Raw genomic sequence first — 57,671 nt, forward strand, 5'->3', positions numbered from 1 at the left:
GACGCGAGCAGGTCATGGACATCGGCATCCGCCCGCTGTGGCCCTCGGTCCCGCGGGTCGCCGGACCGGCATTCACCGTGCGGTGCCCGCCGGGCGACAACCTCATGCTGCACGCCGCCATCCATCGCGCACAACCCGGCTCGGTCGTCGTCGTCGAGGCGGGGGACGTGGACTACGCACTGGCCGGCGGCAACGTCTGCGCCGTCGCCCGGCGCCGGGGCATCGCGGCGTTCGTGACCGACGGGGTGATCCGCGATCTCGCCGAGGTGCGCGAGATGGGCTTTCCCGTCTTCGCCAGGGGGGTTGTCCCCGTTCCCGGAACCAAGAAGGCCGTCGGTCCGCTCAACACCCCGGTGCGGTGCGGTGGTGTGAGCGTCCACGCCGGCGACATCGTGGTGGCCGACGAGGAAGGCATCGTGGTCACTCCCCGCGCCCGCCGGGAGCAGGTGCTCCTGGGCGCCCGGAAGAAGCTGGCCGCGGAGGCCGGCGAATCCCTCGATGCGTGGGAGGAGGCGCACCGCGCCCGTATCGACAGGATCCTGGCCGAAGGCGGCTTCGAGGGCTGATCCGGCGGACTGATCCGGCACCGGGCTCCCCGCCGGATCGTCGCCGTTCCGCGTCCACCCCGGACGGACGCACACCGCGCGCCTTCGCGCCGATCCGGGAGGACGATGGAACGCACGGTGCTCCGATGGCCCGCACCCTTCACGCGGTGTCCGGCCGCGCAACTGCCGTGCCTCCGCACATGGCCGTCACCCGAATGCCACACCCCGCCACAGGTCTCATCTCATATCTGAGATAACCTTTCGTCATGTCAGACGATTACCTCGTACGCATCGGCAAGCTCATCCGTGACGCCCGTCAACATCGGGGCTGGACACAGAGCCAGCTCGCCGAGGCGCTCGCCACCAGTCAGAGCGCCGTCAACCGCATCGAGCGCGGCAACCAGAACATCAGTCTTGAGATGATCGCGCGCATCGGTGAAGCACTCGACAGCGAGATCGTGTCGCTCGGCTACGCCGGGCCCATGCACCTGCGAGTGGTCGGTGGGCGCCGGCTCTCGGGCTCCATCGATGTCAAGACGAGCAAGAACGCGTGCGTGGCGCTGCTCTGCGCCTCACTGCTCAACAGGGGCCGTACGGTGCTGCGCCGCGTGGCCCGCATCGAGGAGGTCTACCGCCTCCTGGAGGTGCTGAACTCCATCGGTGTGCGTACCCGGTGGATCAACGAGGGAATCGATCTGGAAATCGTCCCGCCCGCCCGGCTCGACATGGCCGCCATCGACGCGGACGCCGCCCGCCGGACCCGCTCCATCATCATGTTCCTCGGTCCGCTGCTGCACCGGATGGACTCGTTCAAGCTTCCGTACGCGGGCGGCTGCGACCTCGGTACGCGGACCATCGAGCCGCACATGATCGCGCTGCGCCGGTTCGGGCTGGAGATCGCCGCGACCGAGGGGCTCTACCACGCCCAGATAGACCACTCGGTCACGCCCGAACGTCCCATCGTGCTGACCGAGCGCGGGGACACCGTGACCGAGAACGCTCTGCTGGCCGCCGCCCGGCACGACGGCACCACCGTCATCCGCAACGCATCCTCCAACTACATGGTCCAGGACCTGTGCTTCTTCCTGGAGGCACTGGGCATACGCGTGGACGGCATCGGCACGACCACACTGACCGTGCACGGCGTTCCGCACATAGATGTGGACGTCGACTACTCCCCCTCCGAGGACCCGGTCGAGGCGATGAGTCTGCTCGCCGCCGCCGTGGTGACGGAGTCCCAGCTGACGATCCGCCGGGTGCCCATCGAGTTCCTGGAGATCGAGCTCGCGGTACTGGAAGAAATGGGCGTCGACTGCGACCGTACGACGGAGTACGCCGCCGACAACGGCCGTACCAGGCTGGTCGACCTCACGGTCCGCCCCTCCAAACTGGAGGCGCCGATCGACAAGATCCACCCCATGCCGTTCCCCGGGCTCAACATCGACAATGTGCCCTTCTTCGCGGCCATCGCCGCCTCGGCCCAGGGCCAGACCCTCATCCACGACTGGGTCTATGACAACCGGGCCATCTACCTCACCGACCTGAACCGCCTCGGCGGCAGGCTGCAACTCCTGGACCCGCACCGGGTACTCGTCGAGGGCCCGACCCGCTGGCGCGCCGCCGAAATGATGTGCCCGCCCGCGCTGCGTCCCGCAGTGGTGGTACTGCTCGCCATGATGGCGGCGGAAGGCACGTCCGTGCTGCGCAACGTGTACGTCATCAACCGCGGTTACGAGGAACTGGCGGAGCGGCTCAACTCGGTGGGCGCGCAGATCGAGATCTTCCGGGACATCTGACCGACAAAGGTCGCCGCCGCCCCCTTCTTGACCAGCCGAAACGCTGGTTCGGAAGGGGGCGGCGGCACTGGCAATTGCCGGCACGGCCCGCCCGGGAAGGAACTCCGCGTACGGGGAGGTAGGCCCGAGGGCTGCCATGAGGACGCCCGCGCGGCCGGGAATGACGAGATCCGTCGGTGCCGGGCCATCGAGCCACGGCACGTTCGGGGCGTCTGTGCTGAACAGGTCCGGGAAGTTCGGGCGTACGTGACCGCTCCCGGAGACCGCGCGCGGCTAGGATTCCCCGTGATCCGAGGAGGAGAGATTGGCGCAGACCATGACGGCCCAACTCCGCCCGCCCGCTTGTCGAGTTGAGCCCAGGTCCCTTGTTCTGTGGCGTGTCCGTCTGAGTATCGGCGGCGGTGCCGCGGTCATCGGTTCGGGGGGGCTCGTCTCCCTGCCGGCCGTCCGTTCGGTGTGGCCGTGGGTGGGCCTGTGCGCGCTGCTGGCACTTGCCGTCGCGGCGGTCCTGCTGCTGCCGCGCTGGTGGTTCCGCCTGCACCGCTGGGAGGTGACCGACACGGCGGTGTATGTACGGAACGGGTACCTCCGTCAGGAGTGGGGCATCACCGCGATGTCGCACATCCAGACTGTCGACATCCTGCGAGGCCCGCTTCAGCAGCGACTCGGCCTGGCCACACTGGTGGTGACCACGGCCTCACCCAAGGGGGAGCTGAGACTTCACGGGCTCGACGCCACGACAGCCACCGAACTGGCCGAGCGGCTGCTCGCCCTCGCCCAGACCACCCCGGGGGACGCGACATGACCGATATGACCGGCACGAGCGGTGCGAGCGGCGGCTCCGGCTCCGCGGCGGAAGAGAGCTGGCGACGGCTGGACCCGCGGACCGTCTGGCTCACCGCCGTCCTGACCGGCGGGGCGGTCTGCGGGACCGCGATCCCCACCACCGTCGTACTCGGCCGGGACATCGGTTTCGGCGCCGCCCTGTCATGGGTGCTGCCCGTCGCCGCGCTCCTGATCCTGCTCAGTCCGCTGGCGGGTCTGCTGCACCGGCGGTCCGTGCGGTACCGGATCACCGATGAGTTCGTCGAGGTCCGATCCGATCTCGTACTGAGTTCGGGGCGGAAGCTGCGCCGGGAGCGGCTGCGTACCGTGGATGTGACCGCCAGTCCCCTGCACCGGCTGTTCGGGCTCGCGGAGTTGACGGCCGGCACCGGACAGGGCGGCGACGGCAACAAGGAACGCGTCAAGCTGGCGCCGTTGAACCGCCATGAGGCGGAACGGCTGAGGCGGTCGCTGCTGAACCAGCCCGAACCGGAGACCGCTGTGGCGGGCCCCCACCTCCTCGCGGGCATCGACTGGAGCTGGCTGCGCTACGCACCGGTGTCGTTCGCGGCGCCCGCCATCGGGGCCGTGGTGGTCGGTCTGGGCTTGAGGATCGTCGGCCGGTTCGACCTGGAGAAATCAGCGTTTGAGTATGTCGTCGAGGTGTTCGGCAACGGCAGGATCTGGGCGGCGGTCCTGGTCCTGGTGGCTGCCGGACTCGCCGTCGGCATGCTCGGATCGCTGGTCTGGTTCGTCGAGCAGTGGTGGGACTACCGGCTGGAACGGGAGCCGGGCGGGACCACCCTGCTCTGTCGGCGCGGTCTGTTCACCACCCGGTCGGTCTCCATCGAACAGCGGCGCCTGCGCGGAGTCGACGTGGCCGAACCGCTGGGCAGCCGGCTGTTCGGCGCGGCCCGGGTGGACGCCGTGGGCACCGGGATACGGACGTCGGACGACGACAAGAAGACGGCCGGCTACGGCACGCTGCTGCCCGCCGCCCCGCGCGGGACGGCCGACCAGGTGGCCGCCTCGGTGCTGCGGGAGGAGTCGGGCCCCCTGGCCGTCCCGCTACGGGCGCACCCCACGGCCGCGCGGCGCAAACGCGTGGTGTGGGCGGTGACGGCGCTGGCGGCGCTGTGTCTGATGCTGACGCTGGTGGGTGCGGTCCTCCCCGGGTCGCTGCCCCCCGCGGCGTGGATCGCCGGGTGGACCGTCGCGGTGATGCTGTCGCCGGCAGCCGTACTGCTCGGGCTGGACGCGTACCGGAGCCTCGGTCACGCGCTCAGCGGGGCGTACGTGGTCATACGCTCGGGCACTCTCACCCGGCACACCGTGGCATTGCAGCGGTCCGGGGTCATCGGGTGGAAGATCAGGCAGTCGGTCTTCCAGCGCAGGGCGGGCCTGATCTCCGTCACCGCGCTCACCCCGGCGGGGTCCGGCGCGTACACGGTGCGGGACACGGCGGAGGCCGACGGGATCGGCTTCGCGGGGACCGCGGTGCCCGGACTGCTGGATCAGTTTCTCGCCCCGTCGGTCTCCCGGCCGGACCGGTCGGATTCCTGACCGGACCGTTCAGGTCCTCGACCCCACCGGGTGGCCGCCCGGCTCCCGGCGTACCGGCTCCCGGCCCGCGTCCCGCCGCAGCCGGGCGACGAGTTCCCCGATCCGGCCGGTCACCTCGTGCGGCGTCGGCAGCGCCCGTACCTCCTCGCGCAGCTCCGCCGCGCGCCCGGCGAACGCCGGCTCCCGCAGCAGCCGCTCCAGCTGGGCCCGTACGCTCCGGCCGTCGGCATCCGCCGGCTGCAGGAGGATCCCGGCGCCCTGCTCCGCCATCCGCGTCGCCGCGTACTCCCCGTCCCCCTGGTCCGGCACGATCAGCTGGGGCAGGCCGAGGAGGCTGCTGGTGGCCACGGTGCCGGCGCCGCCGTGGTGGATCACCGCCGTACAGGTGGAGAGCAGTGCGTGCAGCGGGGCGAAAGTGACCAGCCGTACGTTGTCCGGCACCGGTCCGAGCTTCTTCTGTTCCTGCTCGGCGATGGTGGCCACGACCTCGATGTCGAGGTCCCCCAGGGCCCGGAGAATCTCGCCGACGGGCAGCACATAGCCGCCGAAGCGGTCCGTCGCGCTGAGCCCCAGGGTGAGTGCCACCCTCGTCCGTGCGGGCGGCTCGCGCAGCCAGTCCGGGAGCACCGCGGCGCCGCCGTAGGGCACGTACCGGATGGGCAGATAGTCGAGATCGCCTCGGCAGCGCAGTGCGGGCGGCAGCTGGTCGAGGGTGGCCTGGCCGGTGATCAGGTCTTCCCCGAAGGCGACCCCGTGGCGGGCGGCCTGCTCGCCGATCCAGTCGGCCAGTGCGTCCGTCCGCTCGGCCGGGGGCTGTTCGTCCCGTACCCGGCGGAAGTGCCCACGCAGCGCCCCGTAGTGGTCCGGCCCCCACATGAACCGCACATGGGGCGCGTCGGCGGCCCGCGCGGCGATCGGGGCCGCGTAGCTGGTCGGTTCCCAGATCACCAGGTCGGGCCGCCAGTGCCGGGCGAAGGCGACCAGCTCGTCGAGCATCGAGGAGTTGATCAGCCGCGCCATGGCGGCGGCGTCCCGGTCGGCCGCGCGGAGATATTCCCAGGTGATCAGGTGCTGTTGCCGGGGCAGGTCGAACGGCGGGGTCCTGCCGAGCCGGGTCTCCTGGTAGAGCTGCGGATTGAACGCGGCGAAGCGCTCGTTGAGGATGCGCTGGGCCATGGCCCAGAGCGCGTGGTCCGTGCCCACCGGTACGGCCGGAAGTCCGGCCGTGGTGATCACGTCGACCAGTTCGGGCTGGCTGGCGACGCGTACGTCGTGACCGGCGGCCCGCAGCGTCCAGGCCAGCGGCACCATGCTGAGGAAGTGCGTCTTCTCCGAGTAGGTGGCGAAAAGGATGCGCACACCGGTTCCTTCCATTTCGTGGCGGCTGGCGTCCTGTTGAGAGCGGGCAAACCGACGGACGCGGCCCGGCTCAGGACTGTCCGGGCGGGGTGGCCGCGAGCTCGGCGGCCGTGGCGGTCACCGCGTCCTCCCAGCGAATCCGCGGACTCCACCCGGCGGCCTCCTGGAAGGCCGAGGGGTCGATGACGAAGTCGAGGAAGTCGGTGGGTCCTGCCTGGTCGGGCGGGGCCACGGAGGTGACCGGCACCGGGGGCCGTCCGGTGGCCTCCGACACCGCCCGGGCGATCCCGGCGAACAGTTCGCCGATGGTGGTGGCCCGCCCGGTGCCCACCAGCCAATGACGTCCCGCCAGCCGGTCGGCGTGGTCGAGGGCCGCGACCACCGCGCGGGCCGTGTCGTCGATGCAGACCAGATCCCTGGTGATGCCGCCGTCGTGCCACATCGTCAGCGGCCGGCCGGCGAAGGCGCGGCGCATCATCACCGCGACCAGGCCCTTGTCCAGGGCGCTGGCGGCCCTGCCCTGTCCGAACAGGGTGGCAAGCCGCAGCGTCGTCCCGCGCACCACGCCCTGGGCGGTCGCGGCCTTCAGGGCCAGCTCGGCATCCATCTTGTGCCGGTCGTACGTGGTCAGGGGCTGGTCCGGGGTGCTCTCGGTGATGCGCTCGGAGGTGAACTTGCCCGTCTGTGACATGGAGCCGGTGAAGATCACCACTGGTGGCCGGGTACGCCGCTGGACGCGCAGCGCGTCGATGACCTCGTGCACGAGCCCCAGATTGACCCGCTCGGCGAGGACGTCGTCCGAGGACACCCGCCAGGTGGCCGCGCCGACGACATGCGCGACGAGGTGCAGGACCGCGTCAGCGCCCTCGACGGCTTCGGCCACCGCACCGGGCGTGGTCAGGTCGACCCGGCGGATCTCCACCTCGGCCCGGTGCCGCTCGGGCACCGCGATGGGGCGTCGGCCGACCAGCCGCAGTCGCAGCCGACGGCTCGCCAGTTCGCGCGTCACCGCCGTGCCGAGCAGGCCGGAGGCGCCGAGCAGGACGACCAGAGGGGGGGCGGGGCTGTCGGTCATTTCTCTCTCCTTCGCAGAGCCGCTTTCGCCGGCCGGGGAGGCCGGTCAGCTTCCGGAACGCGCGTAGTCCCACTGCATCCGCCCGACGACCGCCGGAAGCCGCGCCAGATCCCGCAGGTCCTCGTCGGTGAGTTCGAGACTCGCCGCGGCCGTGTTCTGTTCCAGCCAGCGCGGACGCTTGGTCGCGGGAATGGGTATCACCAGCTCGCTCTGTGCCAGTACCCAGGCGATGGAGACCTGCGCCGTGGTTGCCCCGTGCCGGCGGGCGACCCTTGTCAGACCGTCGACGATCGTCCGGTTCACGGCGAAGGCGTGTTCGTCGAACCGGGGATCGCGGGACCGTGCGTCCTTCTCGTCCAGTGCCGCGTGGTCGACCAGTCCGGTGAGAAGGCCCCGGCCCAGCGGGGAGAACGCGAGAAAGGGAGTGCCCGTCGTCTCGCACCACTTGAGTACGTCGTCCTGGGCGTGCCTGGCCAGGACGGAGAGTTCGTACTGGACGGCGCTGATGGGGAACTGCCCGTTGATCCGCTCCAGTTCCTCGACACTGGCGTGGGAGATGCCGAGCCCCCTGGCCTTCCCGGCTCGCACCAGCTCGGCCATGGCACCCCAGGTCTCCTCCAGCGGTACGTCCGGATCGACGCGGTGCAGCTGGTAGAGGTCGATCGTGTCCGTCGCCAGGCGGCTGAGCGAAGCGTCGCAGGCGGCCCGGATGTGCTGTGGCCGGCCGTCGCGGCTCAGCGTGCCGTCGGGGTTGGTGACCAGACCGCATTTCGTGGCGATCACGGCACGGTCCCGATGGCTCTTCAAGGCCCGTCCGAGCAGCCGCTCGTTGCTGTAGGGCCCATAGATGTCCGCAGTGTCGAAAATTCTGATGCCGAGATCGAGCGCCCGGTGAACAACTCGGACAGAGTCCTCCTCGTCCTGTTGGATCGGGCCGTATCCGCGTGATAGCGAAGTACAGCCGAGCCCCACTCTGATCGGTTTGGAATCGTCATCCATGAGAATGTTGCGCATGATTTTCCATCCTGGCCCCGGCTGCTTGGATGCGGCAAGTACGAGGCGGGCCGAAGGCGTAGAAGAGAAAAACTGGCAGTACGTTATCGATGCCAGCCGGAATCATCCAGAATCCTGTTGCCTGTGGTGTCCGTCCCGCCGGCGGGACGGACACCACAGGCAACAGGACGCCGGTAAATCGCCGGTGAAACCCCGGAACAACCCGCCGCCGACCGTGGAGCACGCATGCGCATTCTTTTCACCACGTACTCGGAGAAGACCCACTTCCATGCGATGGTGCCACTGGCCTGGGCGCTGGTGGGCGCCGGCCACGAGGTACGGGTGGCCAGTCAGCCCGCGCTGACGGAGGTGATCACCCGCAGCGGGCTCACCGCGGTTCCCGTCGGCTCCGACCATCACCTCTGGCGCGTACTGGACCGATTTCTGAATCCGCGCTTTGCCGCGGCGAATCCTGAGCTGTACAAGCAGATCCGTGCCGTGGATCTGCCGCCGTTCGATACCGCCGACGATCCTGTGGAGGACATCTCCTGGGAGTATCTGCAATCGGGATACGACACCGTCGTCCGCAGTTGGTACCGGATGATCAACGATCCGATGACCAGCGATCTGGTCGCCTTCGCGCAGCAGTGGAAACCGGATCTGGTGATATGGGAGCAGGCCACCTACGCGGGCCCGATCGCAGCCAAGGCGGTGGGGGCCGCCCATATAAGGATGCCCTGGTGTCTGGACATCTTCGGGAAGACCCGGGAGAATTTCCTCCGACTACGCGAGAAACAGCCCGAACACGCACGACGGGATCCACTCGGTGAATGGCTCGGCGAGAATTGTGAAAAATATGGGGTCGAGTTCTCCGAGGACATGACGACGGGGCAGTCGACCATCGATCAGTATCCGAGTCCGCTACAGCTCACGGCGGACATCGAGTACCTGCCGATGCGGTACGTGCCGTACAACGGGGTCTCCGTCGTCCCGGACTGGTTGTGGGAGCCGCCGGCGAAGCCACGGGTCTGCCTGACTCTCGGCGTCTCCGCGACTCAACGGTTCGGCGGATATCCGGTCGGTGTCGGCGAGATCCTCGACGCGCTGGCCGATGTGGATGCCGAGATCGTGGCGACACTGTCCGAGGAGGCGCAGAGCGAACTGAAACGAGTGCCCGACAACGTCCGACTCGTCTCTTTCGTTCCGCTGAGCGCGCTCATGCCGACCTGCGTCGCGTCGATCAACCACGGCGCCTTCGGCACCTTCAACACCACGGCACTCGCCGGGGTTCCGCAGCTGACCATTCCCGAGCAGCACGACAATCCCCCGGTCTGCGACCGGCTGGTCCGGTACGGCGCCGGACTGACGGAGTACTACACGGACGTCACCGGCGACAAGGTCCGCGGCCACCTTGTCCGGTTGCTCGACGAGCCCTCCTTCACCACCGCCGCGGCCGCCCTGCGTGAGGAGATGCTGGCCATGCCGACCCCGCGCGACCTGGTTCCCCAACTGGTCCGGGCGACTGCCCGGCACCGGCCCTGATCGCGATCTGGAGCAGAGGTGCGCATTCTCTTCACCACGTACTCCGACCGGAGCCTGCTGCTGTCCATGGTGCCGCTGGCCTGGGCACTGCGCAGCGCGGGCCATGACGTACGGGTCGCCAGCACCCCCAACCTGACCGACGTGATCACAGGTGCGGGCCTGCCCGCGGTGCCGGTCGGACGGGACGACGGCTTCTCCCGCATGCTGGGGGACGAGCCCGCGTCCCTGCTGACCGGTCTGCTTCCGCCGTACGACGTGGCGGCCGCCCCCGAGCGCGCCACCTGGGAGTACATGCGGTCGGGTTACGAGACCGTCGTCCGCTGGTGGCACAAGACGGCCAATGTGCCGATGATCCTGGACCTGGTCGACTTCGCCCGGCAGTGGCGGCCGGATCTGGTGCTGTGGGAACCCAACACCTTCGCGGGTGCCATCGCGGCGAAGGCCAGCGGCGCCGCGCACGGACGGCTGCTGTGGAGCGTGGACGTCTTCGGTGTCGCCCGTGAGCACTATCTACGGCTGAAGGCCGGCCAAAACGAGGCGGCCGATCCGCTGGCCCAGTGGCTGAGCACCTATGCCGACCACTACGGATTCGACTTCACGGAGGAGCTGGTCACCGGGTCATTCACCATCGACCAGCTGCCCGACTCGATGCGGATGGAGGCACGGCTGCGCTACCTGCCCATGCAGTACATGCCGTACGGCGGCCCCGCCGTGGTGCCGCCTTGGCTGCGGGGCCCTGCAGAACGCCCTCGGGTCGCGATCACACTCGGCATCACCAGCATCGCGCGGTTCGGCAGTTACAACGTCGACGTGGGGGAGCTCCTGGACGCGCTGGCCGATCTCGACATCGAGATCGTCGCCACGATCGCCGAACAGGAGCAGCGGAAACTGTCCAGCGTGCCACGGAACACGCGGCTTGTTCCCTATGTCCCCTTGCAGGCGCTGGCCCCGACCTGCTCGGCGCTCATTCAGCACGGTGGTCCTGGCACCCTCCTCACCACGGCACGGCATGCCATTCCGCAGCTGCTGCTGCCATGGGAGTTCGACGCCCCCGAACTGGCCCGGCGCTTCGCCGCCCAGGGCGCGGGAATCTCCGTCGAGGCGAGCCGGGTGACCGCCCCCGTCATCCGGGAGAACCTGCTGCGGCTACTGAACGAACGGTCCTTCCGCGACGCCGCGGCAGGGCTGCGCGAGGAGATGCGGAAGCAGCCCACCCCTCTGGAGCTGGTGCCCGTACTGGAGGAGCTCGCGGCGTAATCAGCACCCGTCACACCCACCGACATGGCCCTTCGGCTCAGGAGAGCATCATCGCCAGCACCGACTTCGTTCATCCTCAGCTCGCACCGCTGTTCACCGGCGCCGTCGCGGCCCACGCGACCGTCCTCGCGGACGACCTGGGGCTCTTCGAGAGACTCGCCAAAGAACCCATCAAGGAATCGGACCTGGACAAGGCTCCCTGGTCCGCCCACCGCATCAGAATCACGGGAGTTCTGAAGGCTCTGTGCCGAGCGGGCGCGGTCGAACACCGCGACTTCTCCTACGAGCTCACCGAACTCGGCTCGGACCTGCGGCAGCAGGCACCGGTCTTCAAGCTGTGGTTCGGCGCCTACGCCTCCGTCCTGGCCGGCGCCGTCGCCGATACGCCGGACCCGGCGACGCTGGTGAGAGGCGCCGTGGTCGCGGAGGCGTCCAGCCGCGTCGGGGCCCAGTACCTGGACGAGACGATCCTTGACCTCGTCGCCTCCCTGGCACCGCGAGGGCCCCTGTGCGACCTGGGGTGCGGTACGGGATCGCGACTGCTCGCCATGTGCACGCGCGCGGGGCAGCCCGGACTCGGATTCGACATCTCCGCGGCGGCGGTCGACGCCGCCCAGCGCACGGTGCGGGACGCGCGCGCGGTGGGTGTCGCACTCGACATCCGGGAGGCCGACGTCGCCCGGCTCACGGAGAACCGGCCTGAGGTGGACATCGTCACCCAGGCGTTCATGACCCACCACATAGCGCCCGATGACCACTGCGTGACCGTACTGCGCTCCTACCAGGAGCGGTTCCCCAACGCCCGCTACCTGGTCGTCTTCGACACCGTCGTCTCCCCCACCACCTCCGCGCCGGCACCGGAGCTGTTCGCGCCGGGGTTCGACTACATCCACGCGCTCCAAGGCATGGAACCCCGTACGTACGCAGCCGCCCGGCGGGTGTTCGCCGAGGCCGGCTACCGCTGCCTGCGTGAGATCACGCTCGATGTCCCCAACAGCTACGCCTGGGTGCTCCAGCCCGACGGCAGAACCGCGCGCCCATAAAGGGAGGTACGCACCACCATGCCATCCGCCCTGCCACCGAGAGTGGTGACGACGGACCAGTTCCCCGCCTACCGCGACGACGAGACACCGTCCGCCACCCCCTCCGGGGACCTGTGGGACCTGTCCAACAACGAGATCTCCTTGCCGCCGCTGCCCCAGGTGCTCTCGATCCTGCGGAGCGAGAGCGGACGAGCCCACCTCTACCCCGACCCGCGCGCCCAGTGCCTCGTGGACGCGCTGTCCGAACACTTCCCGGTGGACCGGGGATCGATTCTGGTGGGGCCGGGCAGTGCCGGCGTTCTCCAGCAGCTCCTGCTGACCCTGTGCGGTCCCGGGGACGAGGTGATCTACGCGAAACCGTGCTTCGACGCGTATCCCCTCCTGGTCGCGACCTCCGCCGCCCGAGGGGTCCCCGTGCCGCTGACGGCGACGGGGGAACACGACCTGCACGCCATGCGCGCCCGGGTCGGCACGGACACGCGCGTCATCATCCTGTGCTCTCCGCACAACCCGACCGGGACGTCCCTGACGCCCTCCGACCTCCGTGACTTCCTCGTCGGCCTCCCACCCGGTGTGATCACGATCCTCGATCAGGCGTATGCCGAGTTCGACGAGGGGGCGGACCCCCGGGACCTGGGACTCTTCCACGCACACGGCGATGTGGTCGTGCTGCGTACCTTCTCCAAGGCGCACGGCCTGGCCGGCTTGCGCGTCGGATACGCCGTCGCGCCGCCCGCCCTCGTGGCGCGCGCCCGCAAGACGGCCATCCCGTTCTCCGTCACACGCGGCGCGGAGCGTGCGGCCATCGCCTCGCTGAGGGAGCAGGACACCCTGCGGCAGCGGATGGCGTACGTCCGCGGACAACGCGCGAGCCTCTTCCGGCACCTGTCCGACGCCGGCCTCGCGCCGCTGCCCTCGCGCGGCAACTTCCTCTGGATTCCTCTCGGCGCCGGAAGCGAACGCTTCGCCGAGGAGTCGGCCCGCGTGGGCGTCAAGGTCCGCGCGTACCCAGGTCAGGGCGTGCGGGTCACCGTGGGGAGCGAGGAGGCTCACCGGCTGCTGATATCGGCGGCCCGCGATTTCAGCCGGGCTGCCACATAGGGTCCGCGGACCCCCACGAGACGGAGCCCGGCCCCGGCGCCCCGGTCGGCCACCCTGCCCGGCCGGGGCGCCCCCGTACGTCGCCCCCTGGATCCCTGAATCGGCCCCGGTAATCGATCGTTCAGTCAGCGCGCCTGCGACGTAGGATGCTTGCTGTGCAACGGGGGGAGCCAGGCAGCACGCGGAGCGGTGCAACGCCGTAGCGAGCCAACACGATCCCAAATAACCAAATTTCTTTCAGTCCTGACCACTGGATCAGGTTGATTTGATCAGGATCAGGAGCCGCGCACGCACTCCAACGGGGGTGCACACAATGGAGAGTGCAGGGTATGGGGGATACAACTCACGTCACCCTCTTGGGACCGGTCATGGCCTTCAGGGACGGGCAGGGGTTAGAACTCGGCTCACCGAGACAGCGCACCTTGTTCGCGGTACTGGCCGCGCACGCCAACCAGGTGATCAGCCGCGAGGAGTTGGTGACCGCCGTCTGGGGACTCGATGCCCCGGCGACCGCGATGAACAGTGTGTACACCTACGTCGCCCGGCTGCGCCGCCTGCTGGAGCCGGCCCGTTCGCAGCGCGGGCCTTCGGATCTGCTGGTGTCCGACAGCCTGGGATACCGACTGCAACTACCTCCCAGCCAGGTGGACTTCAAGAGGTTCAAAGCGCATCTGAAGCGTGCCAGGCGGCTGAAGGAAACGCAGGCGGTCGAGCGTGCGGTCCAGGAGATCAATGCCGCGCTGGCGCTGTGGCACGGCGCTCCCTACGGCGGAGCGACCGGCCCCTTCGCGGATGCCGAGCGCAGGGCCCTCACCGAGTTGCGGCTGACCGCCATCGAGGACCGGATGGAACTGCTGCACCAGTTGGAGCATGATGTCGACTTCAGCGGCGAGCTGTCCGAATTATCATCACTGGTACGGAAATATCCGCTGCGTGAGCGGCTGCGCCATCTGCTGATGCTCGGTTACACGCGGTTCGGCAGACAGGTCGAGGCAGTCGAGGAGTACCACGACCTGCGCACCAGGCTGGCCGAAGAGCAGGGGCTGGAGCCCGGGGAGCGAATTCAGCGCTTTTATGAGGACATACTGCGCATCGGGCCATCGAGCAGGATGTCCCTCCCCTTGCCGGAGGCCGAACCCGCCGGGCCGCCGAGCGTGCCGACCGCGTCCGGGCGGGCGGCGCCCCCCACGCAACTGGCCCAGCTGGCACGGGACATACCGGACTTCACCGGACGCGCGGCCGAACTCCGGCAGCTGCGTCAACTGGTGGAGTCCGCCGAGAGTGCGGGTGAGAGTGCCGTCATCCTGATCAACGGGGCCCCGGGCATCGGCAAGACGGCGGTCGCGATCCGGATCGCTCACGCCCTCTCCCCGCGCTTCCCCGACGGGCAGTTGCAGCTGGATCTGCGGGGATACGGTGACGGGCCCGGGCCGATGCAGCTGGACGAGGCGCTGCGTCATCTCCTGGACGCGCTGGGGGCGCCCCCACGGGCGGGCATGGACATCGAGCGCCAACGTACGTTGCTGCGCAGTCTGGTGGCCGGCCGACGGCTGCTCATCCTGTTGGACAACGCGGCCTACGTCCAGCAGGTCCGGCCACTTCTGCTGGGTGATGCCTCCTGTCTGGTCATCGTCACCAGCCGGAACTCCCTGACGGGGCTCACCGTGCGGGACGGAGCGCGGCGTATCACTCTGAGCGGGATGGCGGAGGACGGTGTCGAGCTGTTCGGCCGTATGGTGGGCCGGCCGTTGGCGGCCCACGCCGAGACCGAGGCGCGGCGACTGGTCGAGGCATGCGGTGGCATTCCGCTGGCCTTGCGCATCGCGGGCACCCGTATCGGCATGTACCCCGCGCCGGAGCGCGCCCTCGCCCGCTTCTGCGAGGGGGATCTGCTGGGACGGCTCGATGTGCTCGGCGACGACCACTCCTCTCTGAAGACCGTGTTCGGCTGGTCCTACGACCCGCTGCCGGAGGACGTCCGTCTGATGTTCCGCGCGCTCGGCGGCAGCACCAAGCCCGGGTTCGGTCTCAAATCCGCCGGGCGGCTGGCCGGCATCACCCCACGGGTCGCCCGTCGCGGTCTGGACGTCCTGGTGGAGGAGAGTCTGGTCCAGGAACCGGTGCACGACCACTTCCGTCTGAACCCGCTGATCTTCGCTTATGCGCGACATCTGTATCACCGCGATATGACGCTCGGGGCCACCCCGACGGTTTCCTGCTGAAGGATCGCATAAATCGCAGCATGAAGTTTCGGGGGTTGCAGCGGGACAAGCCTTCCACTCATTATCGGTGCGATGAAGATTACCGAGATGTCGATACCGAACGCGTTCCGGATCGTCCCGGAAATCCATGAGGACGAACGGGGCTCCTTTATGGAGCTGGTCCGTTCCAGTCTACTTTCCGAGGCCATCGGCTACCCGTTCGGGATCGGCCAGGCGAACTGCTCGCTGAGCAGCCGTAACACCATCCGCGGAATTCACGGAACCACACTGCCGCCGGGCCAGGCCAAACTCGTCACCTGCGTGAGGGGTTCGGTGCTGGATGTGGCCGTGGATCTGCGGGTAGGCTCGCCCACCTTCGGACAGTACGAGATGACCAGGCAGGACGCCGAGACCGGGGTGTCGGTCTACCTGTCCGACGGTATCGGCCATGCCTTTGTGGCATTGACCGACGATGCCTGCGTCAACTATCTGTGCTCGGAAAAATATGTGCACGGAACGATGATCGAGATCAATCCACTGGATCCCGACATCGGTATTCCGTGGGAGCTGGACGGTCCGCCGGTCATGTCGGACAAGGATGCCGCGGCGCCGGGACTGGCCGCCGCGGCGGACGCGGGAATGCTGCCCAGCTATGAGGAATGTCTGGAGTACTACGCCTCCCTCCGGCCGGCTGCCACGGCCTGAGCGAGTTCTGTCTCGCTGGCGGGACAGGGGTGAAAAGCCAGGAGTGCACTGAAGATCTGGGCCGGATCAGCACCGGGCCGGCCCGGCACAGATTTTCAGTGCGCTCCTGGGGTTCGGCCGGTGATTACTCCGGTCGGTTGTCGGTTCGTACGATCAGGAGTGGTGATGTCGACCGAGTTCGTGTGCCGTATATGCGGTGGCAAGGTCCATGAGTTTTTCGATTTCGGGCGCCAGCCGCTGTCCGATGCCTTTGTGGTCCCGGGGGCGGACAGCCGGAAGGAGTTCTTCTTCCGGCTGGCCACCGGAATCTGTGAGAAGTGCACGATGGTGCAGTTGACGGAGGAGGTCCCACGGGGGCACATGTTCCACGAGGACTACCCGTACCACTCCTCGGGATCCGCCTTCATGCGCGCCCATTTCGAGGAGTTCGCCGGGCGCCTGCTGGCCACCGAGCTGACCGCCGACGATCCGTTCGTCGTCGAGATGGGATGCAATGACGGCGTCATGCTGGGCACCCTCGCCGAGGCCGGTGTCCGGCACCTGGGCGTGGAGCCCTCCGGTGGTGTGGCGGATGTGGCCGCCGCCCGGGGAATCCGCGTACGGAAATCGTTCTTCGAGGAATCCACCGCACTGGACATTCTGAGCGAGGACGGCCCGGCGGACGTCATCTACGCGGCCAATACGCTGTGCCATATTCCCTATATGGATTCGATCCTGGCCGGAGTGAAGGTGCTGCTGGCGCCGGGCGGGGTCTTCGTCTTCGAGGATCCGTACCTCGGAGACATCATCGAACGCACGTCCTTCGACCAGATCTACGACGAGCACTTCTTCTTCTTCACCGCCCGGTCGGTGCAGGCGATGGCTGCCTTGCACGGTCTGGAACTGGTGGACGTCGAACGGCTCGCGGTGCACGGCGGCGAGGTCCGCTACACCCTCGCCCGCGCGGGAGCGAGGACACCGTCCGGCGCGGTGGTGGAACTGCTCGCCGAGGAGGACCGGAGAAAGGTAGCCGAACTCGCCACACTGGAGGAGTTCGGAAAGCGGGTCAACAAGATCCGTACAGACCTGGTCGCGCTGCTGAACCGGCTGCACGAAGAAGGCAGAACAGTCGTCGGGTACGGTGCCACCGCGAAGAGTGCGACCGTCAACAACTTTTGCGGAATCGGCCCCGGTCTGATTCCGTTCGTCTCGGACAGCACTCCGGCGAAGCAGGGACGCCTGACACCCGGCTCCCATATTCCGGTCCGCGATCCGAAGGCATTCGCCGACCCCTACCCCGATTACGCACTGCTGTTCGCCTGGAACCACGCGGACGAGATCATGGCGAAGGAACAGGAATTCAGCGCCGCAGGCGGCCGGTGGATTCTGTACGTCCCCGAGGTTCACATCGTGTAGTGCCACCGGTGCACGCACCGTCCTTCCCGTGTGCGTTCCTGTCCGGCGTCGCGGTGCCCCGGGACTCGGAGATCGTGCGGCGCACCGGTCACCAGTTGCAGGACTTCCCCCTGATCGTGCTGCTGCCGGTGTTCTTCGCCGGGGTGGGCCCGAACACCTCGATCGGCCCCCTAAGGGCTGTCCCCGGCTGCCGCACCGGCCGCCGCCGTGCTCGCGGTGGCGGCTCGGCGGTGGAGCCGGTCCGTACGGCCACCGCTGCCGGCTCAACCACCTCGACCACGTGACCGAGAAAAGAATCCCGGAAACATGTCGGCGGGTTCAGGATCCGGCACCGGTGGCCCGGGTGATCTGCTCGGCCACCGCCGTGGCCCGCTCCTCCCCCAGCCCCTCGATTTTCAGCGAGCCCTTCACCGATGCGGTGGTGACGGTGACCGTGGCCAGACCGAGACGCTTCCGCAAGGGACCGCGCACCGTATCGACCGACTGGATCCGGGACAGCGGTGCCATCTTCGACCGCTGCCAGAAATAGCCGGTGCGCACATAGACGGCGGCATCGGTGACTTCCCAGCGGTGCACCTCGAACCACCATTCCGGCAGCAGCAGCACGGTGGGCACGGAAAGTACGGCAACCACCGCGGCGGGCACGAAGAGCCAGTGACCGCCCACTTTGAACAGGCCCGGCACAACGGCATGCAGCACCAGAATCGCGATCGCGGCGGCGAAGAGAAGCGCCAGCCGGGCTCTCCACCAGCCGACCACGGGGCGGTCGAACCGGTTTCTCGGTGGCCCGGACGGCTCCCGCGTCATGGAAAAACCCCTGCCGTTGAACGAATGGCCGTGTCAACTTCCAGTGTAGGCAGGATCGATGAGGCGAAAGACGTGAATGACGTGCATGACGTGGACCACAGGAATGACGGACACGACAACAGAGTGATCTACCCGGAGACTTCCTCCCGGCGGGTCCTGCTGCGCCCCGCCACCGCGGCCGATCAGGCGGAGTTCTTCCGCACCGTGCTGCGGACCGGCGTGGAGAGTGTCCGGCTGCCGACCGGTCGGCCGGAGGGACCGCCGCCCCGGCCCGACGCCGCCTTTCAGGTGGTCAACAAGGCAGACGGCCAGGTGCTGGGCTTCAGCCTGCTGTTCGGCCTCGACCAGGCGGGACACATCCGCTGCGGGACCTATCTCGACCCGGAACTCAACCGCCTCGGAACCGGCTCCGAAGCCATCGGGTTGACCATCAACTACGCGTTCGCCATGTTCAATGTGGACCGGGTCATCACCGAGACCACCGAAGCGAGCCTGGATTCCTTCGGTATGCGGCCCGATGACAGCCGGATCCTCAGCACTCTGAACGACTATCTGTACTTCCGCGGCCGGCATTGGAACCTCTATGGGTTCCAGGTCGAGCGGAGTGAGTGGGTGACGGACGAATAGTGCCACCCGCACTGGCGCCCTTCCGGCACCAGTTCCTTTCTGCGAGAGGAATTCCGGCGTCTTCCTCGCGTCCCGCCGGCGAGACGTGCCCAGGACTTCCTTTTCCATGTGCCCGAACCGGCCCGGCGCTGTCCCCTTCACACACAAAAGGGCCACGACCTTGAGGGAGCATTCTGTGAGCTACCCCGAACTCACACCGCAGGAGCTGCTGCGCGAGGGGTTCACCTCGCCGAGGATCACCGATGAACCCTGGGTCGTGCGCTGGGACACGTTCCGCGGTGATCTCGCGGCCATCGAGGAGCTGGTGCTCGGCATGCTGCCGCCGACGGTGGCGTTCCAGACCTCCGGCACCACCGGAGCCAGTCAGACCTGGTACCGGAGCAAGGAATTCCTGTGGAACGAGGCCGGTATGCTTGCCCGGCTGCTCGCCCCGCGCCGGCCTGAGGCCGCCCTCTCGTTCGTCCACTCCAAGCATCTGTACGGAGCGCTGACCAGCGTGCTGGTGCCGGCACGGCTGGGCATTCCGGTCTGGTACCGGCCGCAGTTCGCCGGTCAGCTGCCCCCGGTCGGCGGCCACCGGCGCTGGGCGGTCATGGCCATTCCCTGGATCTTCTCACTGCTCCGGCGCCATATGGCCTGGGTCCGTTCCACCGACCAGATCACCGTCCTGCACGCCAGCGGGATGATTCCCGACGCCTCGCTGGACTTCCTCGCGGAGGCGGGTGCCGAACGGGCCCGGATCGTGGAGGTCTTCGGCGCCACGGAGTCCGGTGGGGTGGCCACACGGCAGTGGTCCGAGGGCACCCCACCGGACTGGAGCCTGATCGACGACGTGTCCTTCGCGGATCCGCTCCGGCCGGGCGAGGGCGAGGTGACACTGAAGGTCCGCAGTCCCCGGCTGGCCTTCCTGACCGCCGACGCGGCCCCGGAAAGCTGCGAACTGGACGACCACGTCGAGCGGTTGGACGACCGTGTCTTCCGGTTCACCGGGCGGCGCACCAGGCTCGTCAATGTCAATGGCCGCAGATTCAATCTGGACCGGCTGGAGGACCTGCTGCGGCCGGTGCTCGACTGCGCGGACTACGCCGTGCGCCCGGTGACCGACCCGCTGATCGGGGAACACGTCGAGCTGCTCGTGGTGCTGAAACCCGGCACCGAACTGGGCGACCTCGACCTGGGCTCGGCCTTCGAGCGGATGGGCCTGCGCCCCCGCGGCGTGCGCGCCGTCGACCGCATCGACCGCACCGAGATCGGCAAATTCCGCCGTGTTCAGAACATCGAAACGATTGATGCAGGAGCCATATCGTGACCGTGTCCGACCAAACCCGCGCCGAGTTCTCGCTCGGTGACATCCTTCACCGTGCCGGATGGGACGCCGAGCTGGCACCGCTCAGTGGCGAGGACATCGCCCGGATGCGGGCCTGTGCCGCCACCGTGGCCAAGCAACTCGCGGCCGACAAGCCCATTTACGGCCTCACCCAGGGATTCGGCCCGCTGGTGCTGTTCGAGGCGGAGTCGGAGCTGGAGCAGGGCGACAGCCTGATATCCCACCTCGGCTCCGCCCAGGGTGACCCACTGCCGCCAGAGGTGTGCCGACTGGTCGTCTGGCTCCGGCTCAACAGCATGCGCAAGGGCTTCTCCGCCGTGTCGCCGGACTTCTGGCAGTCCCTGGCGGACGCATGGAACGCCGGCTTCGTCCCGGCCATCCCACGGCACGGCACCGTCAGTGCCAGCGGCGACCTTCAGCCGCTCGCTCATGCCGCGCTCAGCCACACCGGGGTGGACCGGGCCTGGGTGAAGAACGCGGACGGGGACTGGGAGATCAGGCCCGCCGCCGAAGCGCTCGCCGCACTCGGTATCAAGCCGTTCGTCTGGCCGGTCCGGGAGGCCCTCGCGTTTGTGAACGGTACGGGTGTCGGCCTGGCCATGGCGATCGCGAACCAGCAGTCCGCACTGGCGCTGGTGCGCGCGGCGGCGCTGCTCACCGGCCGGATCAACGCGCTGCTGGGCGCCAATCCGGAGCACTACGAGGCCGGTCTGGGGATCGCGCGCGGCCAGCTCGGGCAGTTGCGGGCGGCCGCCTGGATCCGCGAGGAACTGCCGGCGGGAGCCGAACGCGATCCCGCGCGCCCGCTCCAGGAGCCGTACAGCCTGCGGTGCGGGCCGCAGGTCCTGGGCGCGGTGCTGGACCAGCTGGAGTTCGCCGGTGAGCTGCTGTGCCGGGAGGCCAACGGCTGCACCGACAACCCGATCGTCTTCGAGGACTCGGTTCTGCACGGCGGCAATTTCCACGCCATGCCGGTCGGCTTCGCCTCCGAACAGACCGGTCTGGCACTGCACTCGGCGGTCTATCTGTCGGAGCGGCAGCTGGGCCTGCTGGTGAGCCCGGTGACCAACGGCGATCTGCCGCCGATGCTCACGCCGCGACCGGGCCGCGGTGCGGGACTGGCGGGGGTACAGCTCAGCGCGACGTCGTTCGTCTCGCGCATCCGGCAGCTGGCCTACCCCGCCTCACTGACCACGCTGCCCACCAACGGCTGGAACCAGGACCATGTGCCGATGGCGCTCAACGGCGCCAACTCCGTTGCGGAGGCGCTGGAACTGGGCTGGCTGGTGATCGGCTCGCTCGGGGTGACCGTCGCCCAGCTGACCTCCATGCGGGGCAGCAGCACCGACGTGCCCGGACCATGGGCCCGGCTCGCCGTGATCTCCCCGCCGCTGGACGCGGACCGGCCGCTGGCGGCCGAGGTCCGTGCCGCCCGTGACGTACTGCGGCAGTCGGCCGAGGAGCTGCTGGCCGCCGACGCGGCCACCGGCACGCACGGCGGGGACGCGTCTTAGACGTCCGAGCCCTCGTATCTCCGGTGCCGTCGGCACCGGAGATACGAGGGTGTCGGCGTCCGAGGCCGAGCCCGGGTCAGGTGGACAGCGTGGCGTCGTAGCTGCGCCGTTGGTTCAACAGCACCGGGTCGAACCCCGCCAGTCGCTTGTACCGGGCGGCGATCTCCTCCCGCTCGGCCAGCGGCAGTACCCGCTCGATGTCCGTGAAGCCCTCGGGTGCCCTCTCGTGGGCGCGTTTCAGCACCAGTTCGGGGCCCATCTGCCGATTCGCCAGAGTGATCGCGCTCGTCGCGGGCCTGCGTTCGGCCTCGTAGGCCTCGCACGCCGGGCCCGGCTCGCCCGTCCTGGCGAGGGCGTCGCTGAGCACCCGGGCGTCAAGGATCGCCTGCGAGGCGCCGTTCGAGCCGATGGGGTACATGGGGTGGGCGGCGTCGCCGACCAGCGTCACCCGCCCATGGGTCCAGCGCGGCAGGGGATCCCGGTCCACCATGGGGTACTCGTACGCGGCCGCCGCCCGCCGGATGGTCCCGGCCACGTCCAGCCAGTCGAACCGCCAGTCCGCGAAGTGGGGCAGGAACTCGGCCACACGGACGGGGCGGTTCCAGTCCCCTCGATCTCCATCCGCCCGCTCCAGGGGGCGTTCCGCGATCCAGTTGATCTCGACCTTCCCGTCGGCGTCCGGGGCGGTGATCGGGTAGGCGACGAACTTCTGTTCATCGTTACCGGCCATGATCATCGAGCGGTCGCCGCGGAAGGGCCGGGCCCGGGTCGTACCGCGCCACAGCACCAGCCCGTTCCACAACGGCGCGGGCTCCGCCGGATACAGCCGGGCGCGGACCGTCGACCTGATGCCGTCGGCACCGATCAGGAGATCGCCCGTGAGCGCGGTCGTCGTTCCGCCGGTCCCGGGCGATCCGTAATGGGCCGTCACATCGGCGGAGGCGGAGGCGGAGGCGGCGGCCGTGGTGAAGCCGGTCAGCCGGTGCCCGGTCCGTATCGCGTCGGCACCGAGGCGGTCGGTCACGGCTTTGAGCAGCATCAGTTGCAGCCGACCGCGGTGCACCGAGTACTGCGGCCACTGGTAGCCCATGGCAAGACCACGCGGTTCGGACCAGATGAGCTGGCCGTGATGATTGAAGTACGCCAGTTCCCTGGTCGGGACCGCGATGGCGGCCAGCTCGTCGGCGAGGCCGAGTTCGGTGAGTTCGCGAACGGCGTGCGGGAGCAGGTTGATGCCCACACCGAGCGGTCTGATCTCGTCGGCCGCCTCGGTGACCGTGATGGACTCGACGCCGGCGGCGTGCAGGCTCAGCGCCGTGGCCAGGCCGGCGATGCCGCCGCCTGCGATGATGACGCGCATGTCGCTCCTTGGGACGTAGTGGGCCGTGTGCGGTGGTCGGCGGTCAGCTTCTGAAGGACCGGCACCAGCTCCCGGGGAGTGGGCATGCTGAGCATGTCCTCCCGGAGCGCGGCGGCGGCGGTGGCGAAGGACTGCTCTTCGAGCAGCCGCACCAGGTGCGCGCGGACCCGCTCGCCGGTGATGTCCGTGTAGAACTCGGACAGTCCGGCCCCGTACGCCCGCAGCCGTCGGCCGAGCATCGGGGTGTCGTGCTGCTCGGAGATCACCAGTTGGGGTACGGCGGAGGCCGCGACGGTGTTGGTGGTGCCGAAGCCGCCGTGGTGAATGGCCGCGGCACAGGTGGGCGCCAGCGCCTGCAAGGGCACGAACTCCACCAGCCGGGTGTTGTCCGGTACGCGGACCAGCTTGCCCCGTTCCTCCTCGGCGAGCGTGCCGACGAGTTCGATGTCGAGGTCGGCGACCGAGTCGAGGACGTCCTGCACACTGATCGGGTAGCCGCCGAACCGGTCCGTGCTGAACAGGCCGAGGGTCAGGCAGACCCGTGGCCGCGCCGGTGGCTCCCTCAGCCACCGTGGGACCACCGAGGTGCCGTTGTAGGGCACGTACCTCATCGGGACGTGGTGCACATCGGTGTCCAGCCGCAGGGGGGCGGGGTACTGGTCGAGGGTGAACTGGCCGGTGATCAACGACTCGGAGAACTCCACCCCGTACGCGGCGGCCTGGTCGCCCACCCATTCGCCGAGCGGGTCCTGGCGCTGTCCGGGCGGCTGCCGCTCCCGGAGCCGGAGGAACTTCTGCCGGGTCCTGGCGAAGATGTCCAGGGACCAGAGCAGGCGGCCGTGTGCCGCGCCCACGGCCTCGGCCGCGATCGGCCCACCGTGCGTGGTCGGCTCCCAGATCACCAGATCCGGCCGCCACTGCCGGGCGAAGCCGACCAGGTCCTCGGTCAGCGGATCATTGATGATCTTGTACCAGCTGCGCAGGATGTCTTCGTAGCCGGAGCGCAGATACTCCCAGCCGGTACTCTCGGCCGACTCCTCGGACCGGGCGAAGGGGGGCAGATCAACCCCTCGGATCCTGTTGTACGCCACAGGGTTCGCCTCGGCGAACCGCTGGGTGAGGAACCGGTTCGAGATCCGCCAGAGGGCGTGGTCGGTGCCCACCGGGACGGCGGTCAGCCCGGTCCGGGTGATCACCTCGGTCAGAGCGGGCTGGCTGGCCACCCGCACCTCGTGCCCGGCTGCAGCGAGCGCCCATGCCAGCGGGACCATGGCATGGAAATGGGTTGTCTCGGAATACGTGGCGAACAGGACGCGCATGTCTCTCCTGTCGGGTGGCGTCTCGCCGGCGGGACGGCCCGTGTGCGTCAGCGCTTTCGGACGCCGATGAACAGACCGCGGCCGGTCGGGCCGGATTCGAGGAATTCGGCGGGGCAGTCGGCGTCGGCGAAGGCGGCGAGGTACTCGTCCTTGCGCCACAGGCTGAGCAGCTCGATTTCGGTGAACTCGGTGATACCACTCGCCTCGCCGATCACGTACCGCAGTTCCATCCGGGTTTTGTCACCCTGCCGGATGGAATGCGAGACACGGGTGATGGTACGGCCCTTTTCGCGGCTCAGATCCCCGGCGACATAGCCGTCGATGAATTGCTCGGGGAACCACCACGGCTCGATGACAAGAACGCCGCCGGGAGTGACATGACGGGCCATGCAGCGGATCGCGTCCCGCATCTGGGACACGTCGTCGAGGTAGCCGATGGAGCAGAACATGCACACCACGGCGTCAAAGGTGCGGTCCAGCCGGAAGGCGCGCATGTCTCCCTGGTGGAGCGGAATTCCGGCGAGCCGCTTCCTGGCCACCGCCAGCATGGGCTCCGCCAGTTCGACCCCCTCGGCGTGCGGGAAGTCCTCGTGGAAGGCGGCGAGATGAGCCCCGGTCCCGCAGGCCACGTCCAGCAGTGATGTCGCCTCGGGGACTCGGGCGAGGATCTGCGCGGAGACGTCCTTCGCCTCCTGCCTCCAGTCCTTTCCACGACTGCGGTAGATGCTTTCAAAAACATCCGCATGGTCTTCGGTGAACATAAAAAAACCTCGCCGAGTTCATCTGTGCCGGGTTCGGGCATCTGCTGCGGGGGAGCATAATCCTTGGGAATTGACCGGTCCACCGCACCGGCTGATGATGCGATATCGTCCGGTGTGCTACCGGGCGAAGAAAAGGAGAAAGGCGTTGTTGGACGAATTAATACTCTGCCTCACTGCGGATGACGTGGAGGCGTTCGCCGCGGCATCCGGTGATCGCAACCCGCAGTACGGCGATCCCGCTTTCGCACGGCGTACCTCCAGCGGCGCCTGCGAAGTGCCCGGTGCGCTGGCCGTGATCGCCGCGCTGGCGGCGGTACCGGCCCAGCGGCTGCATACCGCCTCCGGGCTCGGTGCCCGGTTCTCCGGCCCGCTCTTTCCCGGCCGTACGTACCGGGCCGCCGTCTCCGAGCAGGAGGACGGCTCGGTCGCCGTGGTCGTCCGCGAGGGCGCCACACCGGTCCTGCGCTGCGATGTGCTCCGCGGTGACGGGCTGGAGAACGCCGTCGTACCGGGAAAGCGGCCGACCGCGGTGGAGCCGGAGCCTTCCAGAGACCGCGCGCCGGGCGAGAGCTGGAACGGGGCGTACGGCCTGCCCGCCCCCGAGGGGTTGCGCGCGCTGGCCGATCTGCTCGGCGCCCGTGCCGTTCCGGACGCGCTGCTCGGTGCTCTCGGCTGGGCCAGCTGGTTCACCGGGATGCGGGTGCCGGGCCGGGACGTGATCTTCGCCGGTCTGCGGGTGCGCGTGAGTGACCGGGAGTCGGACCATGACCCGCGCTTCACCGCCTCGGTGACCACCGCCGATCCCCGCAGCGGCACCGTTGTGGTGCGGGCGGACTGCGCGGGCGACGGGCGCGGGCTCGAAATGGAACTGCGCACATTCCAGCGGCGCGTTGTCCCCCCTCCGGACCGGACCTCGGCGACGAGTGTCCTGCCGGCCGGCGACCAACTGGCCGGGCAGCGAGTCCTCGCCGTCGGCGGCAGTAGGGGCATCGGCGCGGCGGTCGTCTCGGTGCTCGCCTCGCAGGGCGCGAGTGTCTGGGCCACTCAGCGGGCTCCCGGCCCGGCCGAGGCGCTGCGCGAGGAGTTCGGGGACGACCGGGTGCGCCCGCTGCTGCTGGACGCCCAGGACCATGAGCAGATGAGCGCCGGAGTGGAGGTCCTGGCCGAGACCGGGATCCGGCTCGACGGGCTGGTGCTCAGCGCGGGCCCGGCCGTACTGCCGTCCGGCCTGCACCTCGACACCGTGGACAGCTTCGTCGCGTTCGTCGACACCAGCCTGACGGTGGCGCTGCGGCCGCTGGCGGCGGCACTGCCCTTGCTCAAGGACGACGCCTGGATCGTCCTGCTGTCCTCGGGAGCCGTGGAGGACATGCCCGCCCGCTACCCGCAGTACTACGTGGGGAAGACGGCCGTCGAGGCACTGGGCAGGTTCTGCGCCGCCCGGCACGGGGTACGGGTGCTGCTGGCCAGGGCTCCCAGAATGTGGACCGATCTGTCGAACGGCCCGCTGGGCGGCCAGGGCACCGTGCCGACCGCGCAGGTGGCCTCGGCGATCGTCGGCTGGGTGCTCGGCCGGATCCCTGCGGACGAGTCCGGGCTGACCGTGCTCTCGCCGCAGGACCTGGCGGAGTGGGCCCCCTGACGAAGGGGCCCTGGTGCGGTGGCACGGCCGTCCGCCGCCGGGTCAGACCTTGACGACGGTGGCGGCCTGCTGGATGCGCTCGATCAGCCATGCCTGTTTCAGCGTGTTCCCCTGCTGGACGCGCGGCTCGGCTCCGCTGCGTACGGCATCGGCGAAGAACGCGATGACATTGGCGAACTGATGGTCGGCGGGCAGGACACGTTCCTCGCGGTGGTCCTGGCGCTCGATGCGCAGCACCGGCTGGTAGCTCTCCGGCGGGGTGAAGGCGCGGTCGAGGAAGAGCCGTCCCGCACTCCCCCGGAGTTCGTAGCTGGTCCGGTACGAGTGCTCCATGCCGAAGGTGAGCTGTGCCGGAACGCCCTGGGGCGTGCAGAGCAGCACACTGCCCGACATCACCACGTCGCGGGAGCTGTCGTGGCGGAAGACGGCGCCCACGACGTCGAGATCACCGCCGAGGAAGTGCAGGGCCGCCCGGACCGGGTAGCCACCGAAGTCGAGGAAGGCTCCCCCGCCGACCTCCGGCTGGTAGCGGATGTCGCCGTCCGGCTTGGGCGGGATGGTGAAATCACTGGCGAAGCCGCGGACTTCGCCGATGTCGCCGCTCGCGAGGACGTCCTGTACGGCTGCGTGCTGGGAGTGGTGCAGGAACATGTAGTTCTCCAACAGCACCAGCCCTCGTGCCCGGGCGAGTTCGATGAGCCGGGCGGTCTCGGCATGGCTCGCGGTCATCGGCTTCTCGACCAGTACGTGCTTGCCCGCCTGCAGGGCGCGCTCCACCCAAGTGGCGTGCAGCAGTCCCGGGAGCGGGATGTAGACCGCGTCCACGTCGTCCCGGGCGAGGAGTGTGTCGTAACCGGCCAGCGGGAGGCCGCCGAAGCGGTCGGTGAACTCGGTGGCGCGCCGCGGACTCCGGCTGGCGATCGCGGTGACATCGATCGTCGCGTCGGCGGCCAGGGCCGGCAACGTCCGCCGCCAGGCGATGTCGGCGCAGCCCAGCACCCCCATGCGCAGCCGGTTGGTCTCTTCAGCGCTCATTGGCAGTCGACTCCGCTCGGTGCAGGGTGGGGCGGCGATGGGGTGCTTGTGGATTCGGGGCCCGGGGGCCGGTCGCGGGACTTTCGCGACGCGCCCTGGGCTGTCCCGTAATACCTGGCCCACCAGGGATTACGGGACAGCCCTCAGGTCCGCCGGGCTTCGTAGTGCGCGAGGCACTCCTCGTAGGTGGGCAGCAGCCCCCTGTCCACCGCTTGCGCCAGGGTGGGCGCCGCAGCGTCCTTGTCCGACATGACCGGCGCTCCGGTCAGGTTCCAGGGGATGCCGATGTCCGGATCCAGCGCGTTGACGTGCAGCATCGTTCCATGCTGGTACTCCTCGGAGCAGAGGAAGGTGACACAGGCGTCATCTGTCAGGGCGAGGAACGCGTGGCCGAAACCGTCGGCGAGGTACAGGGAGACTCCGTTGCCGGCGACCTGGTGGAGCATCTCGTACCTGCCGAAGGTCGGTGACCCCAGCCGGAGGTCCACGGCCACGTCCATGATCTCGCCGCGGACACAGGTCACCAGCTTCTCCTGACCGGGCGGCAGCAGGGTGCCGTGAATGCCGCGGATCGTGCCGCGCCGGCTCACGGAGCAGTGGAACTGGCGGACGCGGAACGGGTAGCCGATGGCCTCGGTGATCGTGTCGCTGCGGAACGCCTCGTAGAAGAATCCCCGCCGGTCGGCATGGCGCACCGGGGTGATCCGGCAGGCGTTCGGCAGCGACAGATCGGCGATGTGCACCGCGGCCATGTCCGTGCTCATGTCCATGCTCCTATCCGTGTTCATGTCCGCCCGGACTTTCGGTGATGGATGGGGCCGCGCAGGTCAGTACAGGCTGTGCAGGCAGGTCAGCAGGGAACGGGCCTCGATGTTCAGGTAGTGACCGTGCCGGAGCAGGTCCATCAGCTGGCGGATCGTCATCCAACAGTAGTTGCGGGGCGGATCGAGCGGGACTTCCTCGCCCACCTCGGTGATCTGGTAGCGGGTGAGCGCGTTGAGGAACCGTCCGCCCTCCTCGGAGAGCACCTGGTCGTAGTGGACCGTGGCCGTCCCGGAGGTCAGTACGTCACGCAGGAAGGGCTCCTCCACCGCCGAAACCCCCGTACCCGGCAGAAGGTGCACGGTGGGCGCCATTTCGACCTGGTCCATCAGGCCGTACTCGGGACGGGCCTGCACCAGCACATGGAGCACCCCGTCCACGTTGCGGACCATGAAGACCGCCCGTCCCTGACCCCGGGGAAGGAGCAGGGGCTGGGTCCAGCGCTGGACCTCGCGGGTGCCGGCTTCCACCCCCACCGCGACGATCCGGAAGTGCCGGCCGTGCTCGTCGGCGATCTCGTTCTCGTCCCGGGTCCAGCCGCTGACCTCCGCCAGCGGGGTCAGCCGCGCCGTCCAGTGGCAGCGGGTCTTGGCCTCGGTGAACCAGCTCAGGACCTCCCCCGAGGTGTGCCGGGTCTCGATCCCGTCCTGCTGGTACTGGCAGGAGCGGATCAGCGCGTCACGGAAGGGGTCCCCGGTCGGCAGGTGCGACTCGTCCGGCAGCGGGAGGGGCATGCAGGACAGCACGGTGCGCGCGTCCATGTTGACGAGATTGTCCACGTGGTTCAGCCGGCGGATCTGTTCCACGGTCAGCCAGCGGTAGTCGTCGTGCACGGGGACGTCGTCGGTCACCAGGACCACCATGTTGCGGTTGCGCTTGCGCCAGAACCAGGCACCCTGCTCGGACTGGAGGACATCCACCAGGATCTGGCCCCGGCCGGGGCCGATGAAATACTCCAGATAGCGTGTGGACATGCCACGGTGGACCTGGGTGTAGTTGCTGCGGGTCGCCTGCACGGTGGGCGACAACTGGAGCGTGTTGACGTTGCCCGGTTCCATCTTGGCCTGCATCAGGCAGTGCAGGACGCCGTCGAACTCCTTGACCACGATGCCGAGGATGCCGATCTCCGGCTGGTTGATGATCGGTTGAGACCATGTCTCCAGGAGGTTGTCCCGGACCTGGAGCCCTTCGACGGTGAAGAACCGGCCACTGGAGTGGGCCAGGTTTCCGGTGTCGCTTTCGAAGGACCAGGAGTCGAGGTCCGAGAACGGGATCCGCTCGACATGGAATCGGCCGTCGCGATGACGGTCGGCCCACCACTCATGGAACGCGTCCAGCGAGACGACCGAGTGCTGCCCGGCCGCCCGCGTCCCGTTCGCGTCCCTGGGCCGTGCGGTCATGAGTCGGTCTCTCACGATCAGTCCTCCTGTGGTCAGAGCTCGGCCAGCACGCCGTGTATCGCGTCGATGACCCGCTCCTGCTCGGTATCGGTGAGCGAGGGGTACATGGGCAGCGAGAAGATCTGGCCGGCCAGTTCCTCGCTGACCGGCAAGGAGCCCTTGCCGTAACCGAGATGGGCGAATCCGGACTGGATGTGCACCGGCCACGGGTAGCTGATGTTCAGCAGGATGTCCTGCCGCTTCAGCGCGGCGATGATCGCGTCCCGCTCGGGGTGCCGTACGACGTATACGTAGTAGACGTGCGTGTTGCCCGGTGCGACCTGCGGGGTGAGCAGCGCGGTGCCCCTGAACGCCTCGGCATAGCGTGCCGCGATGACGCGGCGCCTGGCCGTGTAGTCGTCGAGGCGGGTCAGCTTGCGGCGCAGGATCTCCGCCTGCACCTCGTCGAGCCGGCTGTTGTGGCCAGGGGTCTCGACGACGTAGTAGGTGTCCTCCATGCCGTAGTAACGCAGCCGTCGCAGGCGCGCGTCGACCTCGGCGTCGCGGCTGAGCGTGGCACCGCCGTCCCCGTAGGCGCCGAGCACCTTGGTGGGGTAGAAGGAGAACGCCGCCGCCTGGCCCATGGAGCCCGCGACGCGTCCCCGGTACGTGGCGCCGTGGGCCTGCGCACAGTCCTCCAGGACAGGAAGGCCGTGCCGTGCGGCGATGGCCATGAGCGGTTCCATGTCCACGCACTGGCCGTAGAGATGGACCGGCAGCAGGCATGCGGTTTTCGGCGTGATCGCCGCCTCCACCTGGTCCACGTCCATCAGGTACGTGTCGCGGTGGACGTCGACGAACACCGCCCGCGCGCCGACGGCTTCGATCGCGACCACCGTCGGTGCCGCCGTGTTCGAGACGGTGATGACCTCGTCGCCCGGGCCGATCCCGAGCGCGCGCAGGCCCAGCACAATGGCGTTGGTGCCGTTGTCGACCCCGACGCAGTGCGGCACTCCGTGGTAGGCGGCGAATTCGCGCTCGAAAGACTTCACGCTTTCGCCGAGAATCAACTGCCCCGAACGGAACACCGAGTCGACGGCATCGAGGATGTCGTTCCGTTCCTTTTCGTACTCGGACAGATAACCCCATACGGAAAGGGGCATGGCGCGTCACCTCCAGGAGAGTGTGGGGTTCTTGATTCAGCTGATCAGCTTCAGGAGTCCGACGCCATGTGTATCCCATTCCTCCCGCCGGATGGAGAGAACGTTCACGTCCCAGGTCCGGCCGTGAAAGAACACGTAGTCGCGCAGTACCGCTTCCTCGCGGATCATCGCGGAATACTCGTCACCGAAGGCCAGTGCCTGAGCGCTCGTCCGAGTGGTGTGAAAGTACACCTTCCGCGTCCGCCACATCGAGAAGGCGAAGTTGGTGCACAGCGCGGTGGCATCCCGTAGCAACTCGGCCGGCTGGTCGGCGGCCATGGTGACCTCGACCGTCAGATGACCGGCCGGGTTCAGGGCGGAGATGGTGGCGAGACCGGCCGGTTCGCCACCGCCCTCGCGGTGCACGAGGAACACGGCGGACGCCCCGCGCCCGAAGGAGGCCACGTACTCATCGATCGTGGGCAGCCCGCGGTAGCCGGTCCGAAACAGAATCTCATAGGCGTCCGGCGCGTCGGACATACCGGCGGGACGCAGCACGACCTGCCTGGACTCGGTGTGCGGATACAACATGATGGACGGTCCTCATTTCCGGGCGACTTCTCCGGTGCAGCAAATCGACGAATAACTTCGAGGAAAGTAGATATGCGGCTCACGGGGCGTCAAGTGTCTTGTGCGTACGCTGCGGCGGCGACTTCCGCGCCGTCCCGCCAGCGGGACATGTGACTGGACAGGCATGTCCAGCTGTGGAAACGATGAGCGCCTTGTCGGGTGACCGGCCGGTGGCTACGGTCTCCGCCGGGTGTTTGGATTACCGACCCGCGGAGACCGAAAGTAATCGGTATGCGGGAAAAGGAGTGTGGGCGACAATCATGTCGGACAGGACAGTGGCCACGGACAGGGATCCCGTGGTGGTCGGCGCGCTGACCGAACTCGTACGGGACACGGCGTACATGATCTGCGGGGAACAGCCCGGGGTACCGCGGCCGAACCTGCTCACCGACCTCGATTCCTTCTCCTCGGTCCAGCTGATGCTGGAGCTGGAGAAGTCGACCGAGGTGATGCTGCTGGAGGACCTGGGGTACTTCCCGGGCACGACCTTCGCGGACATGGCGGAGCACGTCCTCACCATCGCGGAACAGAAGAACCAACTCGAAGGCCTCGTCGACCGATTGCTGCGCCTCGCGGCCGAGAAGAACACGGCGGTTTCCCCGGCGCCGGAGAAACCGACCGCCGCGCCCGGTGAGGCAGCATCAGCCTGATGAGGAGAGGCCGACATGGTGAAGAACCCGGGTGCCGGGAGCAGTGGTACGCAGGACAGTGTCCTCTCGGCTGTCGGAGCCACCCCACTGGTGCCACTCAAGCGGCTTTTCCCCTTTTCGGCCGCCAGGTTTTACGCGAAACTGGAGGCACTGAACCCGGGCGGCAGCGTCAAGGACCGGGCGGCCATCGGAATGGTGCTCGGCGCCATCGAGAGCGGGGAGCTGACACCCGGTCTCTCCGTCGTGGTCGAGTCGAGTTCGGGAAACCTCGGGATCGGTCTGGCCCAGGTCTGCCGGCTGTACGGACTCCGTTTCATCTGCGTGGTGGACCCGAAGACGACCGTGCAGAATCAGGAAATCCTCCGAGCCTACGGCGCGGAGCTGAGCATGGTCACCGAACGCGACGGTGAGACGGGGGAATTCCTGCCCGCGAGGATCCAGCGGGTGCACCAGCTCCGGCAGCGCATTCCGCATGTTTTCTGGCCCAACCAGTACGCCAATGTACGCAATGCACAGGCCCAGGAAGCCATCATGCGGGAGATAGTCGAGCAGCTCGACGGAGAAGTGGACTATCTGTTCGTCGCCACCGGCACCTGCGGCACCATTCACGGATGTGCTCAATTCATCGCACGCAACGGGCTTTCCACCCGTATCGTCGCGGTGGACGCCGAGGGCAGCGCCATCTTCGGCGAAACGGGCTGCCGGCGGCTCGTGCCCGGCCATGGCGCGGCCATCCGTCCGGAACTCCATTTCGACGGCATGGCGGACTCGGTGGCGCGGATGACCGATCAGGACTGTGTGGTCGGCTGCCGTCGCCTGGTGGGTACGGAGGCGATTCTCAGCGGAGGCTCCTCCGGCGCGGTGGTCAGCGCCGTGGAACAGAGACTCGGCGCACTGCCCGCGGACGCCAACTGCGTCCTGCTGTTGCCCGACCGGGGTGAGCGCTACCTGGACACCATCTACTCCGACACCTGGGTGAACGAACAGTTCGGCGACATCCGGCACCTCTGGAAGGAGAAAGCGGCGTGCTGATCCATCGACGGTCGAGCCGGACCGGACGCGCCGGAAAAACCGGCGGACCAGCCGGACCCGAAAGGCCGCACGGACCCGATGCATGAAGGGAACAGCATGTCCACAGACGACCGGTATCTCGTGGTGGTCAACCACGAGGAGCAGTACTCGGTCTGGTTCGCCGACCGGGAGATCCCCGCGGGATGGCGGGCCGAAGGAACGTCCGGCTCCCGCGAGGAGTGCCTTGACCACATCGAGCGGGCCTGGACCGACATGCGGCCGCTCAGTCTGCGCGAGCGGATGGCCGGCCAGACCGGCTGACGATCGACTGATCTAAGGGCTGTCCCGTAATCCCTGGTGGATCAGCGCGCGGCGTCAGATGCGGTGCATCGCAAGGCGGAGGAACATCCGCGTACTGGATGTATTCGGATGTTCCGACAACGCGGCGAGGATGGGGCCTCCCTCCACCGCCTTGCGATCGCACGCACCAGGTCCCGCTCCCTGATCCGGCCTGATCCAAACGAAAGGCCCTAGCCGAGGTGACCATGAACCACCCCCTGAGCCCGGACGCCGGCCTGCCCGAACTGGTGGCCCGGCAGGCGGCCCTGACCCCGGACGCCCTGGCGGTCGAGTCCCCCGAGGGCGCCCTGACCTACCGGGAGCTGGACCGGGCGGCCAACCGGCTGGCTCACGAGCTGCGCGACCGCGGGGTGCGCCGCGACGACGTCGTGGCCATCTGCCTGCCACGGCGCCCCCGCCTGGTGGTGGCGCTGCTCGGAGTCCTGCGGGCAGGCGGCGCGTTCATGCCGTTGGACCCCGCCCATCCGGCCCGGCGACTGGCATGGATGCTCAGGGATGCAGGTGCACGCCTGCTGCTGGTGGATGCCGAGCCGCCGGTCGTCCGTCCCGAGGTGCCGGTGCTTCGGCTCACCGCCGGGCAGGCCGCGATCGATTCCCGGCCGGCCACGCCCGTGGCGGGGGCGACCGATCCGGACGGGCTGGCGTACGTCATGTACACCTCCGGCTCGACCGGCCGCCCCAAGGGGGTGGCGGTGGTGCACCGGGGGATCCGCAACCGGGTCCGCTGGGCCGTCGGCCGCTACGCGTTCACAGCCACCGACCGGGTGCTCCAGAAGACATCCGTCACCTTCGACGCCTCGGTCTGGGAGTTCTTCGGGCCACTCGTCAGCGGCGGAACGGTGGTCCTCGCCCCCGACGGCACCGAACGGGATCCCGCGCTCACGGCCGAGGTGCTGGCACGGGAGCGCATCACCGTACTGCAGGGGGTTCCGACGTTCCTCAGCGCCCTCGCCGACGAGCCCGGCCTGGCGGACGGCACCTCGCTGCGGCTGCTCTTCTCCGCCGGCGAACCGCTCTCCGACGAGCTGGCCGTCCGGCTGACCACACGGCTTCCCGCCGCCCTGGTCAACACCTACGGCCCGACCGAGTGCTCGATCGACGTCACCTCGTGGGAGTTCGACGGCCCGGGCACCGGCACCGTGCCCATCGGCCGGCCGCTGGACCACACGCGGGCGGAGGTCCTCGCCCCGGACGGCTCCCGCGCGGCTTCCGGCGAACTGCACGTGGCCGGGGCGGGCTTGGCCCGCGGCTACCTCGGCAACCCCCGGCTGACCGCCGACCGGTTCGTCCCGGACCCCTACGGTCCGCCCGGCGCCCGCGCCTACCGGACCGGGGACCGGGTGCGCCGCCGCGAGGACGGCGCGCTGGAGTTCGCGGGCCGGATGGACCACCAGGTGAAGATCCGCGGCATCAGGGTCGAACCGGGTGAGGTGGAAGCCGTGCTGGCCCGGCATCCCGCCGTGGCGGCGGCCGTGGTCGTCCCCCGGCCGGGACCGGACGGCCGTCCCTGGCTCGTCGGGTACGTGGTACCGCGTGCCGGGCCACGTCCCGATCCGTCTGCCGAACCGCCCACGCCCCGGGAGCTGCGCGCGTATCTGCTGGACAGGCTCCCGGACGCCTATGTGCCGTCCGTCTTCATGACGCTGGACGCGCTCCCGGTGACCAGCAGCGGCAAGACCGACAGGACCGCCCTCCCGGAGCCCGGCGCCGTCCGCGCCACCGGAACGGTCGCGCCGGACACACCGGAGGAGAAGCTGGTCGCCGAACTCATGGCCGAGGTGCTCGGGCTGGAGACGGAGACGGTCGGTGCCGACGACGACTTCTTCGAGCTGGGCGGTCATTCCCTGCTCGCAATCCGGGTCGTGGGACGGCTCCGCGCCGCCCTGGGCGTCCCCGTTTCGGTACGGGCGGTGTTCGAGGCGCCCACCGTGGCGGCGCTGGCCGAGCGGGTGTCGCACCTCGCCGGGGAGGAGGCGGGCGGCCGTATCGAGGTGCTCTGCGACGAGAAACGGTCCCTGGGGGCGCTGTCCTTCACCCAGCAGCGGTTGTGGTTCCTCGACCGGCTCGACCCGGATGGCACCGAATATCAGGTGACCTGGGCGTTCCGGTTGCGCGGGCCACTGGACACCGACGCCCTGGGCGCCGCCGTGGATCACCTGGTGGCACGCCACGAGATCCTGCGCACCCGTTACGTGACCGGCCCGGACGGTGCTCCGCGCCAGGTCGTGTCCCCTGCGGAGCCGGTCCCGCTGCCGGTCACCGACATCGCTGAACCCACCGGGCGTACCGGCCAGGAGCGCGAACAGAGCGAGGCGCGCGAGGCGCGCGTGCGGCAGCTGATCCGGTCGCTGGCCCGGCGTCCGTTCGATCTGTCCGCGGGAGCGCCGTTCGCCCCGCATCTGATCCGTGTCGGCGCGCACGACCACGTCTTCGTCCTGCTGATGCACCACATCCTCACGGACGACTGGACCGAGGACGTACTCGCCACTGAGCTGTCGCAGCTCTACCGGCCCCGTGCCACCGGGCGGCCACCGGCGCCGAAGCCGTCCCAGGTGAGGTACACGGACTACGCCGCCTGGCAGCGCGCGCGGCTGTCCGGACCGGCCCTGGACGCCGATCTCGTGTACTGGCGTGAGCGGTTGAGCGGGGTGCGGCCCCTGGACCTGCCCACCGACCGGCCGAGGCCGGCGGTACGGGACGGTGACGGCGGCATCGTGCGCGAGGTGCTGCCCGCCGAGGTGGCCCGGCCGCTGCTGCGCCTGGGCCGGGAGCGGGGTGCCACCTCGTTCATGACCTTCCTGAGCGTCTTCTACACGCTGCTCGGGCGCTACACCGGTGCGACCGACCTGGCCGTCGGCACCGTGGTCGCCGGACGTGACCACCCGGAGCTGGAGGATGTCGCGGGGTGTTTCGTCAACACCCTCGTCCTACGGGCCGACCTCTCGGACGACCCGACGCCGGAGCGGCTGATCAGCCGGGTACGGGAGTGCGCCCTCGACGCGTTCGGCCATGACCGGCTCCCCTTCGACCGGCTGGTGGACGAACTGGCTCCGCAGCGTGACCTCGCGCGGTCGCCGCTGGTCGATGTCACCTTCGGGGTACGGGAGGCACCGCCTCGGCCCCTGGCGCTGACCGGAGTCGACGTCCAGCCCTTCGAAACGGACCACACCGGCGCCAAGTTCGACTTGACCGTCCTTCTCACCGCCCGTCCCGACGGCGGGTACGGGATGGAACTTCAGTACGCCACCGAGTTGTTCACCGAAACCACCGTGCGCCGTTTCGCCCGCCACTTCCGTGCGCTCGCCGCGTCGATGGCGGCCGGGGCCCGCCGTCCGCTGAGCCGGCTGCCCATGCTGGACCATGACGAACGCGAGCAGCTGCTCCACGGCTGGAATCCACCGCGCACCCCGCACACGTCACACGCACCCGTCGAACCGGAGTGTGCTCACGAGGCGTTCGCCGCCCAGGCCGCCCGTACCCCCCGGGCCCTCGCGGTGGCCGGCGACGGCGAACACCTCACCTACAGCGAACTCGCCGCACGCGCGGACGCACTGGCACGGCGGCTGATCGCCGCGGGCAGCCGGCCGGAAGCCCCGGTGGCCGTCCTGCTGGACCGGTCGGCGGCAGCCGTCACGGCCCTGCTGGCGGTCTTCCTGGCCGGTGGTGTGTTCGCGCCGCTGGATCCCGCACAGCCGGCCGAGCGCCTGGCGTCGCTGCTGGAGGAGCTTCGGCCGGCGGCCGTGCTCACGGACAGCGGGACCCGGTCCTGCCTGGGAGAGCTGCCCGTACCGGCGGTGCTGGTGGACACACCGGCCCAGGTTCCGCCCGTGGAACTGCCGCCCGGTGATCCCGGTCGGCTGGCGTATGTCGTCCACACCTCCGGTTCGACGGGCCGCCCGAAGGCCGTCATGATCACGCACCAGGCGCTCACCCACCACGTACGGGCCATGGCCACCGGGCTCGGCTACCGGTCCGACGACCGGGTCATGTTCCTCGCGCCGCTGTACTTCGACCCGGCCCTGGAGCAGATGCTGGCACCGCTGCTGCTCGGGGCCACGGTGGTGGTCGGCGGTCCGGGCCTGGTGCCCCCCGCCGAACTGCCCGCACTGATCGAGCGGACCGCGGCCACACAACTGGCCGTCGTCCCGCACTACTACCGTGAACTGGTGGCCGAGGTCGCACACCGCGACCCCCGGCTGGGCACCCTGCGGAACATGGTCGTCGCCGGTGATGTCATCACCCACGAAGACGCCCGGCGCTGGTTCGCCACCGGGCTGAACACCCGTTTCGTCACCCTCTACGGAGCGACCGAGGCCACCGTCGCGGCGCTGACCCACCCGGTGGGTGAGGCCGGCCCGCACGCCGCCGATTCCTTGGACAAGGCCATTTCGCTGGGCCGTCCGCTGCCCGGAGCGCGGGTGTACGTACTGGACGAGCGGATGGAGCCGGTTCCCCTCGGGGTTGCCGGTGAGGTGTTCCTCGGCGGTCTCCGGCTCGGCCGGGGCTATCTGCGCCAACCGCGCGCCACCGCCGACCGGTTCGTACCCGATCCGTACGGCGGCGAGCCCGGCGAACGGCTCTACCGGACCGGGGACCTGGCCCGCTACCGCACCGACGGTGCCCTCGAATTCCTCGGCCGGATGGACGCACAGGTCAAGATCCGCGGATTCCGGGTCGAACTCGGGGAGGTCGAGGCCCACCTGGCCCGGCATCCGGCCGTGAAGGCAGCCGCCGTAGCGGTCCACAGCCTGCCGGACGGTGAGCGCCGGCTGATCGGTTACACGGTGCCCCGCCCGGACCCGACCGGCTCGACCCGCTTGACCGATGCCGAGCTGCGCGCCTTTCTGCGTGACCGGCTCCCGGAGTACATGGTGCCCGCGGCCTTCGTGCTACTCGGCGAACTGCCGCTCGGGTCAAGCGAGAAGGTGGACCGCAAGGCGCTGCCACTGCCGGATCTCCGCACGGGGGACGAGGAGTTCGTGGCGCCGCGCGACGAGATCGAAGAAGCCGTCGCCGGGGCGTGGGCCGCGGTGCTCGGGGTCGAGCGGGTGGGAGTGCGGCAGGAGTTCTTCGATCTCGGCGGACACTCCCTGCTCGCGACGCGGTTGGCGACGCGGCTGCGGGACCTGTTCGGGATGGACGTACCTCTCCGTCTGCTGTTCGAGGCGACCACCGTCGCCGCTCAGGCGGACGCACTCGCGCGGCTCGCGGAAGCAGAAGCCGAAGCAGATGCGGAAGCGGAAGCGGATACAGCGGCCGACGCGAGAGCGGGAGCCGTGGCCGGGACCGCACCGGCCCGCCCCGGCCCAGCCGTCACACGATCGTAGGGAAGTGAACATGAGCCTTGACCAGCCTGAGCGTGAGCACGACCGTGAGGCGAGCCGTGGCGCACGGCTGCTCCGCGACCGTCTGCGGCAGCGTGCCTCGGGGCCGGTACCGCACGGGCCCGCCATTGACGCGGTGCCCCGGGACGGATCGCTGCCGCTCTCCTTCGCCCAGCGCCGCCTGTGGGTGCTGGACCAACTGCGCCCGGGCGGCACCGAGTACCTCGTACCGCTGGTGTTCCGTCTGACGGGCCCCCTGGCCGAGGCGGACATCCGCCGCGCGCTGGACGAACTGGTGCGCCGTCAGGAGATCCTCCGCACCCGCTACACCCTCGGCGGCGACGGCGAACCGGTGCAGACCATCGATCCGCCGTCCCCCGTCGACCTGCTGACCGACGATCTCACCGGCGCGAGCCCCGATGACGCGGACGCCCTGCTGTACGCGGACAGCGCCAGACCCTTCGACCTGGCCACCGGCCCCCTCCTGCGGGCCCGGCTGATCAGGCTGGCGGCCGAGGACCACATCCTCGCGATCGTCATGCACCACATCGCGGTGGACGGCTGGTCCGGCAGTCTGCTCGCCCGCGAACTCGCCACCCTGTGCGCCGGGGAATCGCTGCCCGAACCCCGTCTGCAGTACGCCGACTTCGCCGCCTGGCAGCGCGCCCACGCCTCCGACGAGCGCCTGGACCGGGAACTGGACTACTGGGCGGGGCAGTTGCGCGACCTGCCCGCACTGGAGCTGCCCACCGACCGGCCCCGCCCCGCCGTCTGGGAACCTTCGGGTGCGACCGTCACCTTCGGGATACCAGCCGCGCTGGCCGGCCGGGTGGGCTCGCTGGCCGGTGCCCATCAGGCGACCCCGTTCATGGTGTATCTGGCCGCCTTCTGGTCCCTGCTGCACCGGTACACCGGCCAGGCCGACTTCGCCGTCGGCTCCCCGATCGCGGGCCGGACCCACGCCGACACCCAGGACCTGATCGGCCTGTTCGTCAATACGCTGGTGCTGCGCGCGGACGTGTCCGGCGACCCGGCCTTCACCGAGCTGCTGCAGCGCGCCAGGGCCACCGCGGTCGACGCCTACGCTCATCAGGATGTGCAGTTCGAGCGTGTCGTCGACGCGCTGGCCGTCGGCCGTGACCTCGCCACCCATCCCCTGACGGGCGTCAACTTCGTTCTGCAGAACAACGAGCCGTTCCGGTTCGAGGCAGGTGCCCTCACCGGGGAGCTGATCCCCTTGGAGCAGAGGCACGCACAGTTCGACCTGACCTGGGCACTGGAGGAGCACCCCGATGGTTCGGTGACCGGCTCGGTGACCTTTCCCCACTCCCTGATGGACACGGACACCGTACGGCGGATGGGCGAGCACTACGTCCGCCTGCTCGGTGCGGCCGTGCAGGAGCCGCGCACCCGGATCAGTGAACTCCCGCTGATGAGCGAGGCCGAGGCACGCCAGGCGGGGCGGACAGGACACGGGACGCGCCCGCCGGCCGCTACGGCCCCCGTCACCACCTGCCTGCACGAGCGGTTCGCGGCACAGGCCGCGGCGCGTCCCGATGCCGTCGCGCTGACCTTCGACGGCGAGCAGTTGACGTACGGCGAACTGGACGCCCGCGCCAACCGCCTGGCGCACCGGCTGCGCGCGGCCGGCGCCGGGCGGGAGGATCTGGTCGGGATCCGGCTGCGGCGCGGGATCGATCTGATCGTCACGGTGCTGGCGACGCTCAAGGCGGGCGCCGCGTATCTCCCGCTCGATCCCGCGCTCCCCGCCGAACGGATCGACTACCTCGTCCGCGACGCCTCTCCCCGGGTGATCGTCACCGACAGCGCCCTGGCGGAGGAGACCGTGGCGGCCGCCCGCCAGGTACCCGGCGGGACCGTCGTCCTCGACCATCCCGCCGAGCGGGCCCGGATCGCCGCGTCGCCGGACCAGGCTCCGGCGCACGCCGCTCACCCGGACGACCTCGCGTACGTCATCCACACCTCGGGATCCACCGGCCGTCCGAAGGGCGTGCAGGTCACCCACGCCAACGTGGTCCGGCTCCTGACCACCGGCAAGGACGAGTACGGCTTCGGCCCGGACGACGTGTGGGCGCTGTTCCACTCCTACGCCTTCGACTTCTCCGTCTGGGAGATGTGGGGCGCGCTGTTCCACGGCGGTCGCCTCGTGATCGTCCCTCATACGGTGACGCGCTCGCCGTGGGATCTCGCCGGTCTGCTGGCGGACGAGGGGGTGACCGTACTGAACCAGACCCCGTCCGCGTTCCGGAACCTGGCGGAGCTGACGGCCCGGAGCGAGCCGGTGCTCGACCGTCTCCGGCTGCGTCTGGTCATCTTCGGCGGGGAAAAGCTCGACGTGGGCACACTCCGGCCGTGGTGGGAGCGGTTCGGCGACCGTGCGCCGCTGCTCGTCAACATGTACGGCATCACCGAGACGACGGTGCACGTCACCTCCCGGCCGCTGGGCCGGGACGACCTCAGCGGGCACCGCAGCCCGATCGGCCTCCCGCTGCCGGACCTCACCCTGCATGTCCTCGACGCGCGCATGCGGCCGGTTCCCCCCGGGGCGCCCGGCGAGCTCTACGTGGGCGGTCCAGGGGTCACCCGTGGATACCTCGGCCGGCCCGCCCTGACCGCGGAGCGGTTCGTACCGGACCCCTTCGGCCCGCCGGGTGCGCGGCTCTACCGCTCCGGGGACCAGGCCCGCGTGCTGCGCGGCGGAGACATCGGCTTTCTCGGACGGTCGGACGACCAGGTCAAGATCCGTGGTTTCCGTATCGAGCTGGGAGAGATCGAGTCCTGCCTGACCGGACATCCGGAGCTGACGGCCGCGGCCGTCACCGTGCACGAGCCCGCTCCCGGTGACCGGCAGCTCGTCGCCTACGCGGTCCCCAAGGACGGTTCCGATATCGCGGTGGCGGACCTGCGGCAGTACGTGGCCGCACGGCTGCCCGGCTACATGGTGCCGGGGACGTTCATGTCCGTACCGAAGCTGGCGCTCACCGCCAACGGCAAGCTGGACCACGACGCGCTGCCCAGCCCCGACGAATCGGGGCGCGAGGGGCAGGACGCCTACGTGGCACCGCGTACGGTCATCGAGGAAACCATGGCCGCGGCCCTGGCGGAGGTGCTCGACGGGCAGCGGCGGGTCGGCGTTCACGACAACTTCTTCACGCTCGGCGGGGATTCGATCCGTGCCGTTCGCCTGGTCGGATTGTTGCGCGCCCGTGGACTGCCGTACTCCGTACAGGATCTGTTCCGCCATCAGACCATCGCGGAACTGGCCGCCTCCCGGGGTGCGTCCCCGGCGGAGGTGGGGGGTGTCCCGCCGTTCTCGCTGATCAGCGCGGAAGACCGGGCCAAGGTCCCGGGCTCAGTGACCGACGCCTATCCGCTCGCCCGCGTGCAGGCCGGCATGGTCTACGAGATGCTCTCCGACTCCGAGCGGAACCTGTACCACAACATCACCAGCTACCTCATCCGCGACGACGGCCCATTCGACAGCGAGGCCCTCGCGGCGGCGTCGAGCACGGTCGTGGCCCGGCACGAGATACTGCGGACCGCCTTCGATCTGCGCACCTTCTCCGAGCCGCTCCAGCTGGTGTACGCCTCTGCCGAGGCCGAGTTCGGCCACGCGGATCTCAGGAGCTCCTCCGCCGAGGAGCAGAGATCCTTCATGGACCGGTTCCGGGCAGGGGAACGCGGGCGCCTGTTCGCGCCCGGCGAAGCCCCGCTGATCCGGGTGCACGCCCATCGCGTCGCGGACGACCGGTTCCACCTCTCCCTCACCGAACACCATGCGGTGCTGGACGGCTGGAGCCACAATTCGGTTCTCTCCGAGATCATCGCGTGCTACCGGGCCATCCGGGCAGGCCGGAAGCCGTCGGCGACGACCCGGACGACGGTCCGCTACGCCGACTTCATCGCGCAGGAGCGGCGCAGTCTCGACGGCCCGGAGGACCGCGCGTTCTGGTCGGCGCGGCTGGAGAACGCCCCACGGCTGACGATTCCGCCGGCCTGGGCCGATCCGGACGGTCCGGGCGACTACCACCTGCGGGTCCCGTACCGGCACATGGAAGGGAAACTGCGGCACCTCGCCGGGCTGGCCCGGGCGTCGCTGAAGAGCGTGCTGCTCGCCGCCCATGTCGCCGTGTGGCGGACGTTCACCGAGGGCGACGGCTTCTACTCCGGGCTGGTGTGCAACGGCCGCACCGAGGTCCAGGGCGGGGACCAGGTCCGGGGAATGTTCCTCAACCCTGTGCCGCTGGTCGCCCCCGGCCCGGCACGGACCTGGCGGGAGCTGGTCCACGAGGTGTTCGCCCGGGAGGTCGAGCTGTGGCCGCACCGCCGCTTCCCAATGCCTCAGTTGCAGCACGAATTCGGCCAGGGCGACCGGCTGTTCGACGTGGCCTTCAATTACCTCGACTTCCATGTGCTGGACCGCACGGCCGTCGATACCTCCGACACCACCGACATCAGTCTGAACGAGTTCCCGCTGTGCGTGCTGACCGAGGCCGGTGACCTGGTCCTGGTGGCCAAGTCCAGCCGGATCGGGGAACGGTACACCGCACTGCTCGCCGAGATGTACCGGTCGGTGCTCGATCTGATGGCCGCCGACCCGGACGGCGATGCCCGGGTCTCCCTGCTGCCGGAGGAGGAGCGTCGGCGGCTGCTCGCCGAGGGCAACGGCCATGAGGGCAACGGCCATCAGGCCGAGCGGACCTTCGGGCCCGGCCGCGCCGTGCATGAGCTCGTCCACGAGCATGCGCGGCGGACCCCGCGGGCGGTGGCCCTCGAATGCGGTGAACACCGGCTGACCTACGGGGAGTTGTGGCATCGGTCCGGCTCCTGGTCGGCGCATCTGCGAGAGCTGGGCGTGCGGGCCGGTGATCTGGTCGGCGTATGCCTGCCTGCCGATGAGCCGGAACTGGTGGCGGCGGTACTCGGCATCGTCGGCCTCGGCGCCGCGTACGTACCGGTCGACCCCTCGCATCCCGCCGAACGCAACACGGCGATCCTGACCGAGGCGGGGGTGGACGTCGTGGTGGCGGACGCGCAGGTACAAGCACAGGTGCAGGCACCGGCAGGATCGCTCCGGACCGTGCTTCCCGCCCAGGTCCGCGACCTCGTCACCGAGGCGGCGCCACGGCCGGCCCACCCCGAGGAACTGGTCTACGTCGTCCACACATCGGGATCGAGCGGCCGCCCGAAAGGCGTGATGGTGCGGCACGCCGCCATTTCCGACCGGGTGCGCTCGATGATCCGGGACATGGCTCTCGCCCCGGACGACGCCGTGGTCACGGTGGTGCCGACGACCACCGACGTCTGGCAGCTGGACGTCTTCGTCGCACTGGCCGCCGGATGCCGGCTGATCCTCGCCGGGAACGACTACGCCAAGGATCCCGTCTCGCTCGCCGAGGTGCTCCGCTCGCACGGGGCAACCCTGATGCAGGCGTCGCCGACGACCTGGAAGATGCTGGACGAGACCGGCTGGACCGCGCCGTCGGGCTTCCACCGCGTCTCCGGCGGGGAGGCGCTCGGGGCCGAACTGACCGAGCGGCTGGGGACCACCGAGGCCGGGGTGTGGGACATGTACGGTCCGGCCGAGGCGACCGTGTACTGCTTCGGCAGCCGGTACGCCCCGGACACGGCTCCGGCGTGGGTCCTGCCCGCCCACACCGCCTGCTACCTGCTGGACGACCGCCTGGAGCCGGTGCCGTTCGGGGTGGCCGGGCAGATCCATATCGGCGGCGAGGGGCTGACCCGGGGGTATCTGGGCCGCCCGGCCGGCACCGCGGACGTGTTCCTGCCGGACCCGTACGCCGCCGTCCCGGGCAGCCGTATGTACGCGACGGGCGACATCGGCCGACGGCTGGCGGACGGCCGTATCGAGGTCTTGGGCCGCCGTGACCACCAGCTGAAGATCCGCGGATTCCGCATCGAACTGGGCGAGGTCGAGACGGCGCTCACCGCTCACCCGGGGATCCACTCGGCCGTGGTGCGTCCGGTACCCGGCCCTGAGCGGACACAGCAGCTCGCGGCCTACGTCATCGCACGCGAGGAGAAACTCTCTCCCGGTGAACTCACCCGGTACGCCCGCACGACCCTGCCCGGCTACATGGTGCCGACCCACTTCGTCTCCATGGAGGCGTTCCCCCGGCTCGCCAACGGCAAGGTGGACCGCAACGCGCTGCCGGCCCCCGACACCGCACGGCCCCAGGGCGACACGGAGTACGTGCCTCCCGTCGGACCGGTCGAGGAAGCGATCGCGGCCGTCTGGGCCGAGGCCCTCGGCGTCGAACGCGTGGGCAGGGACGACGACTTCTACGCGCTGGGCGGTCATTCCCTGCTCACCATGCGGATCACGGCCCAACTCGCCCGCACCCACTCCATCGAGCTGACCTTCCGGGACTTCCTCCGGCACCGTACGGTACGGGCGATGGCGCGTCAGGCGGCGTCGCGTACCGGCGCGGGACAGGATTCCGCCCCGGGCCTGGGACAACACGAGTCCCCGCCGGCTCCCGAGGAGGACTCCTCCCCGCTGATCTGGCTCGGTGACACCGGCGAGGGCGATCCGCTGTTCTGTGTGCATCCCGGTGGCGGAAGCGCTCACTGGTACCGGCATCTGGCCGAGGTCTACGCCGGCGAACGTCCCGTGGCGGCCTTCGAATGGCCGGGGCTGCACAGCGACGCCCCGGCTCCGGAGAGCCTCGCGGAGGTCGCGGCGGCCTATGTAGCCGCGTTGAGAAAGGAACGGCCCCAGGGCCCGTACCACATTCTCGGCTGGTGCGGTTCCAGCGGCATCGCCTGGGAAATGGCACGCAGACTGCGCGCGGACGGAGAACGCCCCCGGCTGATCCTCATCGACCCGATCGAGTACCCCTCCACCGGCGTCAACCCGCTCGCCGAGAACGTGGCACAGCTACGGCGGGCCGGTGCGGCGCTGACCCGGCTGAGGGAGTCTCCGGACGGCCCGGAGCGCACCCGGGTCCGGAGCGAACTGCTGGAGGCACTGCGCACGATCGTCGACGACGGCGACACCGTGTTCGGGGACGAGGCCCTCGACCTGGACCTGGTCCACGGCTGGAGCCACCGGCTCAGGTCCTGGCGGGAGATGGCCGAGCTGCGGCTGCACTACCGGTTCCCGCGGTACGCCGGTGCGGTGGACGTACTGGTCTGCCAGGAACTCGCCGAAGGTGGGTACGAGGACATCATCGGCCGGTCCTACGAGCGCTACCTCGACCAGTGGCGCGGGCTGGCGACCGGCGGAATCCGTTCCGGCCGGATCCCCGGCGACCACCGCAGTGCGCTCTTCCCTCCCCACGTATCCACCCTGGCAGCCCGGCTGGACCAGGTCATCGAACGTTCCCACAACGGTGAGGAGTGACCACCATGGCCGACACCCGTCATGTCATCTCGTTGCGCGATCTCGAGGACTCCGACCTTGCCTGGATGGTGCGGCGGGCCGGGGAGATCGCCATGGATCCGGATCCGGCGTCCCGGCACGAGCCGTTGCGGGGGCGGGTGATCGGCGTGTACTTCACGAAGACCTCGACCCGTACGCGTACGTCGTTCACGACCGGGGCGCTGCGCCTCGGCGCCGACGTGATCACATACGGTCCGGGAGACCTCCAGCTCAACACCGGTGAATCGCTCGAGGACACCGCCCGGGTGCTGGGGGGAATGCTGGACGGGCTGGTGATCCGTACGGCCGGGGACCCCGAGGAGATGCGGCTGCTGGCCGAGCACTGCCCGGCGGTCGTCAACGCGATGAGCGCCGACGAACATCCCACCCAGGCCCTGGCGGATCTCGCCACGCTACGGGCCCGCTTCGGCCGGCTGGACGGTCTGAGACTGCTCTACGTCGGGGAGGGCAACAACACGGCGGCGGCGCTCGCCCTGGCGCTGCCCCGGTTCCCCGGCGCCGAGATCGAGTTCCGCACGCCGAAGGGCTACGGTCTGGCGCCGGAGGTGCTGGCCGAGGCGCAGGCCCTGGCGGGCCGCTACGGAAGCCGGGCCGTCGAGCGCCATGACATGGACTCGCTGCCGGCGGTAGACGTCGTCTACACCACGCGGTGGAACACAACCGGGACCAGCAAGGCCGATCCGGACTGGCGGCGGGGCTTCGCGCCGTTCCAGGTGAACGCCGAGGTGATGGCCCGGTGTCCGGGCGCCTTGTTCATGCACGACCTGCCCGCGCATCGCGGGGAGGAGGTCACCGCCGAGGTGCTGGACGGGCCCGCGAGCATTGCGTTCGAGCAGGCCCGGTTCAAACTGCACAGTGCGATGGCGGTCCTGGAGTGGTGCCTGACCCGATAGCGGACCGCGAGTGCGGGGACGCCCATGGCCGACGCCGATGGCCTGCCCTGACAGCGAACGCGGGCCCGAGGGACGGAGGTTTCCGGCCCCGGGCCCGCGACATTCTGCTCACTGGGACGTGTTGCCGCGCTTCTTCGCGACCTCCGCCACTCCTACGATCACCAGCGCCACGACGATGACCAGGCCGGGCAGCAGCAGCCCCATCGAGCCGGTCTGCTCGCCGAATAAGGCGCGGAACAGGTCGCCGTGATCGTCGCTCGCGATGTACTGGACCAGAGGGATCAGACCGAGCGGGATCGCGGCCAGCACGGCCACGGTCTGGATCACCTCAAATACCTTGGATCGCTCCGAATCTTTCGCCATGAACACCCCTTCGTATCCAAAAACAACCTCTTTACCGTACCAGAGTCACCATCCGCGATCGAAGGCGAAGACTTTCACCATTATTCCGATCCGGATCGGGCCGAAATCTTTCGAATTCACTATTTGAACACAAGCGGAAAAGGGGATTCCATTTCATGTACGAGCTGGATTACGTCGAAGTCTACGACCTCGTCATGCGCAGCAGGGGAAAGGATTACGAGAACGAGGCGGCGGAGGCGGGGAGACTGATCCGCGAGCGGAACCCCGAAGCCTCCTCACTGCTCGACGCCGCCTGCGGGACCGGCCTGCACCTGCGCTTCCTGGTGGATCTGTTCGAGAGAGCAGAGGGACTGGATCTGTCCTCGGACATGCTCGCGCACGCCGGGAAGACGATCCCAGGGATCCCGCTGCACACAGGAAATATGTGCGACTTCGAACTGAAAGCCCGGTTTCATGCCATCACCTGCATGTTCGCCATCCCCCATCTGCGGTCGGGCCAGGAACTGAAGAAGGCCATACGTCGCCTGGCACACCACCTGACCGCACGGGGCGTGCTCCTGATAGAACCCTGGTTCCGCCCGGAGGAATTCATTCCCGGCTATGTGGCCGACGATACGGTCACACAGGGAAAACGGGTGATCCATCGGATTTCCCACTCGATACCGGAAGGGAAGCACGGTGACCGAGTACGGATGACCGTGCACTACGCCGACGCCGCCCCCGATTACGGCATCCGGCACGCCACGGAGACCGTGCGCATGTCCCTTTTCACCGATGAACAGTACCGAGAGGCATTCGCGGCGGCGGGGTGCGATGCCGAGCTCGTCCAACCGGAACACTTTCCCCGCGGCGTCTGGATCGCACAACGCCGCCAATGACCGACGGGCAGGCGCGGGCCGAGCCCTGACCGGCGCCCCACCAGGCATCACCGACATCATTTTAGGCTTCACAAAAGGACCGTCAAGCTTTCATATAGCGAAAATTTGGCCCGCCCTGGCAATCTCGTGCCGCAGCAGGCAGTAGCGGACGAACAAAGGCAAAGACCCCATGTCGAACAATGTCTACAAATCGGTGACGGTGAGGGGCAGGAACGACACTGTGTCGACGACGCGGCCGGCACAGGAACGCCTGGGAGTGGGCAGCAGAGCCATCACCAAGCGAGTCATGCTCTCCATGCCGGAGGGCATGACCATCGATGAATGGCGCAACCTGGGCCGGCAGATTCACGTCATCTCCGACTCCTCCGCCTGGTGGCTGGGCGACTGGCTCATTTTCGGGCAGTCGAATTACCCGAACCGGTACAAGAAGGCAATCGCCGACACCTCTCTCGACTACCAGACGCTACGCAACTACGCCTGGGTGGCCCGGCGGTTCACCCCGGAAAGGCGCCGGGCGAAGCTCAGCTTCCAGCACCACGCCGAGGTCACCAGCCTTCCCGAGGCCGAGCAGGAGAGCTGGCTCACCCAGACGGAACTGCACGGCTGGTCCCGCAACGAACTCCGGCGCCGGATCCGGGACAGCCGGGAGATAGGCGACGGCGGAAAGGCGGTCGTGCGTGTCCAGTTGGACCTGATGGACCAGCAGAAACAGCGGTGGCAGCGGGCTGCGGAGAGCGCCGACCAGGACTTGCTCGCCTGGATGGTGGCCGTACTGGATGGCGCGGCAACAGCTGTGGTGGACGTGAACTAAGGGCAATACCGTTCAGTTAGTGGGTCTGGATGGTGATGTGAGGGCTGCGTTTGGGCTGGGGCCAGTGTGTGTGGCGGGAGCGTTTCACGGCCCATTTCAGAACCTTGCGTTTGACGACTCGCGGGTGTGAGCGCTTTCGGCGGGGTGGGTTGAGGTGTTGGGTGAGCCATCGGATGGCGTGATGCCAGGTCGTGTTGGCCGTGTCAGTGCCCGGAGGGGGAAAATGCGCCCTGCGCGACTGAACGGCGAGCGATGCGGAGGGTCTTGACGAAGGAGACTCTGTCGGGGTCGCAGCCGGCGTGCGCGGCAGTGTCGGCCATCAGGGTGCGGATAGCGTAGTGGCAGCACAGGTGTCCCCAGATTTCTTGCTGGACAAGGTCGGGGGCTTTCGAGCGCAGTACCGCGCGGGGCCCGCGCTGGTGGGTCTTCAGCTCGTCGAAGGTGGTCTCGATCTCCCACCGTTGGGCGTAGACGGCTGCGAGGCCCTCGGCGCCGACCTCGGCAGGGTCGAGGATCGTGGTCAGCAGCCGGTATTCCTCGGGATTGTCCCGGCCGTCATCGACCGTGTAGTCGATCACTCTGACCGTGAGCGGCTCCGTCGTGGCCCGGTTCGGGCCCGACGTCGGGACGATCCGGGCCAGCCAGGACCCATCGGCCAGGGTTTCCAGATGCCGGGGCCGCAGGTTCGATTTCACTCGCCAGAGCAGATCCGCGCCCGTGGCGGCGGCCTGCTGCCAGAGACGGAACCCGTAGAAGCCCCGTTCGGCCAGGACCAGTTGGCCCGGCTCCAGCCGGCCGACGAGCTGCCGGGACAACTCGATCTCCGACACGCTGCACGGGCCGGTGACAGCGCCAAAGACGGCATGGGTGCCGCATTCCGCCAATGCCACCAGGCGGGCCTGCGGAAACGCGGACCGCTCCCCCCTGCTGGAAGCGGGCCGACCGAAGAACTCCGCGTTGGCCGCCGTGTCCGCCACATCCAGACACGTCCCGTCGATCGCCACCAGACGACGCCCGGCCAGCCACGACCCCGGCGTGTCCGGCCCCGCCAGCGGACGCGCAACCCGCGCGAACAGATCCCGCACCGGCTCGAACCCCAGGCGAGCCCTGGCCTGGAAGATCGCCGACTTCGAGGGCGGCGTGAACGACTCCGACCACCCCGACGCCCACGACAGCCCATCCGTGAGCTGCGCGAACACATCCTCGTAGGAGCCATCCGAATACAGCGCCATCCCCATCGAGAAGTACGCCATCACCCGCGCGGGCAAGGACCGGTGACGCCGCTCAGTACGCCCTGCCTCCTTGATCGCCGCGTCAACCACATCTGCGGGAAACACCCGCGTCAGCAACCCCACAGACACCAAATCCGACAACCGGACATCAGACGACGGCTTCACCCAACCAGAACGCGGCATCCCCCCAAGATACCCCAGAAACACTTAACTGAACGGTATTGGAACTAAGGGCTGTCCCCGACTCCGAACCGTGCGGGCGGCGGGCCACCGCCGCACCCGTGCCCCCGCATGGACCGCCGATTCGAGGCTTCGAGGATGTCATCCGCGCCGCCGACCTCGTCGCCTTCGCGACGGTCGCCGGCACCCCGCACATCCACGACCCGGAGCACTTCGCCCACCACCCGTTGGCGCCGCACGTCTCGCTGCGCGATCTCTCGCCCGAGATCACCTGGACTCGTACCACGTCGTCGACGACGTGGACCACTGTCTGAAGGCGGATACCTCACCGCATCTGGCCGAACAGCACCCGGGACACCGCGACTTCGTGGCAGGCACACTCCACGACGCGCTGACCGGCCACCTCGCCCCGCCGGCCGACCGTACCGTCATCTTCTCCCCGTTCGGCCCGGGCGTCCTCGATCTCGCGCCGGCAGGAAGCACAGCGGCGGGTGGAACCCGAAGCCGTGCTTGTAGGTGGCCGTCGCGTCGGCGACCCGGCGGTTCGACAAGCTGATCACCGCGCTGCGGCTGTCCGGGCACGGGCCGATGCGCCAGGGCCGGCCGTGGAGCCCAGCGCTATTCGCTGGAGCAAGATTTCTTTCGTGCTAAAGTACCGGCATGCTTATCGAGGTTGACAGACCGTAGCCGCCGGGCGTCGATGACGCCATCGGCCTGCGCCACTCGCTCCGGTCCGCAATGGCCAGGATGTGTATTGAGCGCGCGGTGACACACTTTCGCGCTTGTACGTGCGCGCCCTGGCACACCTTTGGCCAGCGCGCCTCACATTCTTTTTGCCTCCTGCCGGAGTGCCCTCGAACCAGCCCACTCTCGTGGCGCGTTCACAGCATGCGCTGACTCCTTTCAACGACGTAGAAATTTGTTCAAGCCGTGATTCCTCCGGTCCGAAATCGGACCGGCATGGCTGACGTCGTTCGAGGATTGCAAGGTGCAGTCCCTCCTGTGCGATTCCGTCCTGTGTTCCCTTAGTCATGCGCCGGACGGCGCCCATTCCTTCGAGGGCTGCCTCTCTTCAGCACCGTGCACGGCCCGCCGGGAGAGAGACCACATGGAAGATGGTGAGCATCACCTCATGACGAACCAGCCTCATGCGAACACATCGAGCGACCGGGCTCGACGGTCCCGCGTCGCACTCGCCAACCCTCCCCCCGGCACCCGGCTCGCGCGCATCCGGGAGCATCTCGAATCGATGGGCGCACCCGATTTCCGCTACCGGCAATTCGTGAGCGCCCTTCGCCGCGCGGAAGCCGAGACCTTCGACACCGTTCGCGAGTTGCCCGCCGAACTCAGGGCAGGACTCACCGAGAAGTTCGGGCCGCGCATACTTCCCATCGTGCCGGTCGCCCGCCAATCGGAGGACCAGGTCGAAAAAGTCGTTTTCGAGTCGGACCCGGGAACCCGCTTCGAGACCGTTCTCTCCCGCTACAGGGCCGGATGGACTTCTCTCTGTGTCTCGTCACAGGCCGGATGCGGACTGGGCTGCACTTTCTGCGCCACGGCCGCCGTCGGACTCGCCCGGAACCTGACGGCCGATGAGATCTACGCGCAAGTCATGCATCCGTATTGGCGGCTTCCGGACGGATCCCTGCCGGAGAGCGTGGCATTCATGGGCATGGGCGAAGCACTCGCCAACCCACATGTGTTCGATGCATTGTGCCTGCTTTCGGGAACTGGTTACGGGGAACTATCGCAACGCCGCATCACCGTTTCCACGGTGGGTTTCGCACCCAATCTTTCCAGGCTCACCAAGGAATACCCACAGGTCACGATCACGCTGTCCGTGCATTCACCGTTCCCGGATGAACGTGCGCAGCTGATTCCGCTGGAGAAGAGATTCCCCCTCACCGAGAACCTGGCGATTCTGGATGAGCACGCGGGCACGGCACGCCGCAAGATCTATCTCGCGTATCTGCTGATCGCCGGCGTCAACGACACCGAAGACCACTTGCATCGGCTTGCCCGACTCGTGGCGTCGCGATCCCGCCCGGAGCTCTTCCACGTGAGCGTGATCCGGTACAACCAGGCCCTGGGCGCACATCCCGCCTACCGGGCGCCCTCGAAGACACATGTCAGTCAGTTCGTCGCCGGCCTGCGCGAACGTGGCATCCACGCCACCAGACGGCGCCAGCTCGGCTCGTCCATCGATGCCGCCTGCGGCCAACTGCACGCCCGTTACACCGCCTCCGCCGCTCCCAGCGGCCCCCTCACCGTTCTTCCGCCGATGGGTCCCACCGAGGACCGGCTGCTGCAGATCGGACGGCCCGGCCGGCCGGAGTCTCGTCGGACGGCAACCAGCTGAAGCGGGGAACGGGGCATCGGTACGACGACCGGAGGCGCACGCCCGCGTCCCGGCCCCGGCCGTCCACATCATGCACAGCACACCGGCCGTCGTTGGCCCATGCCCCCACCCCGGCACCCGTGATACCCGCCCCACAGTCCTGGAGGACGTATGAACAACCATCGTGACCGAGGTCGGCACACGGTCCCGCCCGTACCCTTCGACCCGGAACTCAACCCCGTCCTGGAGAAACTGGGACCCCCGCACGAGAGCACGCCCGCGTCGGCCGACCAGATTCCCCGATGGCGCACACACCTCGCGAAAGCGGACCCGACACTCGATGACCTGCGCGACCGCGGCAGGTTCGAAATCCACGAACGGCTGGTACCTGGCCCGGCCGGGGCGCCGGACGTGTCCCTGCTCGTCGCACGGCCCGCCGGGCTGTACGAAGGCGCACCGGTCCTCTACCACATGCACGGCGGAGGGATGATCGGCGGAACCAACCGGACCGGGATGGAGACGATACTGCGGGAGTGGGCCGAACCCCTCGAACTCGTCGTCGTCTCGGTCGACTACCGACTGGCCCCGGAATTCCCGTACCCGGCGTCGATCGAGGACTGTTACGCCGGGCTGGTGTGGATCTCCCGCCATGCCACGACCCTCGGCGGGGATCCGCAGCGCATCGTCATGGCGGGTGGTAGTGCCGGCGGAGGTCTTGCCGCCGCACTCGCACTGATGGCGCGGGACCGTCAAGGCCCCGGCGTCACGGGTCAGTTGATGATGTGTCCGATGCTCGACGACCGCAACGACAGTTTTTCCGCCCACCAGATGGCGGGCCGCGGAGTCTGGGATCGGCACGCCAACGATCTGGGCTGGGACGCTCTCCTCGGCGAGGCCCGGGGGAGCGCGCACCTCTCCGTATACGCCGCTCCGGCCCGCGCGGCAGACCTCTCGGGGCTGCCCCCCGCCTATGTCGACGTCGGTGCCGCGGAGACCTTCCGCGACGAGAACGTCCTGTACGCGACGCGTATCTGGCAAGCGGGCGGTGACGTCGAACTACATGTCTGGGCCGGCGGATTCCACGGCTTCGATCAACTGGCCCCTCACACCAACATCGCGAGGGATGCCCGTCACGCCCGGTTCCGCTGGCTGTGCCGCCTTCTGAACCGCTGAACGCACGCCGCACGGGCCCGCCCATGAGCTGAATCCGGTGCGGGTGAGGACCAGAGGCCAGTGGGAGGGAAGCGGGGTGGTGACGTCGACCAGTGTTGCCGGGCCGCCGTCGGCGTCGGCGCTGCCGCCGGGGCGGGCGGTGTAGTGGATCTCGCGGTCCATGCGCCACACGGACAGTCCGGCCCGCTCCTTGAGGACCTGCTCCGCAGCAGTGGCCGCCTCAAGGCCGGCGGGAGAGCGAGCGGGCGCCGGTCGGGATCAGTCGCGGCCCCGCCGCCACCCGTGCACCCCGTGCACCCCACAGGGATGCAAACGGGACGTGGTCCCCGCGCGGTGCGTGCCCGGCGCGTGGGTCACTTGGTATGACGGTCGAGCGGCGAGTCGTGGGCCCGGCCGTCCCCGGGTGGGTTTCCGCCGGGCCGACCGCAGCTGGTCACCAGGCACGGTGGTGAGCTGATCCCCGCCGTTCACCCGGCATCTCTGGAGGGGCCGTGCCACAGCTGGACCAGCCACACACGCGAACACCCCTGAACGGCCCGAACCCACGGGTGAGTTCAGGCAGCAGGATCAGAAATTACCTGTCCACGACCGATCACAAGACGATCGGCAATATGTACCTGGCCACGGCGTTCGGATTCTTCCTTCTCGCCGGAATCCTGGCGATGCTGATGCGCGCGGAGCTGGCACGGCCGGGGCTCCAGGTCGTGAGTCCGGATCAGTACAATCAGCTCTTCACCATTCACGGCACCATCATGATGCTGTTGTTCGCGACCCCCACGTTCGCCGGGTTCGCAAACGCCGTCATGCCGCTGCAGATCGGTGCTCCCGATGTCGCTTTCCCGCGCCTGAACGCGCTGACGTACTGGCTCTATCTCTTCGGCGCCCTGATCGTCGTCTCGGGACTCCTGCTTCCGAGTGGTGCCGCCTCCTTCGGGTGGTTCGCCTACGCTCCGTTGAACGATGCCATCCGCTCGCCGGGAGCCGGCGGGGACCTCTGGGCCATGGGGCTCGTCCTGGCCGGACTGAGCACGACGCTGGGTTCGGTGAATTTCATCGCCACCATCGTCAGTCTGCGCGCCCCCGGAATGACGATGTTCCGCATGCCGATCTTCACGTGGAACATTCTTTTCACCTCCATTCTCGCCCTGCTGGCGTTCCCCGTGCTGACGGCTGCTCTGCTGGCACTGATGGCGGACCGGAAGTTCGGTGCGCACGTCTATGACCCGGCCAATGGAGGCGCGCTGTTGTGGCAGCATCTCTTCTGGTTCTTCGGCCACCCGGAGGTATATATCGTCGCCCTGCCGTTCTTCGGCGTGGTCACCGAAATCCTCAGCGTCTTCAGTCGCAAACCCGTGTTCGGGTACATCGGCATGGTGGGCGCGACGATCGCCATCACCATGCTGTCCGCGGCGGTGTGGGCGCACCACATGTTCGCGACGGGTGCGGTTCTGCTGCCCTTCTTCTCCCTGATGTCGTTCCTCATCGCGGTGCCGACCGGCGTCAAGTTCTTCAACTGGATCGGCACGATGTGGGGTGGAAGCCTCTCGTTCGAGACCCCGATGCTCTGGTCGACCGGTTTTCTGGTCACCTTCCTCCTCGGCGGGCTGAGCGGCGTGCTGGTCGCCTCACCACCCTTGGACTTTCACCTCACCGATTCCTACTTCGTCGTGGCCCACCTGCACTACGTACTGTTCGGCACCATCGTCTTCGCCACGTTCGCGGGGTTCTATTTCTGGTGGCCCAAGATGACGGGGCGGATGCTTGACGAACGTCTTGGCAGGCTTCATTTCTGGACGCTGTTCGTCGGCTTCCAGACCACGTTCCTGGTCCAGCACTGGCTGGGCGAGAGCGGAATGCCCCGACGCTATGCGGACTATCTCGCGGCCGACGGCTTCACCACCCTCAACACGATCTCTTCGATCGGTGCCTTCCTGCTCGGCCTGTCCACTCTTCCTTTCCTGTACAACGTCTGGCGGACCGCCAGATACGCGGCGAAGGTCGATGTGGACGACCCGTGGGGATTCGGCCGGTCGCTGGAATGGGCGACCTCCTGTCCGCCGCCGCGGCACAACTTCGAGGCACTGCCGCGGATCCGCTCCGACTCCCCCGCCTTCGACCTCCACCACCCCGAGGTGCCCCGGTCGGAGCCCACTGATCGTGAGGTGCCGGCCCCTGGCACATCCGGAGGACATGGCGAATGAAGTCCGAGGCGTATCTCTTCGCAGGTGTCGCGCTGTTCTTTCTTCTCACCGACACGGCCTACATCGTGTTCGCCCGTGAGCCCGCGGGCGCAACGGCGCTCACGGTGTCCTTCATCATGTCGGCGGTCATCTCGTTCTTCTGTGCCATGAACTACCGCCGCAAGGGAGAAAGGCCGGAAGACCGCCCCGACTCCCAGATCCAGGAGCGCACCGGTGTGCTGGACTTCTTTCCGCCGCACAGCTTCTTCCCGGCCCTGACGGCCGCCGGCGCGGCACTGCTGAGTCTCGGTATCGTGTACGGGCTGTGGCTCTTCCTCATCGGGCTCGGCATCGCACTCGCCGGCGTCCTCGGGATGACCTTCCAGTTCGCCGGACGTGACGACTGACCCCCGGTGTCCGGGACGGGGCACGGCCGGCGCCGGCCCGGTACGGGAGCGCGGTCAGCGTTTCCGGTCCGCCCCGGCGGTCGGCTTCTCCTCCTGAGCGGCGGCCGGGTCCTTCACCAGTTCCGCGATCTGTGCGCGTTCCTTCGTCGTCGTCGGCATGTCGACCCGATCGCGGTAGTACCAGGTACTCAGCGCGGAACGGAGTCCGGCCATGCGCGATGCCGGTGTGCGCGGCGGGGCCGGGGGCCGCGGGACGTCCCTGACCAGCAACCGGTAGCGGCGTTCCGCGGACAGGGGGTGATGGCTGTCGCTGATCCGCCCGTAGACGCTCTGGCTCACTCTGCCTTTCGCCTCGCCCTCCTCCAGCAGCTGACGGTCATGTGCTTGCATGGCCAGGCACACGCGCTTGGTGACCACGAAGGCGATCACCGGCCCGACGACGAGGGCGGTCCTGAGGATCCAGGTCAACGTCTCGACGGAGACGCGGAAGATGAAGGCGCTCACGTCATTGCCCCCCGCGATGAGCAGAACCGCGTAGAAGACGATCGCCGCCACGCCCAGCCCCGTACGAGTGGGGCGGTCGCGCGGCCGGTCGCACAAGTGATGTTCCATCAGATCACCCGTCACCCACTTCTCGAAGTACGGGTACAGGTAGAGGGCCATGAAGAGCACTCCGGGCA

General features: G+C 68.7%; 43 protein-coding genes and 1 pseudogene (2 of these 44 cut by a window edge). 29 read left to right on the forward strand and 15 right to left on the reverse strand.

The genetic code is table 11. The features are described from left to right. The 4 genes from ACF08M_RS22690 to ACF08M_RS22705 form a co-directional block, all read left to right on the forward strand. Positions 1-566 carry the 3' portion of an RraA family protein gene (locus ACF08M_RS22690; protein WP_392187071.1) on the forward strand. Its footprint begins 58 nt before the window's first position, so 566 of the gene's 624 nt are visible here — the last part of the coding sequence; its start codon lies beyond the left edge, outside the window; it ends in the stop codon at positions 564-566. Positions 567-811: 245 nt separating this feature from the next. Beyond that, positions 812-2,341, forward strand: a complete 1,530-nt coding sequence (locus tag ACF08M_RS22695; RefSeq protein ID WP_392187072.1) for a helix-turn-helix domain-containing protein — start codon at positions 812-814, stop codon at positions 2,339-2,341. A gap of 304 nt (positions 2,342-2,645) precedes the next feature. Next, the gene (locus tag ACF08M_RS22700; protein WP_392187073.1) at positions 2,646-3,146 is read left to right on the forward strand and encodes a PH domain-containing protein; all 501 of its coding nucleotides are present in this window, start codon (positions 2,646-2,648) and stop codon (positions 3,144-3,146) included. Beyond that, on the forward strand, positions 3,143-4,729 hold the full coding sequence (locus ACF08M_RS22705) for a PH domain-containing protein (protein WP_392187074.1): 1,587 nt from the start codon (positions 3,143-3,145) through the stop codon (positions 4,727-4,729). The genes ACF08M_RS22700 and ACF08M_RS22705 overlap by 4 nt, the downstream gene beginning before the upstream one ends. Before the next feature lie 9 nt (positions 4,730-4,738). On the opposite strand, the gene ACF08M_RS22710 is transcribed toward ACF08M_RS22705, so the two are convergent. From ACF08M_RS22710 to ACF08M_RS22720, 3 genes are all read right to left on the reverse strand, one after another. Continuing rightward, complete coding sequence (locus tag ACF08M_RS22710) at positions 4,739-6,088, reverse strand: activator-dependent family glycosyltransferase (protein ID WP_392187075.1); 1,350 nt, start codon at positions 6,086-6,088, stop codon at positions 4,739-4,741. 70 nt (positions 6,089-6,158) lie between these two features. Then, positions 6,159-7,163, reverse strand: coding sequence for an NAD-dependent epimerase/dehydratase family protein (locus tag ACF08M_RS22715; protein WP_392187076.1), 1,005 nt, complete (start codon positions 7,161-7,163; stop codon positions 6,159-6,161). A 45-nt stretch (positions 7,164-7,208) separates the two neighbouring features. Further along, positions 7,209-8,177, reverse strand: coding sequence for an aldo/keto reductase (locus ACF08M_RS22720; protein WP_392187077.1), 969 nt, complete (start codon positions 8,175-8,177; stop codon positions 7,209-7,211). A 225-nt stretch (positions 8,178-8,402) separates the two neighbouring features. On the opposite strand from ACF08M_RS22720, the gene ACF08M_RS22725 reads away from it, so the two are divergent. From ACF08M_RS22725 to ACF08M_RS22760, 8 genes are all read left to right on the forward strand, one after another. Continuing rightward, entirely contained in the window at positions 8,403-9,698 is a 1,296-nt protein-coding gene (locus tag ACF08M_RS22725; protein ID WP_392187078.1) for an activator-dependent family glycosyltransferase, read from the forward strand. Positions 9,699-9,716: 18 nt separating this feature from the next. Beyond that, on the forward strand, positions 9,717-10,955 hold the full coding sequence (locus ACF08M_RS22730) for an activator-dependent family glycosyltransferase (protein ID WP_392187079.1): 1,239 nt from the start codon (positions 9,717-9,719) through the stop codon (positions 10,953-10,955). A gap of 404 nt (positions 10,956-11,359) precedes the next feature. After that, positions 11,360-11,998: a methyltransferase domain-containing protein gene (locus ACF08M_RS22735; RefSeq protein ID WP_392187080.1), complete on the forward strand. Its 639-nt coding sequence runs from the start codon at positions 11,360-11,362 to the stop codon at positions 11,996-11,998. An 18-nt stretch (positions 11,999-12,016) separates the two neighbouring features. Further along, a complete protein-coding gene (locus ACF08M_RS22740; RefSeq protein WP_392187081.1) occupies positions 12,017-13,099 on the forward strand; it encodes an aminotransferase class I/II-fold pyridoxal phosphate-dependent enzyme in 1,083 nt (360 codons plus the stop codon). Positions 13,100-13,428: 329 nt separating this feature from the next. After that, positions 13,429-15,321 carry a BTAD domain-containing putative transcriptional regulator gene (locus tag ACF08M_RS22745; RefSeq protein ID WP_392187082.1) on the forward strand — a complete coding sequence of 631 codons (1,893 nt, stop codon included), beginning with the start codon at positions 13,429-13,431 and terminating at the stop codon, positions 15,319-15,321. Between the two features lie 72 nt (positions 15,322-15,393). Beyond that, positions 15,394-16,005: a dTDP-4-dehydrorhamnose 3,5-epimerase family protein gene (locus tag ACF08M_RS22750; protein ID WP_392187083.1), complete on the forward strand. Its 612-nt coding sequence runs from the start codon at positions 15,394-15,396 to the stop codon at positions 16,003-16,005. A gap of 165 nt (positions 16,006-16,170) precedes the next feature. Continuing rightward, positions 16,171-17,400 (forward strand): methyltransferase domain-containing protein, encoded by a 1,230-nt coding sequence (locus ACF08M_RS22755; RefSeq protein ID WP_392187084.1) that lies wholly within the window; start codon positions 16,171-16,173, stop codon positions 17,398-17,400. A gap of 8 nt (positions 17,401-17,408) precedes the next feature. Then, the gene (locus ACF08M_RS22760; RefSeq protein WP_392187085.1) at positions 17,409-17,684 is read left to right on the forward strand and encodes a hypothetical protein; all 276 of its coding nucleotides are present in this window, start codon (positions 17,409-17,411) and stop codon (positions 17,682-17,684) included. 34 nt (positions 17,685-17,718) lie between these two features. On the opposite strand, the gene ACF08M_RS22765 is transcribed toward ACF08M_RS22760, so the two are convergent. Next, positions 17,719-18,207 carry a PH domain-containing protein gene (locus ACF08M_RS22765; RefSeq protein ID WP_392187086.1) on the reverse strand — a complete coding sequence of 163 codons (489 nt, stop codon included), beginning with the start codon at positions 18,205-18,207 and terminating at the stop codon, positions 17,719-17,721. A 90-nt stretch (positions 18,208-18,297) separates the two neighbouring features. Between ACF08M_RS22765 and ACF08M_RS22770 the strand changes: the two genes are divergently transcribed. The 3 genes from ACF08M_RS22770 to ACF08M_RS22780 all read left to right on the forward strand — a co-directional run bounded on the left by ACF08M_RS22770 (position 18,298) and on the right by ACF08M_RS22780 (position 21,675). Continuing rightward, positions 18,298-18,834 carry a GNAT family N-acetyltransferase gene (locus ACF08M_RS22770; RefSeq protein WP_392187087.1) on the forward strand — a complete coding sequence of 179 codons (537 nt, stop codon included), beginning with the start codon at positions 18,298-18,300 and terminating at the stop codon, positions 18,832-18,834. A gap of 175 nt (positions 18,835-19,009) precedes the next feature. After that, entirely contained in the window at positions 19,010-20,143 is a 1,134-nt protein-coding gene (locus ACF08M_RS22775) for a hypothetical protein (protein WP_392187088.1), read from the forward strand. Further along, the gene (locus ACF08M_RS22780) at positions 20,140-21,675 is read left to right on the forward strand and encodes an aromatic amino acid lyase (protein ID WP_392187089.1); all 1,536 of its coding nucleotides are present in this window, start codon (positions 20,140-20,142) and stop codon (positions 21,673-21,675) included. The genes ACF08M_RS22775 and ACF08M_RS22780 overlap by 4 nt, the downstream gene beginning before the upstream one ends. Before the next feature lie 76 nt (positions 21,676-21,751). Here ACF08M_RS22780 and ACF08M_RS22785 read toward each other — a convergent pair whose 3' ends face one another. Genes ACF08M_RS22785 through ACF08M_RS22795 form a run of 3 tightly spaced genes read right to left on the reverse strand, consistent with a single transcriptional unit; the run spans position 21,752 to position 25,115 of the window. Then, positions 21,752-23,035: a flavin-dependent oxidoreductase gene (locus ACF08M_RS22785; protein ID WP_392187090.1), complete on the reverse strand. Its 1,284-nt coding sequence runs from the start codon at positions 23,033-23,035 to the stop codon at positions 21,752-21,754. Further along, complete coding sequence (locus tag ACF08M_RS22790; RefSeq protein ID WP_392187091.1) at positions 22,984-24,354, reverse strand: activator-dependent family glycosyltransferase; 1,371 nt, start codon at positions 24,352-24,354, stop codon at positions 22,984-22,986. The genes ACF08M_RS22785 and ACF08M_RS22790 overlap by 52 nt, the downstream gene beginning before the upstream one ends. Positions 24,355-24,401: 47 nt before the next feature. Then, positions 24,402-25,115, reverse strand: a complete 714-nt coding sequence (locus ACF08M_RS22795) for a class I SAM-dependent methyltransferase (RefSeq protein ID WP_392187092.1) — start codon at positions 25,113-25,115, stop codon at positions 24,402-24,404. 148 nt (positions 25,116-25,263) lie between these two features. Between ACF08M_RS22795 and ACF08M_RS22800 the strand changes: the two genes are divergently transcribed. Further along, the gene (locus tag ACF08M_RS22800; RefSeq protein WP_392187093.1) at positions 25,264-26,757 is read left to right on the forward strand and encodes an SDR family oxidoreductase; all 1,494 of its coding nucleotides are present in this window, start codon (positions 25,264-25,266) and stop codon (positions 26,755-26,757) included. A gap of 42 nt (positions 26,758-26,799) precedes the next feature. Here ACF08M_RS22800 and ACF08M_RS22805 read toward each other — a convergent pair whose 3' ends face one another. The 5 genes from ACF08M_RS22805 to ACF08M_RS22825 all read right to left on the reverse strand — a co-directional run bounded on the left by ACF08M_RS22805 (position 26,800) and on the right by ACF08M_RS22825 (position 31,726). Continuing rightward, a complete protein-coding gene (locus ACF08M_RS22805) occupies positions 26,800-27,792 on the reverse strand; it encodes a Gfo/Idh/MocA family protein (RefSeq protein WP_392187094.1) in 993 nt (330 codons plus the stop codon). Positions 27,793-27,935: 143 nt separating this feature from the next. Beyond that, positions 27,936-28,556 carry a dTDP-4-dehydrorhamnose 3,5-epimerase family protein gene (locus tag ACF08M_RS22810; protein WP_392187095.1) on the reverse strand — a complete coding sequence of 207 codons (621 nt, stop codon included), beginning with the start codon at positions 28,554-28,556 and terminating at the stop codon, positions 27,936-27,938. 63 nt (positions 28,557-28,619) lie between these two features. Beyond that, positions 28,620-30,029 (reverse strand): NDP-hexose 2,3-dehydratase family protein, encoded by a 1,410-nt coding sequence (locus tag ACF08M_RS22815; protein WP_392187096.1) that lies wholly within the window; start codon positions 30,027-30,029, stop codon positions 28,620-28,622. Positions 30,030-30,046: 17 nt separating this feature from the next. Continuing rightward, positions 30,047-31,156 carry a DegT/DnrJ/EryC1/StrS family aminotransferase gene (locus ACF08M_RS22820; RefSeq protein ID WP_392187097.1) on the reverse strand — a complete coding sequence of 370 codons (1,110 nt, stop codon included), beginning with the start codon at positions 31,154-31,156 and terminating at the stop codon, positions 30,047-30,049. Positions 31,157-31,192: 36 nt separating this feature from the next. Further along, positions 31,193-31,726, reverse strand: coding sequence for a GNAT family N-acetyltransferase (locus ACF08M_RS22825; protein ID WP_392187098.1), 534 nt, complete (start codon positions 31,724-31,726; stop codon positions 31,193-31,195). A 299-nt stretch (positions 31,727-32,025) separates the two neighbouring features. On the opposite strand from ACF08M_RS22825, the gene ACF08M_RS22830 reads away from it, so the two are divergent. From ACF08M_RS22830 to ACF08M_RS22855, 6 genes are all read left to right on the forward strand, one after another. Then, positions 32,026-32,415 carry a hypothetical protein gene (locus ACF08M_RS22830; protein WP_392187099.1) on the forward strand — a complete coding sequence of 130 codons (390 nt, stop codon included), beginning with the start codon at positions 32,026-32,028 and terminating at the stop codon, positions 32,413-32,415. Positions 32,416-32,430: 15 nt separating this feature from the next. Then, entirely contained in the window at positions 32,431-33,447 is a 1,017-nt protein-coding gene (gene sbnA, locus ACF08M_RS22835) for a 2,3-diaminopropionate biosynthesis protein SbnA (RefSeq protein ID WP_392187100.1), read from the forward strand. Positions 33,448-33,543: 96 nt separating this feature from the next. Next, complete coding sequence (locus ACF08M_RS22840) at positions 33,544-33,747, forward strand: MbtH family protein (protein WP_392187101.1); 204 nt, start codon at positions 33,544-33,546, stop codon at positions 33,745-33,747. A gap of 224 nt (positions 33,748-33,971) precedes the next feature. Further along, a complete protein-coding gene (locus ACF08M_RS22845; RefSeq protein WP_392187102.1) occupies positions 33,972-39,113 on the forward strand; it encodes an amino acid adenylation domain-containing protein in 5,142 nt (1,713 codons plus the stop codon). A 10-nt stretch (positions 39,114-39,123) separates the two neighbouring features. Continuing rightward, complete coding sequence (locus ACF08M_RS22850; RefSeq protein WP_392187103.1) at positions 39,124-46,497, forward strand: amino acid adenylation domain-containing protein; 7,374 nt, start codon at positions 39,124-39,126, stop codon at positions 46,495-46,497. Between the two features lie 5 nt (positions 46,498-46,502). Beyond that, on the forward strand, positions 46,503-47,429 hold the full coding sequence (locus tag ACF08M_RS22855) for an ornithine carbamoyltransferase (protein ID WP_392187104.1): 927 nt from the start codon (positions 46,503-46,505) through the stop codon (positions 47,427-47,429). Between the two features lie 108 nt (positions 47,430-47,537). Here ACF08M_RS22855 and ACF08M_RS22860 read toward each other — a convergent pair whose 3' ends face one another. After that, entirely contained in the window at positions 47,538-47,792 is a 255-nt protein-coding gene (locus ACF08M_RS22860; protein WP_392187105.1) for a hypothetical protein, read from the reverse strand. A 155-nt stretch (positions 47,793-47,947) separates the two neighbouring features. Here ACF08M_RS22860 and ACF08M_RS22865 point away from each other — a divergent pair, with 155 nt between their 5' ends. Together ACF08M_RS22865 and ACF08M_RS22870 are read left to right on the forward strand one after the other, a co-directional pair. Beyond that, positions 47,948-48,670 carry a class I SAM-dependent DNA methyltransferase gene (locus ACF08M_RS22865; RefSeq protein WP_392187106.1) on the forward strand — a complete coding sequence of 241 codons (723 nt, stop codon included), beginning with the start codon at positions 47,948-47,950 and terminating at the stop codon, positions 48,668-48,670. 169 nt (positions 48,671-48,839) lie between these two features. Further along, complete coding sequence (locus ACF08M_RS22870; RefSeq protein ID WP_392187107.1) at positions 48,840-49,481, forward strand: LmbU family transcriptional regulator; 642 nt, start codon at positions 48,840-48,842, stop codon at positions 49,479-49,481. A 203-nt stretch (positions 49,482-49,684) separates the two neighbouring features. Here ACF08M_RS22870 and ACF08M_RS22875 read toward each other — a convergent pair whose 3' ends face one another. Continuing rightward, a complete protein-coding gene (locus ACF08M_RS22875; RefSeq protein WP_392187108.1) occupies positions 49,685-50,896 on the reverse strand; it encodes an IS4 family transposase in 1,212 nt (403 codons plus the stop codon). 131 nt (positions 50,897-51,027) lie between these two features. On the opposite strand from ACF08M_RS22875, the pseudogene ACF08M_RS22880 reads away from it, so the two are divergent. From ACF08M_RS22880 to ACF08M_RS22900, 5 genes and pseudogenes are all read left to right on the forward strand, one after another. Beyond that, a pseudogene (locus tag ACF08M_RS22880) lies at positions 51,028-51,449 on the forward strand (2,3-diaminopropionate biosynthesis protein SbnB); the annotation flags it as partial. A 552-nt stretch (positions 51,450-52,001) separates the two neighbouring features. After that, complete coding sequence (locus tag ACF08M_RS22885; RefSeq protein ID WP_392187109.1) at positions 52,002-53,252, forward strand: radical SAM protein; 1,251 nt, start codon at positions 52,002-52,004, stop codon at positions 53,250-53,252. A 150-nt stretch (positions 53,253-53,402) separates the two neighbouring features. Continuing rightward, on the forward strand, positions 53,403-54,404 hold the full coding sequence (locus ACF08M_RS22890; protein ID WP_392187110.1) for an alpha/beta hydrolase fold domain-containing protein: 1,002 nt from the start codon (positions 53,403-53,405) through the stop codon (positions 54,402-54,404). A 527-nt stretch (positions 54,405-54,931) separates the two neighbouring features. Beyond that, positions 54,932-56,605 carry a cytochrome c oxidase subunit I gene (gene ctaD, locus ACF08M_RS22895; RefSeq protein ID WP_392187153.1) on the forward strand — a complete coding sequence of 558 codons (1,674 nt, stop codon included), beginning with the start codon at positions 54,932-54,934 and terminating at the stop codon, positions 56,603-56,605. After that, a complete protein-coding gene (locus ACF08M_RS22900; protein WP_392187111.1) occupies positions 56,602-56,991 on the forward strand; it encodes a cytochrome c oxidase subunit 4 in 390 nt (129 codons plus the stop codon). Before ctaD ends, ACF08M_RS22900 begins: the two co-directional genes overlap by 4 nt. Before the next feature lie 54 nt (positions 56,992-57,045). Here ACF08M_RS22900 and ACF08M_RS22905 read toward each other — a convergent pair whose 3' ends face one another. Further along, on the reverse strand, positions 57,046-57,671 hold the final stretch of the coding sequence (locus ACF08M_RS22905) for a cytochrome bc complex cytochrome b subunit (protein ID WP_392187112.1). Its footprint extends 1,036 nt past the window's final position; only the last 626 of its 1,662 coding nucleotides appear in the window; its start codon lies off the right edge, out of view; its stop codon occupies positions 57,046-57,048.

It is taken from the genome of Streptomyces sp. NPDC015032, from assembly GCF_043080425.1.
Lineage (GTDB): Bacteria > Actinomycetota > Actinomycetes > Streptomycetales > Streptomycetaceae > Streptomyces.

What these genes read in the sequence shown, in the direction of transcription:
- ACF08M_RS22875 (WP_392187108.1), bottom strand. Translation starts at nt 50,896, where the DNA reads ATGCCGCGTTCTGGTTGGGTGAAGCCGTCGTCTGATGTCCGGTTGTCG.
- ACF08M_RS22725 (WP_392187078.1), top strand. Translation starts at nt 8,403, where the DNA reads ATGCGCATTCTTTTCACCACGTACTCGGAGAAGACCCACTTCCATGCG.
- ACF08M_RS22820 (WP_392187097.1), bottom strand. Translation starts at nt 31,156, where the DNA reads ATGCCCCTTTCCGTATGGGGTTATCTGTCCGAGTACGAAAAGGAACGG.
- ACF08M_RS22900 (WP_392187111.1), top strand. Translation starts at nt 56,602, where the DNA reads ATGAAGTCCGAGGCGTATCTCTTCGCAGGTGTCGCGCTGTTCTTTCTT.
- ACF08M_RS22705 (WP_392187074.1), top strand. Translation starts at nt 3,143, where the DNA reads ATGACCGATATGACCGGCACGAGCGGTGCGAGCGGCGGCTCCGGCTCC.
- ACF08M_RS22695 (WP_392187072.1), top strand. Translation starts at nt 812, where the DNA reads ATGTCAGACGATTACCTCGTACGCATCGGCAAGCTCATCCGTGACGCC.
- ACF08M_RS22840 (WP_392187101.1), top strand. Translation starts at nt 33,544, where the DNA reads ATGTCCACAGACGACCGGTATCTCGTGGTGGTCAACCACGAGGAGCAG.
- ACF08M_RS22765 (WP_392187086.1), bottom strand. Translation starts at nt 18,207, where the DNA reads ATGACGCGGGAGCCGTCCGGGCCACCGAGAAACCGGTTCGACCGCCCC.
- ACF08M_RS22830 (WP_392187099.1), top strand. Translation starts at nt 32,026, where the DNA reads ATGTCGGACAGGACAGTGGCCACGGACAGGGATCCCGTGGTGGTCGGC.
- ACF08M_RS22885 (WP_392187109.1), top strand. Translation starts at nt 52,002, where the DNA reads ATGGAAGATGGTGAGCATCACCTCATGACGAACCAGCCTCATGCGAAC.
- ACF08M_RS22785 (WP_392187090.1), bottom strand. Translation starts at nt 23,035, where the DNA reads ATGCGCGTCATCATCGCAGGCGGCGGCATCGCCGGCCTGGCCACGGCG.
- ACF08M_RS22855 (WP_392187104.1), top strand. Translation starts at nt 46,503, where the DNA reads ATGGCCGACACCCGTCATGTCATCTCGTTGCGCGATCTCGAGGACTCC.
- ACF08M_RS22850 (WP_392187103.1), top strand. Translation starts at nt 39,124, where the DNA reads ATGAGCCTTGACCAGCCTGAGCGTGAGCACGACCGTGAGGCGAGCCGT.
- ACF08M_RS22870 (WP_392187107.1), top strand. Translation starts at nt 48,840, where the DNA reads ATGTCGAACAATGTCTACAAATCGGTGACGGTGAGGGGCAGGAACGAC.
- ACF08M_RS22805 (WP_392187094.1), bottom strand. Translation starts at nt 27,792, where the DNA reads ATGAGCGCTGAAGAGACCAACCGGCTGCGCATGGGGGTGCTGGGCTGC.
- ACF08M_RS22795 (WP_392187092.1), bottom strand. Translation starts at nt 25,115, where the DNA reads ATGTTCACCGAAGACCATGCGGATGTTTTTGAAAGCATCTACCGCAGT.
- ACF08M_RS22715 (WP_392187076.1), bottom strand. Translation starts at nt 7,163, where the DNA reads ATGACCGACAGCCCCGCCCCCCCTCTGGTCGTCCTGCTCGGCGCCTCC.
- ACF08M_RS22810 (WP_392187095.1), bottom strand. Translation starts at nt 28,556, where the DNA reads ATGAGCACGGACATGGCCGCGGTGCACATCGCCGATCTGTCGCTGCCG.
- ACF08M_RS22755 (WP_392187084.1), top strand. Translation starts at nt 16,171, where the DNA reads ATGTCGACCGAGTTCGTGTGCCGTATATGCGGTGGCAAGGTCCATGAG.
- ACF08M_RS22890 (WP_392187110.1), top strand. Translation starts at nt 53,403, where the DNA reads ATGAACAACCATCGTGACCGAGGTCGGCACACGGTCCCGCCCGTACCC.
- ACF08M_RS22790 (WP_392187091.1), bottom strand. Translation starts at nt 24,354, where the DNA reads ATGCGCGTCCTGTTCGCCACGTATTCCGAGACAACCCATTTCCATGCC.
- ACF08M_RS22750 (WP_392187083.1), top strand. Translation starts at nt 15,394, where the DNA reads ATGAAGATTACCGAGATGTCGATACCGAACGCGTTCCGGATCGTCCCG.
- sbnA (WP_392187100.1), top strand. Translation starts at nt 32,431, where the DNA reads ATGGTGAAGAACCCGGGTGCCGGGAGCAGTGGTACGCAGGACAGTGTC.
- ACF08M_RS22745 (WP_392187082.1), top strand. Translation starts at nt 13,429, where the DNA reads ATGGGGGATACAACTCACGTCACCCTCTTGGGACCGGTCATGGCCTTC.
- ACF08M_RS22740 (WP_392187081.1), top strand. Translation starts at nt 12,017, where the DNA reads ATGCCATCCGCCCTGCCACCGAGAGTGGTGACGACGGACCAGTTCCCC.
- ACF08M_RS22865 (WP_392187106.1), top strand. Translation starts at nt 47,948, where the DNA reads ATGTACGAGCTGGATTACGTCGAAGTCTACGACCTCGTCATGCGCAGC.
- ACF08M_RS22720 (WP_392187077.1), bottom strand. Translation starts at nt 8,177, where the DNA reads ATGCGCAACATTCTCATGGATGACGATTCCAAACCGATCAGAGTGGGG.
- ACF08M_RS22825 (WP_392187098.1), bottom strand. Translation starts at nt 31,726, where the DNA reads ATGTTGTATCCGCACACCGAGTCCAGGCAGGTCGTGCTGCGTCCCGCC.
- ACF08M_RS22845 (WP_392187102.1), top strand. Translation starts at nt 33,972, where the DNA reads ATGAACCACCCCCTGAGCCCGGACGCCGGCCTGCCCGAACTGGTGGCC.
- ACF08M_RS22860 (WP_392187105.1), bottom strand. Translation starts at nt 47,792, where the DNA reads ATGGCGAAAGATTCGGAGCGATCCAAGGTATTTGAGGTGATCCAGACC.